This window comes from Mesorhizobium sp. BR1-1-13, from assembly GCF_020165515.1.
In the GTDB taxonomy this organism is placed as follows: domain Bacteria; phylum Pseudomonadota; class Alphaproteobacteria; order Rhizobiales; family Rhizobiaceae; genus Mesorhizobium.
This window is the reverse complement of record NZ_JAIUIH010000009.1, coordinates 53,742-109,192: the sequence shown is the minus strand read 5'-3', so window position 1 is coordinate 109,192 and position 55,451 is coordinate 53,742. Positions and strand designations below refer to the sequence as shown.

60 protein-coding genes (2 of these 60 cut by a window edge) are annotated in these 55,451 nt (G+C 61.9%); 28 read left to right on the top strand and 32 right to left on the bottom strand.

Annotated elements, in window-relative coordinates:
- From dnaN (LB533_RS20810) to LB533_RS20785, 6 genes are all read right to left on the bottom strand, one after another.
- Positions 1-1,073 carry the 5' portion of a DNA polymerase III subunit beta gene (dnaN, locus tag LB533_RS20810; RefSeq protein WP_140496751.1) on the bottom strand. It extends 46 nt beyond the left edge of the window, so only the first 1,073 of its 1,119 coding nucleotides appear in the window; it begins with the start codon at positions 1,071-1,073; its stop codon lies off the left edge, out of view.
- 200 nt (positions 1,074-1,273) lie between these two features.
- On the bottom strand, positions 1,274-2,818 hold the full coding sequence (gene dnaA, locus LB533_RS20805) for a chromosomal replication initiator protein DnaA (RefSeq protein ID WP_140639954.1): 1,545 nt from the start codon (positions 2,816-2,818) through the stop codon (positions 1,274-1,276).
- An 848-nt stretch (positions 2,819-3,666) separates the two neighbouring features.
- A complete protein-coding gene (gene rpsT, locus LB533_RS20800; protein WP_140496747.1) occupies positions 3,667-3,933 on the bottom strand; it encodes a 30S ribosomal protein S20 in 267 nt (88 codons plus the stop codon).
- 207 nt (positions 3,934-4,140) lie between these two features.
- Positions 4,141-4,914, bottom strand: coding sequence for an enoyl-CoA hydratase (locus LB533_RS20795; RefSeq protein WP_140496745.1), 774 nt, complete (start codon positions 4,912-4,914; stop codon positions 4,141-4,143).
- A 41-nt stretch (positions 4,915-4,955) separates the two neighbouring features.
- The gene (mutM, locus tag LB533_RS20790; protein WP_140639953.1) at positions 4,956-5,846 is read right to left on the bottom strand and encodes a bifunctional DNA-formamidopyrimidine glycosylase/DNA-(apurinic or apyrimidinic site) lyase; all 891 of its coding nucleotides are present in this window, start codon (positions 5,844-5,846) and stop codon (positions 4,956-4,958) included.
- Positions 5,839-7,080: a phosphopentomutase gene (locus LB533_RS20785; RefSeq protein ID WP_140639952.1), complete on the bottom strand. Its 1,242-nt coding sequence runs from the start codon at positions 7,078-7,080 to the stop codon at positions 5,839-5,841. Before LB533_RS20785 ends, mutM begins: the two co-directional genes overlap by 8 nt.
- Positions 7,081-7,215: 135 nt before the next feature.
- Between LB533_RS20785 and LB533_RS20780 the strand changes: the two genes are divergently transcribed.
- On the top strand, positions 7,216-8,133 hold the full coding sequence (locus LB533_RS20780) for a phosphate/phosphite/phosphonate ABC transporter substrate-binding protein (protein ID WP_140639951.1): 918 nt from the start codon (positions 7,216-7,218) through the stop codon (positions 8,131-8,133).
- A gap of 6 nt (positions 8,134-8,139) precedes the next feature.
- On the opposite strand, the gene LB533_RS20775 is transcribed toward LB533_RS20780, so the two are convergent.
- The 3 genes from LB533_RS20775 to LB533_RS20765 all read right to left on the bottom strand — a co-directional run bounded on the left by LB533_RS20775 (position 8,140) and on the right by LB533_RS20765 (position 9,934).
- On the bottom strand, positions 8,140-8,760 hold the full coding sequence (locus LB533_RS20775; protein WP_224678153.1) for a TadE/TadG family type IV pilus assembly protein: 621 nt from the start codon (positions 8,758-8,760) through the stop codon (positions 8,140-8,142).
- Between the two features lie 42 nt (positions 8,761-8,802).
- A complete protein-coding gene (locus tag LB533_RS20770; protein ID WP_140639949.1) occupies positions 8,803-9,384 on the bottom strand; it encodes a TadE/TadG family type IV pilus assembly protein in 582 nt (193 codons plus the stop codon).
- A 127-nt stretch (positions 9,385-9,511) separates the two neighbouring features.
- The gene (locus tag LB533_RS20765; protein ID WP_140496732.1) at positions 9,512-9,934 is read right to left on the bottom strand and encodes a pilus assembly protein N-terminal domain-containing protein; all 423 of its coding nucleotides are present in this window, start codon (positions 9,932-9,934) and stop codon (positions 9,512-9,514) included.
- Positions 9,935-10,287: 353 nt separating this feature from the next.
- On the opposite strand from LB533_RS20765, the gene LB533_RS20760 reads away from it, so the two are divergent.
- From LB533_RS20760 to LB533_RS20720, 9 genes are all read left to right on the top strand, one after another.
- Positions 10,288-10,467: a Flp family type IVb pilin gene (locus tag LB533_RS20760; protein ID WP_140496730.1), complete on the top strand. Its 180-nt coding sequence runs from the start codon at positions 10,288-10,290 to the stop codon at positions 10,465-10,467.
- A gap of 161 nt (positions 10,468-10,628) precedes the next feature.
- Positions 10,629-11,147 (top strand): prepilin peptidase, encoded by a 519-nt coding sequence (locus LB533_RS20755; RefSeq protein WP_140639948.1) that lies wholly within the window; start codon positions 10,629-10,631, stop codon positions 11,145-11,147.
- A gap of 201 nt (positions 11,148-11,348) precedes the next feature.
- Positions 11,349-12,161, top strand: a complete 813-nt coding sequence (cpaB, locus tag LB533_RS20750) for a Flp pilus assembly protein CpaB (RefSeq protein ID WP_140639947.1) — start codon at positions 11,349-11,351, stop codon at positions 12,159-12,161.
- Positions 12,158-13,678 carry a type II and III secretion system protein family protein gene (locus LB533_RS20745; protein WP_140639946.1) on the top strand — a complete coding sequence of 507 codons (1,521 nt, stop codon included), beginning with the start codon at positions 12,158-12,160 and terminating at the stop codon, positions 13,676-13,678. Before cpaB ends, LB533_RS20745 begins: the two co-directional genes overlap by 4 nt.
- Positions 13,679-13,692: 14 nt before the next feature.
- Positions 13,693-14,430: a CpaD family pilus assembly protein gene (locus LB533_RS20740; RefSeq protein ID WP_140639945.1), complete on the top strand. Its 738-nt coding sequence runs from the start codon at positions 13,693-13,695 to the stop codon at positions 14,428-14,430.
- 40 nt (positions 14,431-14,470) lie between these two features.
- Complete coding sequence (locus LB533_RS20735; RefSeq protein WP_411908880.1) at positions 14,471-15,754, top strand: AAA family ATPase; 1,284 nt, start codon at positions 14,471-14,473, stop codon at positions 15,752-15,754.
- Between the two features lie 29 nt (positions 15,755-15,783).
- Positions 15,784-17,292 (top strand): CpaF family protein, encoded by a 1,509-nt coding sequence (locus LB533_RS20730; protein WP_140639943.1) that lies wholly within the window; start codon positions 15,784-15,786, stop codon positions 17,290-17,292.
- 29 nt (positions 17,293-17,321) lie between these two features.
- A complete protein-coding gene (locus LB533_RS20725; RefSeq protein WP_140639942.1) occupies positions 17,322-18,335 on the top strand; it encodes a type II secretion system F family protein in 1,014 nt (337 codons plus the stop codon).
- Between the two features lie 9 nt (positions 18,336-18,344).
- The gene (locus LB533_RS20720) at positions 18,345-19,361 is read left to right on the top strand and encodes a type II secretion system F family protein (protein ID WP_140496706.1); all 1,017 of its coding nucleotides are present in this window, start codon (positions 18,345-18,347) and stop codon (positions 19,359-19,361) included.
- Positions 19,362-19,443: 82 nt separating this feature from the next.
- Here LB533_RS20720 and LB533_RS20715 read toward each other — a convergent pair whose 3' ends face one another.
- The gene (locus tag LB533_RS20715) at positions 19,444-20,265 is read right to left on the bottom strand and encodes a tetratricopeptide repeat protein (protein ID WP_224678152.1); all 822 of its coding nucleotides are present in this window, start codon (positions 20,263-20,265) and stop codon (positions 19,444-19,446) included.
- A 130-nt stretch (positions 20,266-20,395) separates the two neighbouring features.
- Between LB533_RS20715 and LB533_RS20710 the strand changes: the two genes are divergently transcribed.
- From LB533_RS20710 to pdeM, 5 genes are all read left to right on the top strand, one after another.
- On the top strand, positions 20,396-21,760 hold the full coding sequence (locus tag LB533_RS20710; RefSeq protein ID WP_224678151.1) for a leucyl aminopeptidase family protein: 1,365 nt from the start codon (positions 20,396-20,398) through the stop codon (positions 21,758-21,760).
- 77 nt (positions 21,761-21,837) lie between these two features.
- On the top strand, positions 21,838-22,188 hold the full coding sequence (locus LB533_RS20705) for a MarR family winged helix-turn-helix transcriptional regulator (protein WP_140513216.1): 351 nt from the start codon (positions 21,838-21,840) through the stop codon (positions 22,186-22,188).
- Positions 22,189-22,217: 29 nt separating this feature from the next.
- Positions 22,218-23,078, top strand: a complete 861-nt coding sequence (locus LB533_RS20700; protein WP_224678150.1) for an NlpC/P60 family protein — start codon at positions 22,218-22,220, stop codon at positions 23,076-23,078.
- A gap of 98 nt (positions 23,079-23,176) precedes the next feature.
- Positions 23,177-25,726, top strand: coding sequence for a ligase-associated DNA damage response DEXH box helicase (locus tag LB533_RS20695; RefSeq protein ID WP_224678149.1), 2,550 nt, complete (start codon positions 23,177-23,179; stop codon positions 25,724-25,726).
- Positions 25,723-26,439, top strand: a complete 717-nt coding sequence (gene pdeM, locus LB533_RS20690) for a ligase-associated DNA damage response endonuclease PdeM (RefSeq protein ID WP_224678148.1) — start codon at positions 25,723-25,725, stop codon at positions 26,437-26,439. The genes LB533_RS20695 and pdeM overlap by 4 nt, the downstream gene beginning before the upstream one ends.
- 5 nt (positions 26,440-26,444) lie before the next feature.
- On the opposite strand, the gene LB533_RS20685 is transcribed toward pdeM, so the two are convergent.
- Genes LB533_RS20685 through LB533_RS20675 form a run of 3 tightly spaced genes read right to left on the bottom strand, consistent with a single transcriptional unit; the run spans position 26,445 to position 31,044 of the window.
- Complete coding sequence (locus tag LB533_RS20685; protein WP_224678147.1) at positions 26,445-27,380, bottom strand: dimethyl sulfoxide reductase anchor subunit family protein; 936 nt, start codon at positions 27,378-27,380, stop codon at positions 26,445-26,447.
- A gap of 5 nt (positions 27,381-27,385) precedes the next feature.
- Positions 27,386-28,120: a 4Fe-4S dicluster domain-containing protein gene (locus LB533_RS20680; protein ID WP_224678146.1), complete on the bottom strand. Its 735-nt coding sequence runs from the start codon at positions 28,118-28,120 to the stop codon at positions 27,386-27,388.
- Positions 28,117-31,044 (bottom strand): molybdopterin oxidoreductase family protein, encoded by a 2,928-nt coding sequence (locus tag LB533_RS20675; RefSeq protein WP_224678145.1) that lies wholly within the window; start codon positions 31,042-31,044, stop codon positions 28,117-28,119. Before LB533_RS20675 ends, LB533_RS20680 begins: the two co-directional genes overlap by 4 nt.
- Positions 31,045-31,321: 277 nt before the next feature.
- On the opposite strand from LB533_RS20675, the gene LB533_RS20670 reads away from it, so the two are divergent.
- Positions 31,322-32,224 carry a LysR family transcriptional regulator gene (locus LB533_RS20670; RefSeq protein ID WP_224678144.1) on the top strand — a complete coding sequence of 301 codons (903 nt, stop codon included), beginning with the start codon at positions 31,322-31,324 and terminating at the stop codon, positions 32,222-32,224.
- A gap of 12 nt (positions 32,225-32,236) precedes the next feature.
- Here LB533_RS20670 and LB533_RS20665 read toward each other — a convergent pair whose 3' ends face one another.
- The 19 genes from LB533_RS20665 to LB533_RS20575 form a co-directional block, all read right to left on the bottom strand.
- Entirely contained in the window at positions 32,237-33,493 is a 1,257-nt protein-coding gene (locus tag LB533_RS20665) for an Hsp70 family protein (protein WP_224678143.1), read from the bottom strand.
- A 179-nt stretch (positions 33,494-33,672) separates the two neighbouring features.
- The gene (locus tag LB533_RS20660; RefSeq protein WP_224678142.1) at positions 33,673-34,458 is read right to left on the bottom strand and encodes a TIGR02186 family protein; all 786 of its coding nucleotides are present in this window, start codon (positions 34,456-34,458) and stop codon (positions 33,673-33,675) included.
- Complete coding sequence (locus tag LB533_RS20655; RefSeq protein ID WP_140496679.1) at positions 34,458-35,381, bottom strand: sulfite exporter TauE/SafE family protein; 924 nt, start codon at positions 35,379-35,381, stop codon at positions 34,458-34,460. The genes LB533_RS20660 and LB533_RS20655 overlap by 1 nt, the downstream gene beginning before the upstream one ends.
- A gap of 200 nt (positions 35,382-35,581) precedes the next feature.
- The gene (locus LB533_RS20650) at positions 35,582-39,580 is read right to left on the bottom strand and encodes a peptidoglycan-binding protein (protein ID WP_224678141.1); all 3,999 of its coding nucleotides are present in this window, start codon (positions 39,578-39,580) and stop codon (positions 35,582-35,584) included.
- Between the two features lie 257 nt (positions 39,581-39,837).
- Entirely contained in the window at positions 39,838-40,170 is a 333-nt protein-coding gene (locus LB533_RS20645; protein WP_224678140.1) for a DUF2314 domain-containing protein, read from the bottom strand.
- Positions 40,167-41,417, bottom strand: a complete 1,251-nt coding sequence (locus tag LB533_RS20640) for an integrase (protein WP_224678139.1) — start codon at positions 41,415-41,417, stop codon at positions 40,167-40,169. The genes LB533_RS20645 and LB533_RS20640 overlap by 4 nt, the downstream gene beginning before the upstream one ends.
- On the bottom strand, positions 41,387-41,707 hold the full coding sequence (locus tag LB533_RS20635) for a hypothetical protein (protein ID WP_224678138.1): 321 nt from the start codon (positions 41,705-41,707) through the stop codon (positions 41,387-41,389). Before LB533_RS20635 ends, LB533_RS20640 begins: the two co-directional genes overlap by 31 nt.
- Positions 41,704-41,883 (bottom strand): hypothetical protein, encoded by a 180-nt coding sequence (locus tag LB533_RS20630; protein ID WP_224678137.1) that lies wholly within the window; start codon positions 41,881-41,883, stop codon positions 41,704-41,706. The genes LB533_RS20635 and LB533_RS20630 overlap by 4 nt, the downstream gene beginning before the upstream one ends.
- Before the next feature lie 272 nt (positions 41,884-42,155).
- Complete coding sequence (locus LB533_RS20625) at positions 42,156-43,364, bottom strand: hypothetical protein (RefSeq protein WP_224678136.1); 1,209 nt, start codon at positions 43,362-43,364, stop codon at positions 42,156-42,158.
- 236 nt (positions 43,365-43,600) lie between these two features.
- A complete protein-coding gene (locus tag LB533_RS20620; RefSeq protein ID WP_224678135.1) occupies positions 43,601-44,158 on the bottom strand; it encodes a hypothetical protein in 558 nt (185 codons plus the stop codon).
- A gap of 147 nt (positions 44,159-44,305) precedes the next feature.
- Positions 44,306-44,578 carry a hypothetical protein gene (locus LB533_RS20615; protein ID WP_224678134.1) on the bottom strand — a complete coding sequence of 91 codons (273 nt, stop codon included), beginning with the start codon at positions 44,576-44,578 and terminating at the stop codon, positions 44,306-44,308.
- A 201-nt stretch (positions 44,579-44,779) separates the two neighbouring features.
- The gene (locus tag LB533_RS20610; protein WP_224678133.1) at positions 44,780-45,427 is read right to left on the bottom strand and encodes a hypothetical protein; all 648 of its coding nucleotides are present in this window, start codon (positions 45,425-45,427) and stop codon (positions 44,780-44,782) included.
- The gene (locus LB533_RS20605; protein WP_224678132.1) at positions 45,420-46,493 is read right to left on the bottom strand and encodes a hypothetical protein; all 1,074 of its coding nucleotides are present in this window, start codon (positions 46,491-46,493) and stop codon (positions 45,420-45,422) included. Before LB533_RS20605 ends, LB533_RS20610 begins: the two co-directional genes overlap by 8 nt.
- On the bottom strand, positions 46,490-46,705 hold the full coding sequence (locus tag LB533_RS20600; RefSeq protein ID WP_224678131.1) for a hypothetical protein: 216 nt from the start codon (positions 46,703-46,705) through the stop codon (positions 46,490-46,492). The genes LB533_RS20605 and LB533_RS20600 overlap by 4 nt, the downstream gene beginning before the upstream one ends.
- A gap of 58 nt (positions 46,706-46,763) precedes the next feature.
- Entirely contained in the window at positions 46,764-46,988 is a 225-nt protein-coding gene (locus LB533_RS20595; protein WP_224678130.1) for a hypothetical protein, read from the bottom strand.
- 48 nt (positions 46,989-47,036) lie between these two features.
- Complete coding sequence (locus LB533_RS20590) at positions 47,037-47,225, bottom strand: hypothetical protein (RefSeq protein WP_224678129.1); 189 nt, start codon at positions 47,223-47,225, stop codon at positions 47,037-47,039.
- The gene (locus tag LB533_RS20585) at positions 47,222-47,398 is read right to left on the bottom strand and encodes a hypothetical protein (RefSeq protein ID WP_224678128.1); all 177 of its coding nucleotides are present in this window, start codon (positions 47,396-47,398) and stop codon (positions 47,222-47,224) included. The genes LB533_RS20590 and LB533_RS20585 overlap by 4 nt, the downstream gene beginning before the upstream one ends.
- Positions 47,395-47,574, bottom strand: a complete 180-nt coding sequence (locus tag LB533_RS20580; RefSeq protein ID WP_224678127.1) for a hypothetical protein — start codon at positions 47,572-47,574, stop codon at positions 47,395-47,397. The genes LB533_RS20585 and LB533_RS20580 overlap by 4 nt, the downstream gene beginning before the upstream one ends.
- A gap of 136 nt (positions 47,575-47,710) precedes the next feature.
- Positions 47,711-48,385 carry a helix-turn-helix domain-containing protein gene (locus LB533_RS20575; protein WP_224678126.1) on the bottom strand — a complete coding sequence of 225 codons (675 nt, stop codon included), beginning with the start codon at positions 48,383-48,385 and terminating at the stop codon, positions 47,711-47,713.
- Between the two features lie 413 nt (positions 48,386-48,798).
- On the opposite strand from LB533_RS20575, the gene LB533_RS20570 reads away from it, so the two are divergent.
- From LB533_RS20570 to LB533_RS20515, 12 genes are all read left to right on the top strand, one after another.
- Entirely contained in the window at positions 48,799-49,017 is a 219-nt protein-coding gene (locus LB533_RS20570) for a hypothetical protein (RefSeq protein ID WP_224678125.1), read from the top strand.
- Positions 49,014-49,241 (top strand): hypothetical protein, encoded by a 228-nt coding sequence (locus LB533_RS20565; RefSeq protein ID WP_224678124.1) that lies wholly within the window; start codon positions 49,014-49,016, stop codon positions 49,239-49,241. Before LB533_RS20570 ends, LB533_RS20565 begins: the two co-directional genes overlap by 4 nt.
- Entirely contained in the window at positions 49,238-50,638 is a 1,401-nt protein-coding gene (locus LB533_RS20560) for a ribosomal protein L7/L12 (protein WP_224678123.1), read from the top strand. The genes LB533_RS20565 and LB533_RS20560 overlap by 4 nt, the downstream gene beginning before the upstream one ends.
- A gap of 67 nt (positions 50,639-50,705) precedes the next feature.
- Positions 50,706-50,921 carry a hypothetical protein gene (locus LB533_RS20555; RefSeq protein WP_224678122.1) on the top strand — a complete coding sequence of 72 codons (216 nt, stop codon included), beginning with the start codon at positions 50,706-50,708 and terminating at the stop codon, positions 50,919-50,921.
- On the top strand, positions 50,918-51,055 hold the full coding sequence (locus LB533_RS20550; protein WP_224678121.1) for a hypothetical protein: 138 nt from the start codon (positions 50,918-50,920) through the stop codon (positions 51,053-51,055). The genes LB533_RS20555 and LB533_RS20550 overlap by 4 nt, the downstream gene beginning before the upstream one ends.
- Positions 51,056-51,133: 78 nt before the next feature.
- A complete protein-coding gene (locus tag LB533_RS20545; RefSeq protein WP_224678120.1) occupies positions 51,134-51,946 on the top strand; it encodes an ATP-binding protein in 813 nt (270 codons plus the stop codon).
- Between the two features lie 313 nt (positions 51,947-52,259).
- Positions 52,260-52,709: a hypothetical protein gene (locus LB533_RS20540; protein ID WP_224678119.1), complete on the top strand. Its 450-nt coding sequence runs from the start codon at positions 52,260-52,262 to the stop codon at positions 52,707-52,709.
- A gap of 10 nt (positions 52,710-52,719) precedes the next feature.
- Entirely contained in the window at positions 52,720-53,334 is a 615-nt protein-coding gene (locus LB533_RS20535; RefSeq protein WP_224678118.1) for a hypothetical protein, read from the top strand.
- Positions 53,335-53,387: 53 nt separating this feature from the next.
- Positions 53,388-54,440 carry a DNA polymerase III subunit beta gene (gene dnaN / locus LB533_RS20530; RefSeq protein WP_224678117.1) on the top strand — a complete coding sequence of 351 codons (1,053 nt, stop codon included), beginning with the start codon at positions 53,388-53,390 and terminating at the stop codon, positions 54,438-54,440.
- A 271-nt stretch (positions 54,441-54,711) separates the two neighbouring features.
- Positions 54,712-54,855, top strand: coding sequence for a hypothetical protein (locus LB533_RS20525; RefSeq protein WP_224678116.1), 144 nt, complete (start codon positions 54,712-54,714; stop codon positions 54,853-54,855).
- A complete protein-coding gene (locus LB533_RS20520; RefSeq protein WP_224678115.1) occupies positions 54,852-55,361 on the top strand; it encodes a hypothetical protein in 510 nt (169 codons plus the stop codon). The genes LB533_RS20525 and LB533_RS20520 overlap by 4 nt, the downstream gene beginning before the upstream one ends.
- A 1-nt stretch (position 55,362) precedes the next feature.
- On the top strand, positions 55,363-55,451 hold the 5' end (the start) of the coding sequence (locus LB533_RS20515; RefSeq protein ID WP_224678114.1) for a hypothetical protein. The gene runs 130 nt beyond the window's last position; the window shows 89 of its 219 coding nt (coding positions 1-89); it begins with the start codon at positions 55,363-55,365; its stop codon lies off the right edge, out of view.

The following is a 55,451-nucleotide window of genomic DNA, read 5'->3' as shown; positions in this document are numbered from 1 at the left end:
ATGTCGTGGATCAGCGTTGGCGAACCGGCGTCGGCCAACATGAATCGGGCCTCTGAACCGGTCAATTGTGCGGCAACGTCGAGCAGGTACTTGGCGTTGAAGCCGATCTCGATCGGGTCGGCCGAATAGTCGGCGGCCAGCTCCTCGGTGGCGCTGCCCGAATCCGGATTGTTGACCGCAAGCGTCACCTGGCCCTCACTGATCGAAAGCTTCACCGCGCGGCCGCGTTCGGAGGAGATGGTCGAGACGCGGTCGACGGCGGCCGCGAAGCTCTGGCGGTCGATGATCAGCTTCTTGTCGTTGCCGGTGGGAATGACCCGCTGATAATCGGGGAAGGTGCCGTCGATCAGCTTGGAAGTCAGGATGACGCTGCCGATGGTGAAGCGGATCTTGGTGTCCGACAGTTCGGTGGTGACCGCCACGTCGGGATCATCGACCAGCTTCTGCAATTCGCTTACGGTCTTGCGCGGGATGATGATGCCCGGCATGCCTTCGGAACCCGCCGGCGCGTCGATCTCGGCGCGCGCCAGGCGATGGCCGTCAGTCGCCACCGAGCGCAGCTTCAGCTTGCCGCCGACCTCATGTGTGTGAAGATAGATGCCGTTGAGATAATAGCGCGTCTCCTCGGTGGAGATGGCGAACTGGGTCTTCTCGATCAGCCCCTTGAGCGCGACCGAGTCGAGCCGGAAGATATGCGAGAAGGATCCGGCCGAAAGCTCGGGGAAGTCCGATTGCGGCAGGCATTGCAGGCGGAAGCTCGAGCGGCCGGAGGTCACCGTCATGGCGTTGCCGTCCTCGTCCGTCTTCAGCATCACCTCGGCACCGTCGGAAAGCTTGCGCACGATGTCGTAGAGCAGATGCGCCGGAACCGTCGTCGCGCCACCCCGCTCGACCTTGGCGGGCGTCGCTTCCGTCACCTCCAGGTCGAGGTCGGTGGCCTTCATTTCCAGGCTGGCGCCTTCGGCGCTGAGCAGCACGTTGGACAGGATCGGTATGGTGTTGCGCCGTTCGACCACGCGGTGGACGTGGTTGAGCGACTTCAGGAGATTTGACCGTTCCAGGATAACACGCATGACGAACCAGGCTCGCTTGAATGAATGAGCGGGTCTCCGGCTGGCGGCGTCCCGCGAAAGGTCTGAACAGGCTTCAGAATCTGCGTAAACTGACAGGAAAAAACCAGCAAACGCAAGCCCGCGCGACCGGTTCGGGCCGGCTACGCGGGCTTTCTGGGGATAAAGGCGGCGAAGCACGCCGCCAGGCGTTTTCGAACGGCTCAGGCCTGGTCGTTGATCAACCGTCTCAACAATTCCAGTTCCTGCGCCAGCGTGTTGTCGCCGCCGGAAAGATCCTCGATCTTGCGCACGGCGTGCAGCACCGTTGTGTGATCGCGGCCGCCGAAGCGCCGCCCGATCTCGGGCAGCGAGCGCGGTGTCATCACCTTGGACAGATACATGGCGACCTGCCTCGGCTTGACGATAGTGCGCGTGCGTCTGTTGGACAGCAACTCGGTCTTCGACACATTGTAGTGCCGCGCGACGATGCGCTGAATATCCTCGATACGGACCCGCTTCGGCTCGCCGGTGCGGTAGATATGGCCGAGGATCTCGTCGATGCGATCGATGGTGATCTGCGGCTCGAAAGACTGGCGGAACAGGAGTTGATTGAAGGCGCCTTCCAGCTCGCGGCCGCTGCCGGTCACCGTGCGGGCGACGTGATTGAGGATCTCGTCGGAGATGTCGAGGGAAGCGTCGTCGTGCCTGGCGGTGGCGAGGCGCAGCTTGAGCATGCCCAGGCGCATGGCGAAATCGGGGGCCGACATTTCGAGCGCGACGCCGCCATTGAGGCGCGAGCGGACCCGCGGTTCGAGGGATTCCAGTTCTGACGGGGGCCGGTCGGCGGCGACGACGACCTGCTTGGCGCTGTCGAGCAGCATGTTGATCAGGTGGCAGAATTCGTGCTGGATCGACTTGCCCTGCAGGAATTGCATGTCGTCGATGATGAGCAGGTCGATGTCGCGAAGCTGTTCCTTGAGCGTCAAGGCATTGTTGTCGCGGATCGCGGTGGCGAAGCGCCACATGAAATATTCCGCCGTCAGGTAGACGACGCGCGATTTCGGGTTCTGCTTCAGCGATTCCGCGGCGATAGCCTGCAACAAATGGGTCTTGCCGAGGCCGACCGTCGCGTGAAGGAAGAGCGGGTTGAAGCGCACCGCGCTCGACTGCGATTCCGCCACGGCCTTGGCCGCGGCGAAGGCCACCCGGTTCGACGGCCCTTCGATGAAAGAGGCGAACGTGTAACGCGGATCGAGCGGCGATCCCAGCACATTGTGGCGGAACTCGCTCTCGGCCGGCATGCCCGGGCGCGGCGCCGGAGCCCGCTCCAGCCTGCTGGGGCTTACGGTGCCGGCGGCCAGCGCCGTCTGCGTTTGTCGCGTCATCTTGCGCGCCGGCGCCAATTCCGGTTCGGCATGGCTGCGTCCCTGGCGGGTGGCTGTGCGCACGATGATCTCGATCTTGAGGATCTCGGGATCCTCGTGCTTCCAAAGCTCGCAGATAAGATCGAGATAATGGCCGTTGATCCACGAGCGCAGGAAGGCAGTGGGCACCGAAATGCGAACGATGCCCTTTGAAGCCTCCGCGACCTTCATGCGCCCGAACCAGCTCGAATAGACCTCGGTTCCCAAGCGCGCCTTCAACTGGGCCTTGACCCGGTCGAACTTCTGTTCCGCGTCGCTGGAAGCCGCCATCTCATCAGCTCCGATCAGATTTCCTGAAAATGGGATGTCATTGGTAAGCTCCCTTTCGACGCCGCTCTGCATGATCGAGTTCCTTGTCTCTGTACCTGTTTTTCCGCCGGGGATGCGCCTCCTGCATCCGTGTTCCAGCGACTGCGCTTTGCTACGACGCCCGCTGCCGCCGCCGGCAGATGAACGTCGCCCATTATCCAGGGAACCGGTGCCGGCCCATGGAAGCCAGTCCGTGTTGGGTATGTCAGGGCAATGCAACACCGTCCGGCGAAAATCGCCGGCGCTGTCGACCTGCCATGTATAGTTACGCCAGTCCCCTACCGTATCGAAAAAGAGCAAACCAAACCTGTCCGCGGACTTGATCCGCGTCACAAACCCCGCCAATTTAAGCTGGCCCATTCAGGCTGGGTCAGGGCCACCCGGCCCATCCCTTTCGATGGACCGACATTACCGAAATCGCTGTGGATAGGGCAAGGCCACGTCTAACGGATTTTTAAGGAATCTGGTTAGGTCCGGCGCGCCGAAGCGCCATGCGGCAGCACTATAGTTTGACAAAGCCATTGTGATTCAAACCCTTTTCCGGCGAATATGAAAAAGCCGGGCTGGCGCGAAATTTTGTGAAATAAATCGCTTGACAGCCAGTTGTTCTCCTGGCGCCTCGCCACGTTGTGGACAACGTGTGGATGACTATCTGTAACTAGCTGGGAAATATTGATTATTTCTGCGGAGGGGGAATTTTTTAGCCGACACTTTTCAAGTATCTGGACCATCAGCCGGCACGCATATGCCGGCAAAGCATTTCGGACCGCGGCCCCCGCTTTCGATGCCGTTTCCGAGTATTCTTTTTAAGTGCTTGCCGGCAAACGAAAAAACCCGGCACTATCGGCCGGGTTCTCAGAAGATCAGTCCGGAAAGGGACGTCAGGCCGACAGCACCTTGAGGCGCTGGGCCAGCCGCGAAACCTTGCGGGCCGCGGTGTTCTTGTGGATCACGCCCTTTGTCGCAGCGCGCATCAATTCCGGCTCGGCGGCCTTGAACGCTGCCTGCGCGGCGGCCTTGTCGCCGGAGGCGAGCGCCTCCTCGACCTGGCGCACATAAGTGCGGACGCGCGAGCGGCGGTTTTTGTTGATCGCCGCGCGGCGGACGATCTTGCGCGTTGCCTTTTTGGCCGAGGATGTATTGGCCATGATGCCTCTCTTCTGATCTGGTCGGCGCATGCGGCATGCCGCAGGGCACAAAAAACAAACGGGCAGCCACAGGGCCGCCTCGGTTGGTGCGGCTTATAGTTCAGCTTTCCCGGCGCGTCAACGCTGGCTGGCGTTCTTTTTGGCTGTCGTCGCGCCGGAGCATTTTTTCAGCCACACCGAAGCACTTGGCGCCCCGGAGGTGCGCTGTCAGCGATTGGTGAAATTCGGCTTGCGCTTCTCGGCGAAGGCCGCCATGCCTTCCTTCTGGTCGTCGAGCGCAAACAGCGAATGGAACAGCCGGCGCTCGAACCGCAGCCCCTCGGCGAGCGTCGTTTCATAGGCTCGGTTGACGGCTTCCTTTGCCATCATCACCGACGGCAGCGAAAAATCGGCGATCTTGGCCGCTGCCTTGACGGCCTCCTCGACAAGCTCGCCGGCAGGCACGACGCGCGAGACCAGACCGGAACGCTCGGCCTCCGCGGCATCCATCATCCGCCCGGTCAGGCACATGTCCATCGCCTTCGACTTGCCGACGAACCGGGTCAGGCGTTGCGAGCCGCCCATGCCGGGAATGACGCCGAGCGTGATTTCGGGCTGGCCGAATTTTGCCGTGTCGGCGGCGATGATGAAGTCGCACATCATCGCCAGTTCGCAGCCGCCGCCCAGCGCATAGCCGGCCACCGCCGCGATGATCGGCTTGCGCGCCCGGGTCAACTCTTCCCAGCCGACGAAAAAGTCCTTGATGTAGGCATCGACGTAGGAAATCGACTGCATTTCCTTGATGTCGGCGCCTGCGGCGAAGGCCTTCTCGGAACCGGTGACGACCATCGCGCCGATGCCGTCATCTGCCCCGAACACGTTTACCGCGGCCACCAATTCCGCCATGACTTGGGAATTCAGCGCATTGAGCGCCTTCGGCCGGTTCAAGGTGATCAGCCCGACCTTGCCCCTGGTTTCAACGACGATCGTTTCATAGGCCATGGCTTCGGCTCCTCTTCCAGGCAATTGAAGATCGATCTAGCTCACCGCTGACAGGTCCGGCAATAGAAGGTCGAGCGGCCGCTCTGCGTGATGCGCTCGATATGGCCGCCGCAGCCAGGCTTGGAACAGGGTTCGCCCTCCCGGTCATATACCGCGAAGGAATGCTGGAAATAGCCCAGCGAACCGTCGGTGTGCATGTAGTCGCGCAGCGACGATCCGCCGGCCGCAATGGCATCTGCGATGACCGAGCGGACCGCCACGGCAAGTTCCCGGCTTTGCTCACCCGCTTTCTTGCCGGCTTTGGCGATCGTGCCGGCCTCGCGCAGCGGCGACAGCCCGGCGCGCCATAGCGCCTCCGAGACATAGATGTTGCCGAGCCCGGCTATCAGTCTCTGGTCGAGAAGAGCGGCCTTCAGCGGCGATTTCCGGCCCTTCAGCAGCGAGGCCAGCAGCACTCCGTCAAGCGCATTGCCGGTGGGTTCGACGCCGAGCCCCGCCAGCATCGGATGGGTGTCCGGCGGCCCTTCGCAAAACAGCATGAAGCCGAAGCGGCGTGGATCATTGAAAACCACGCGCGAGCGGGTGCCGTCCCGAGAGGCGACGTCGAAGATGACATGGTCGTGCGTCGAACTCTTCGACCGCTCGTGATGGAACACGCCGGGCATTTCGGCGGCGTCGGCCGTCTCGATGCGAAACGAGCCCGACATACCGAGATGGCAGATCAGGGCGGGACCGCCTTCGAGATCCATCGTCAGATATTTGGCCCGGCGTCCGAGCGCCGTGATCGCCTTGCCGGTCAGCCGCTCGGCGAATTTTTCGGGGAATGGAAAACGCAGGTCCGGCCGGCGTGCCTCGGCGCGGATGATGCGGGCACCTTCCAGAACCGGCTCCAGCCCGCGCCGGACCGTCTCGACCTCGGGCAATTCAGGCATGGCCGCCCATATCCGGGTAAAAGGAAGTGCCGTAGCGGCCGTGCGCCAACCCGAGATGTTCGGCCACGGTTTCACCAATGTCGCAGAATGTCGTTCTCAGCCCGATGTCGCCGCCCGTCAGACCCGGTCCGATGCCGATCACCGGAATGCGTTCGCGTGTGTGGTCGGTGCCGCGCCAGGTCGGGTCGTTGCCGTGGTCGGCCGTCAGGATCAGCAGATCGCCCTGTCGCAATCTCGCGAATGCTTCCGGCAATCGCCGGTCGAAGGCCTCGAGCGCGGCGGCATAACCTGCAACATCGCGGCGATGGCCGAACTCGGTGTCGAAATCGACGAAATTGGCGAAGACGAGATCGCCGTCGCGGGCCGCATCCATTGCATCAAGCGCCTGGTCGAACATGGCCATGTTGCCCGCGGCCTTGCGCACTTCCGAAATCCCCCGATGGGCAAAGATGTCGCCGATCTTGCCGACGGCGATGACACGGCTGCCACGCGCCGTCAGCCGGTCGAGCAATGTCGGCTCGGGTGGCGGCACGGCGTAGTCGTGTCGGTTGTAGGTCCGCTCGAAAGTGGCTGCCGTCTCGCCGACGAACGGTCGCGCGATCACCCTTCCGATCCTCAACGGATCAACCAGGCGACGCACCACCTTGCAGAATTCGTAGAGCCGCTCCAGGCCGAAATGGACCTCGTGCGCGGCGACTTGCAGGACTGAGTCCACGGAGGTGTAGCAGATCGGCTTGCCCGTGCGGATGTGCTCCTCGCCGAACCGTTCGATGATCTCGGTGCCAGGCGCGTGGCAGTTACCGAGAATGCCTGGTACCTTGCCTTCGCGGATGATGGCCTCGGTCAGTTCGGCGGGAAAGGCCGGGATCGTATCGGGAAAGTAGCCCCAGTCGAAACGCACCGGCAGGCCTGCTATCTCCCAATGGCCGGATGGCGTGTCCTTGCCGCTCGAAACCTCCTGGGCGGCACCGTGGAAGGTATTGGCGACGAGATCCGTCCCGAAAGCGGCAAAGCCCAGCCCCGTCGCGGTCTCGGCAGCCTTGCCAAGTCCGAGCGACGCCATGTTGGGAACAAACAACGGTCCCTGGCGAAGTCCTTCGCGATCGGCGCGGCCTTCCGCACAGGCCTCGGTGATATGGGCGAAGGTGTTGGCACCGGCATCGCCGTAGCGTTCGGCGTCGGCGGCGCCGCCTATGCCGAAGGAATCCAGGACGAAGAGGAAAGCACGCGCCATGAGGTCATTGTTGCCGGTTTGAGCATCCAGACATAGGGTTCCACGGCGGCATTGGCAATTCGGAAACCAAACGGCAACCGCTCGGCGCGATAGTCCGGAACCAATTCACTGACGGATCGCAGGACCGGGTCTCCCATGAAAGCTGCCCTGAAGACATGCGCTGCTCTCATCATCGCGCAAGGCGCGGTCTGGTCCGGCTCGGCGCGCGCCGACTGGCGCGACGATATCGGCACGTTTCGCATCGGCATCGTCGCCGAACCCGGCGCAGGCAATACCGTTCCAGGCCTGGCGCGGTTGACCGAGGCCTTTACCAACGCGCTGGGCATGAAGGTGGAGTTCGTCGTTGCCCGGGACTATGCCGCGTTGATCGATGCGCAGGCCAATGCCCGCATCGAATATGCCGTCTACTCGGCGACCGCCTATGCAACGGCGTCAAGACGCTGCGAGTGCGTCGAACCGCTTGTGGCACCGGTCGATTCAGATGGCGCGGTCGGCATCCGCGCCGTGCTGCTGACGAAGGATGGCAAGGTGCCCAGCCTGGCGGCGATGGAAACCCACCGGATCGCCATGCCGCCGGCGGACAGCATTGGTTCTCTTTTGCCATTGGCGGGACTGGCCGCCGAGCACGTCAAGATCGCAGAGGACGCATCGTTTCTGGTTCACGCCGGTTCCGCCTCGGCCGCGGAAGGAATGCTGGTCGATGGCCAGGCCGATGCCTTGTTCGGCTGGGCGACGGCGGCGGCCGACGGCGAGCCAAGACTATCGGGCACGCAGGCAAGGCTCGAAGCCGCCGGGCTTTCGGCGACCGCCCTTCAAGTCGTATGGACGTCGGGCTTGCTGAGATACGGTCCCCATGTGGTGCGCAGGGATCTCGACCCGGAAGCCAAGCGCCGGTTGACCGTCTTCCTGACCAATCTCAAATCGACGACGCCCGATCTCTACGATTTGCTGGAATCGAAGCATTCCGGCGGTTTCGCCACCGTGGTTCCCAAGGATTACGAGATGGCGCACGCCTTCGTCCGCCTGGTGTCGGACGATGGCGTGCGGCGATAGATCTCGTCAGCAGTCGCCGCAGGGGATCGTCAGGCTTCTGCGCGGACGCAGATAATAGGTCTCGCCCATCGATATATTGTTGAAGACCGTCGTCAATCCGGCCGTCTGTGAGCTGTCTGCGGACCAGGTGATGATCGGTTTGTAACCAAGTTTGCTTTCGACCCGGATGAGAAAGGTGCCTGCGACCCTGAGCGTTGCCGGAACCGTAGTGGTTGCGGGCAGGGCGGTGCCGATGCTGTAGACGCCATTGACCACCTTGCGCGACCACACCACGTTCACCCTGGGCGGCGTGTCGGTTGTGAACTGTATTGCCGTGATGGTGATATCCGGCGTCGAGCGATTGTAGGGCTGCAAGGTGGAGGTGCCGATTTTCATGATGGCATCCAGGTCCGCCTTGACGATGGTCGGCTGCTGCGTGACCAAATCCGCGACCATGCTGCCGATGCGGCTGACCTTCTTGCTGGTCTCGATGGCTTGGGAGGCCTCCATTGTGATGAAATACATGATCAGCAGGATGGGAACGATAAGGGCGAACTCGACCGCCGCGATGCCGCGGCGATCGCGTATGAGACCGACCCACTTCCCCCAGCGTCCTGCCATTCCTGGATGTGCCCCCGCACGCATCATGCCCGTTGCCCTTTTTCTTGGCTTTTTGCTTCCGCCACGAACTCAGTTGTCGAATGGCTCGTTCTGCCAGGTCACCGATGCAAAATGCAGTGTCTTGTTGCCGCCCATCGACTGAGCCAGAAGATCGGTCATGACGGGCCATTTGTAGAAGACCCGCAGCATGTTCTTCGATTCCGCCAAGCCTGGCGTGGTCGCGAAGGGCTGCGAGTTGGTGCCTTGCATCAAAATGATGTTGCCGTTGTCGATCTTGAAGCTAGCCGTGGCCGCGTCGGCGAACGTCGGATATTCGCGAAGGTCCACGTCCAGTTGATTGGGGCAATCCTGCGAGACGATGATCTCCAGCCTGTCGCAGATCATGGTCTTCAACTTGTCCCCGGCGACGTCGGCCGGCCTCAACTGCCCGGTGCGCAATTTGCGCGCGATGTCGTCGGTGATGTTGGCCATCACTTCCTGGCCGGCAAATGAGATGCAGCTTTCAAGGATGGCGAAGACAAGAACCGCGAACGGCAATGCGAGCAGCGCGAACTCCAGTGCCGTACTGCCGCGGCGATCGCCGGCGAAGCGTGCGAAAAACCGTGCCCGTCTTGCCTTGCGATCGCCTGTCGAGACGAATTCGTTGCTCATGCTCTGATCCTGCCCATCCCCAGACGGTCTCGGCAGGTGTATTAGTGCAAACCAATTGAAGTCCGGTTTGAATGATCGTTAAAGTCGCCGCGGGCGTCTTAACCACCCGCTAACCCGGACCGCGTGCCTACCGGCTGACGCTCATCTCGGCTTCTGAGGATTTTTCGGCTTCGCTCTTGTAGGAGCTTTCGCAATAGGGCGTGCAGGACATGGTCTGAACTTCAGCGCGCCGGTAGATGCGCACCGACGAGGCCGCCTGCCGCACGACGGTGATCTGTTCATCGATGATCGGGCTGCCATCCTGGTCGAGGACGACGAGGTTGGTGACGCCGAAGCCCTTGCCAGTCAGCACGATCGTCGAGGCGTCCTGCACGGACGCGTCGGCGATTGCCGGGTTACCGACCACGATCGTGTCGGCAGGGCGCGACAGTTTGACGATCTTGGCCTGGTTCATGGTGACCTCGATGCCGGTGTCGGCCCTGGCGGGCATGACAAAGCTCACGGCGGCAAGAAGCACGGCAATCAGGATCGACGATTTCGGCTCGGCCATTGAGGCGCTCCAGGCGGGCGGACTGTTCAACGGAACATGAACGAGATTGGTGAACCAACGGTTAAGCAGGCCCGGGCGCCATGTGCCGCGATCGTCATACGCGCCGGCCACACCCGGTTCCTGTCGCGGATTGTGGTCGCGGAGCTATTTCTTTTGCGGCTGCTTGACTGGGAATTGCGCCTCGGCCGGCGCTTAGCCCATAGTTAACCACGCAATATGTTCCAACCGCGAAAGGAATCGGTAAGGCTGTTTATTAAGTCGATCGAAAGAGCTTCTCCCTAGGTTGGCAGCATCCGATCAACCATCACAGAAGTTGACGGAAGTGCTGTAACACGTGGAGTAGGAGCTCTCGAATGTCTAATCTCATTGCACGTTTCGTAAAGGACGAATCCGGCGCGACCGCTATCGAATATGGTCTGATCGCCGCCCTCATCGCGCTTGCCATCATCGTCGGCGCCGGCGCGCTTGGCAACGCAATCAACGCCAAGTTCGAAGCTATCGGAACATCCCTGAACAACGTCCCGACGCCCTGAACGACGTCAAGTATATTGAGCGCTCGGATTGCGTTCTGGACAAGGGCCGCCACCTGGCGGCCCTTGTTCTATTCAATGTCTTTTTGCTCTGAGCCTCATCAATCGTTAATCGAACATGCTTAGATTGAGTGCGGCTTAATCCGATAATAGGCACAGCGCCGATGCTTGAAGCCCTGATCTTCGTCGTCTTCCCGTTCTGCATGCTGTTCGCCGCTATCTCCGACATGCTGTCGATGACGATCGCCAATCGCGTGCCGGTGCTGCTCATCGTCGTCTTCGCACTGGTTGCGCCGCTGACCGGCATGGAATGGGCGGCCTATGGCTGGCATTTCGCCGCCGGCGCTCTGGTTCTTGCCGTAACGTTCGGCCTCTTCGCGATGGGCGGCATGGGCGGCGGTGATGCCAAGCTGCTGGCCGCGACCGCCGTGTGGATGGGACTCAACATCCAGCTCGTCGAGTATCTCGTGGTCTCGACCTTTATAGGCGGCCTGCTGACGTTTGCCATTCTCGTCTACCGGAAGTCGCCGCTTGCGGTTTTTACCGGCCGCAATCCGTTCCTGCGTCACTTCGCGGATGAGACAACCGGGGTTCCCTACGGCATCGCACTCGGTTTGGGCGGATTGCTGACCTACCCGGATTCGCCCCTGATGGTCTGGGCGCTGGCCAGGCTTGCGGCCTGACCTTACCGATCATTCCTTGGCTGTGTTGCGGGCTGGCTCTGCGGAGCCGGCTGGCTGTTTGTCGCTGACCGCGCAATACAGCTAATTTATGTAAACCTTAAATTAATCACGATCGTAAGCATTACATTAACCTTGTTTTGACGATTGCCGCTGCAAAGTCCGGCCTGGCTAGGTGGTTTGCCAAGGCGAGGGTTCGGACAGATGCCAGCATCCCGATTGATTATTCTGAGCGTGGCGGTCGCCGCGGCGGGTGGTGCTGGCTATGTCGCGAAGAACATGGTCGCCGCGCCGCCACCGCAGATCGTCGAGTCCGGTCCAGCGGCTCCCGCCGTGGCATTGCAGGACGTGCTTGTCCTGTCGGGCGATGTCACCATGGGCAGCCAGCTCGAGAACAACATTGCCTGGCAATCCTGGCCGGCTGACGGCATCAACGCCAATTTCATCACCAAGGCCACTGCTCCCGATGCCCTGGAGAAACTGAAGGGGTCCATAGCCCGTGTGCCGATGTATGCGGGCGAGCCGGTGCGGCGTTCCAAGCTGATCGGCGAGGGGCAAAGCTTCATGTCGTCGATCCTGCCTTCCGGCATGCGGGCGGTCGCCACGACGATATCGGCCGACACCTCTGCCGGCGGCTTCATCCTTCCGAATGATTTCGTCGACGTCATCATGACCCGCCGTGCCGATGCCAACAGCGGCGGCTCCGGCTTCAACACCGAAACCATCCTCAAGAACATCCGCGTCCTGGCGATCGACCAGACCATCCAGGAGGACGAGGAAGGCAAGAAGACCAGGGTGGGTCAGACCGCCACGCTGGAACTGACGCCCAAGCAGGCGGAGATCATCACCGTCGCCCAGCAGATGGCGGATCGCCTGACGCTCGCGCTGCGGGCGATCACGGACACCCAGGAAAAGAATGTGGATGAGGCCGACTATCTCGTTTCCGGCAATGGCCGCAAGGGAACGGTGAGGCTGATCAAGTCGGGCGAAGTTTCCGAAGTGGGGGCAAGAAAATGAGGCTAAGCGGTAAACTGCCGGCGATCATGGCAGCGGCTTTCGGCCTGCTGCTCATTGGGACAAACGTGCAGAGCGTGGTCGAGGCCAAGAGTGCCCAGGTTTCGGCTTCGGCGGCCACCCAGCGCGTCAAGCTCGGCCTCAACAAGTCGGTGGTCATCGACCTGCCGAGTGATGCCTACGACATTCTTGTCGCCAATCCGACCGTCGCCGACGCGGTGACCCGTACCGCGAGACGCATCTACCTGTTCGGCAAGGCGGTTGGCGAGACCAACATCTTTGTGTTCGGGCCGAATGGCGAACAGATCGTCAGCCTCGATCTGGCCGTCGAACGCGACGTCGCAGGCCTGGAGGATTATATCAAGCGCTTCATCCCGACATCAGCCATCAAGGTCGAACTGCTGAACGACAACGTCGTCTTGACGGGAACCGTCGACACGCCGCTGGACGCCAAACGCGCCGTCGACCTGGCGACGATCTTCGTCTCGGGCGGTGAAGCGACGACGGGACAATATTCGCAGACCGCGGCCGGCGGCTCGGCCCAGAGTGGTGTCGACATCAACAATCCGGACCAGGAACGCCGCGTCTCCAAGATCGTCAATCTTTTGCAGATCATCGGCGACGACCAGGTCACGCTCAAGGTGACGGTCGCCGAAGTCAGCCGCTCCGTGATGAAGCAGCTTGGCGTCAACATGGTGGGCAGCGGCGGTAGCAACGGTATCAGCTACGACGCGATGAGCACCCCGGCATACGGGCTTGGGAAACCGCTGTCGCAATTCTCGGGAGCTTCGATCGGCACCTCGGCGCTTCAGGCTTATCTAAACGCAATGGAGCAAGGCGGCGTCATGAAGACGCTGGCGGAGCCGACCCTCACCGCCGTCTCGGGTGAGAAGGCAACATTCAAGGTCGGTGGCGAGTTCAATCTCATCACCAGCCGTACGAACAATGTTTCAGACGACAACAAGACAGGGCAGGTCACATACACCAACGATAAACTCGAATACGGCATCGGCCTGGAGTTCCAGCCGGTTGTGCTGTCGGCCGGTCGGATCAGCCTCAAGGTCCGGACGTCCGTGTCGGAGCCTACTGCCGAAGGCGCCACCACGCTGGAAGCGGCAGGCAGGTTGCCCGGAACCACGCTGTTGTCCATCCGCAAGAGACTTGCCGACACCACCGTCGAATTGCCGTCAGGTGGTTCGATGATGATCGCCGGCCTCGTCCGCGATGACGTCAGGCAGGCTGTCGCCGGCCTGCCCGGGCTGACAAAGATCCCGGTGCTCGGCACACTGTTCCGAAGCAGAGACTTCGTGCGCAACGAGACCGAGCTGGTGATCATCATCACCCCCTATCTGGTGAAACCGGTGGCACGGAACGACCTTGCCAAACCTGACGACAATTTCAACGCCGCCAGCGATGGCGCCGGTATGTTCCTGGGCCGAGTCAATCGTGTCTACGGCACAATGCAGACGGACAAGCCCAGCGGCCGTTATCACGGCGTCGTCGGCTTCATCTACAAGTGAACGGGGAAGCGGACATGTCTCAGTCAGCATTGCAGGCAAGGACCATCGCCATGACCACGCGCTCCGGCCGTTCGCGAATTCTCCAGCGCGCCATTCCTGCCCTGGCGGTGGCGATGGCGGCGTTGCTGGGCGGCTGCGCCCAGCGCGACAGTGTCACCGTCGGCGCCATTCCAGACGACTACCGCACCAACCATCCGATCGTGATCGCCGAGAAGAACCAAAAGATAGACCTACCTGTCGGCGCGGGTGACCGCGGCATGACCGGCTCGCAGCGCGACACGCTCCTGGGTTTCCTCGACGGCTATGACAAGAGTGCTGCCCCGACGCTGACGATCCAGGTTCCGAGCGGCTCGGCCAACGAGGTCGCCGCCGCCGCCGCAGCGCGCGATTTCGCCCGGCTCGCGGTTGCCGCCGGCGTCAAGCGCAGCCGGATCGTGGTCGTCTCGTATCAGGCTGCCTCGAGCGAGACATCCGCCCCGATCCGGGTCGCCTATATCGCGGTGAAGGCCCAGACCGACAAATGCGGACGATGGCCAGATGACCTGCTGGAGACGTCCGAGAACAAACACTATGCCGATTTCGGCTGCTCCTATCAAAACAATCTCGCCGCCCAGATGGCCAATCCGGCCGACCTGATCGGGCCGCGCAAGCAGACCACCATCGACGCGGAAAATCGTGGCGCGGTGATCGATGTCTACCGCAGCAGGGATATTTCGGACGAGTTCCTCGGCAATTCTGAAGTGACGTACTGAGCCGCGCCCTAAGGAAAAGAGAAGTCACGGAAAGATGACCATGAGCAACCTTGCCTATGACGCCCCCATGGACGGCGGTGAGACCTCGCCGCAGGACATCGCCGCGATGCAGGCGCTGCGGCCGGTTCCGCGTATCTCGATCCAGGCATTCTGCGAGACCGAGGGTGTCGCCAATCCAGTCGAGCGCGCCGGCGAGGACCGCCGCATGACCAAGGCCCATCTCAAGGTCCATATGGGCGGCGTTCCCACCGCCATAGAATTCTACCAGTCGGCGCCGACGCCGAACCTGATCCTGCTGGAGTCGCGCAGCGAACCCAAGCAGTTGCTGGAACAACTCGCGCAGCTCTCGGAATATTGCGACCCGTCCTCCAAAGTGGTGGTAATCGGCCACTACAACGATGTCGGCCTCTATCGCGAACTCATCCGCTCCGGCATTTCCGAATATGTCATCGCGCCGGTGTCGATGGCCGACGTCGTCAGCGTCATATCGTCGATCTTTGTCGATCCGGAAGCCGAGCCGCTCGGCCGCTCGATCGCCTTCGTCGGTGCCAAAGGTGGCGTCGGCTCTTCCACCATCGCCCACAACGTGGCTTGGGCGATGTCCTCCCTGTTCAAATCCGAGGTGGTCGTCGCAGACCTCGACCTCGCTTTCGGCACGGCCAACATCAATTTCGACCAGGATCCCGCGCAAGGCATCGCCGAAGCGGTATTTTCGCCCGAGCGCATCGATGAAGTCTATCTCGACCGGCTGCTGACCCAGTGCGCCGAACACCTTTCGCTGCTCGCCGCGCCCTCGACGCTCGAACGCGTCTATGATTTCGATCCCGACGCCTTTACGCAGCTTGTCGACACCGCGCAGCGCACCGTGCCGCTCCTGGTGCTCGACGTTCCCCATGTCTGGACGGGTTGGACCAAGAACACACTGATCAAGGCCGATGAAATCGTCATCACGGCGACGCCGGAACTGGCCAATTTGCGCAACACCAAGAATTTGGTCGACATGCTCAAACGGCTTCGTCCCAACGACTCGCCGCCCAAACTGATCATCAATCAGGCCGGCGTGCCCAAGCGTCCGGAGATTTCCCCGTCCGATTTCGCCGAGCCGCTCGGCTTGGCCGCGATGGCGATCATTGGCTTTGACCCGCTGCTGTTCGGCAACGCCGCCAACAATGGGCGCATGCTGGGCGAAATGGATGCCAAGAACCCGGTTGTCGCCACGATCAACGAAATTGCCCATGTGCTGACCGGCCGCAGCGAAATCCGGGTGAAAAAGAAAGCGGGTCTCGGAAACCTGCTCGGCAAACTTTCGCGCAACAAGAAATGATGCTTCTTCAGTGGAATCGGTAGTCGATCATGTTTGGTAAGAGAGGCAGCGACGACGGCAACCGGTTCAAGCCGGAATTCCGCCAGCCGGCACCGGCGCCGACCGCGCCAGCCGTCGCGGATTCGGCCGATACGGCGGTTCTTGCGAGGCCGGCGGCCGCACCTGCGTCGAGCACTCCTGTTGCACCGCCGGCCCGCCGCGCGGTCGAGGCGCCGCCGATAGCTCCGGAGCCGAAGCGGGCGACGCGCGAAAAGAGCGAAACCTACTACGACACCAAGAGCCAGGTCTTTGCCGCCCTGATCGACACGATCGACCTGTCGCAACTCGCCAAGCTTGATCCCGAAAGCGCGCGCGAGGAAATCCGCGACATTGTCAACGACATCATCGCGATCAAGAATTTCGCGATGTCGATCGCCGAGCAGGAAGAACTGCTCGAGGATATCTGCAACGACGTGCTTGGCTATGGACCGCTCGAGCCATTGCTCGCCCGCGACGACATCGCCGACATCATGGTCAACGGCTCCAAGAACGTCTACATCGAGGTCAACGGCAAGGTCGAACAGACCGGCATTCGTTTTCGTGACAACCAGCAGCTTCTCAACATCTGCCAGCGCATCGTCAGCCAGGTCGGCCGCCGCGTCGATGAATCCAGCCCGATCTGCGATGCGCGTCTTCCCGACGGTTCCCGCGTCAACGTCATCGCGCCGCCGCTCGCCATCGACGGCACCGCGCTCACCATCCGCAAATTCAAAAAGGACAAGCTGACGCTCGATCAGCTGGTGAAGTTCGGCGCCATCTCGCCGCAAGGAGCCGAGGTTCTCAAGATCATCGGCCGTGTTCGCTGCAACATCGTCATCTCCGGCGGCACCGGCTCGGGCAAGACGACGCTGCTCAACTGCCTGACCAACTACATCGACCGCGAGGAACGCGTCATCACCTGCGAGGACTCGGCCGAACTGCAACTACAGCAGCCGCATGTCGTCCGTCTGGAAACCCGCCCGCCCAACCTCGAAGGCGAAGGCGAGGTGACGATGCGGGATCTGGTCAAGAACTGCCTGCGCATGAGGCCCGAGCGCATCATCGTCGGCGAAGTGCGCGGACCCGAGGTGTTCGACCTTCTGCAGGCGATGAACACCGGCCATGACGGTTCGATGGGAACGATCCACTCGAACAGCCCGCGCGAATGCCTGAATCGTATCGAATCCATGATCGCAATGGGCGGGTTTTCGCTGCCGCAGAAGACCGTGCGCGAAATCGTCGTCGGCTCCATCGACGTGATTATCCAGGCTGCACGCCTGCGCGACGGCTCGCGCCGCATCACTCACATCACCGAGGTGATTGGAATGGAAGGCGACGTCATCATCACGCAGGACATCGTCCTCTACAACATCAAGGGCGAGGACGCGAATGGGCGGCTGCTGGGAGAGCATGTTTCGACCGGCATCGGTCGCCCCCATTTCTGGGACCGCGCCCGTTACTATGGCGAGGAGCAGCGCCTCGCAATAGCGCTTGAGGCGATGGAGAAACGCGCTGACTGACGCTGCTGCAGGCGTAAGGGTTCTGACCGATGTTTGGAATTGACGGCACCGTATTGGCGTTTGTCGTGCTCGCCGGCTTCAGCGCCGGCGCGGTCGCCTATGCATTCCTGTTCACCCGGATCACCAACGAAAAGCAGGCCGGCAAGCGGCTGGAAACGATCAAGACCGCGGAGACGGATCGCTCCGTCGTCAAGGCCTCGCGCGATCGCGTGGCGGAGGCGGCCAAAAGACGCAAGTCGGTCCAGGATTCGTTGAAGGAACTCGACGAGAAGCAGAAATCCAAGGACAGTGCGGTCAAGAAACCGCCGCTGAAAGCCCAACTGCGCCAAGCCGGCCTGAAGGTTTCCATCGAACGCTTCTATATCTATTCCGCCATTTGCGGCCTAGCCCTGACGATCATCGCCTTTGTGGTGGGGGCGCCGCTTTTTGTTTTGCCTGGCGTGCTGCTGGCCGGTGCGCTCGGCCTGCCGCGCTGGTTCGTCTCATTTCGCCGCGCGCGGCGGGTCAAGGCATTCCTCAATGAATTTCCCAACGCGCTCGACATCATCGTGCGCGCGGTCAAATCCGGCCTGCCGCTGAACGATGCGGTGCGCCTGATCGCCAATGAATCCCCGGAGCCCGTCAAGGCCGAGTTTCGCCGCATCGTCGATTCGCAGCAGATGGGCCTGTCGATCCCGGATGCCACCTTGCGCATGCCCGAAACCATGCCATGCACCGAGGCGAGCTTTTTCGGCATCGTCATTCAGATCCAGTCGCAGGCCGGCGGCAATCTCTCCGAGGCGCTGGGCAATCTTTCGCGCGTGCTTCGCGACCGCAAGAAGATGAAGGCCAAGGTCCAGGCACTGTCGATGGAAGCCAAGGCGTCCGCCGCCATCATCGGCGCGCTGCCTTTCATCGTCGCGTTTCTCGTCTATCTCTCCAGCCCCAACTACCTGATGCCGCTGTTCACCACGAGCATCGGTAACCTGATCCTGGGGGTTTCGGCCGTCTGGATGTCGATCGGCATCTTCGTGATGCGCAAGATGATGAACTTTGAAGTCTAGGGCCGCGGCATGACCGAACAAGTCGTCAAATCACTGACGGATCCCGGCCTCCTGATCGCGCTGCTGGTCGGCATCGCCGTGTTCGCGACGGTCTTCACCTTGCTGCCGGCATTTGGCGGAAACCAGCTCAAGGCGCGCATGAAGTCGGTCGCGCTGGAACGCGACGAATTGCGCGCCAAGCAGCGCGCGCGGCTTGCAAGCGAGGCGGATCGCCGCCGCAAGGGCCTGCGCGAGGAACAGTCGATCGGCATGCGCAACATCGTCGACCGGCTCGACCTGCGGCGCGCCCTCGCCGACGAGGGTACCTTGCAGAAGCTCAAGGTTGCCGGCTTTCGTGGGCAGAACCCGCTGACGCGGTTCCTCTTCTTCCGCCTCGTGCTTCCGTTTGTCGGCTTCGCACTTGGCGTGATCTACATATTCGTGCTCGGAGGACTGCCGCAGCAGCCGCTGTTCATCCGGCTGTTCGTCTGCGTCCTCGTTGCCTATGGCGGCTTCTACGCACCGGTCGTCTACGTCAACAACCGCGCCACCAAGCGCAAGCAATCGATCCAGATGGCATGGCCGGACGCGCTTGACCTGATGCTGATATGCGTCGAGTCTGGTATGTCGGTGGAAGCTGCACTTCGCAAGGTCGCCGACGAGATCGGCGCCCAATCGGTGGCCCTGGCGGAAGAATTCATCCTGACGAACGCCGAGCTTTCCTATCTGCAGGAGCGCAAGCAGGCCTATGAGAACCTCGCCAGCCGCACCGGCCTGGAATCCGTCAAGTCGGTGTCGCAGGCACTTGTCCAGGCCGAGCGTTATGGCACCCCTGTGGCGCATGCGTTGCGCGTGCTCGCGGGTGAAAGCCGGGACCAGCGCATGAACGCCGCCGAGAAGAAGGCCGCCGCCTTGCCGCCCAAGCTCACCGTGCCGATGATCCTGTTTTTCCTGCCGGTGCTGTTCGCCATCATCCTCGGCCCTGCCGGCATCCAGGTCAGCCAGCGCGGCATCTTCGGCCAGGCGCACGAAACCAGCAGCCAGTAGGTGAATCTGGCCGATCCAAAGAAAAACCGCGCGGCTGGCGCAGCGCGGTTCTCTTATGCATGGTTCGGTGGCGGGGTGTCGCTCAGTTGGTCGCGGCTTTCGCCTTGTCCTGGTCCTTGAGCTGGCTCCAGGCATTTTGCTGAGCCAGCATCTGCCTGAGATAAGCGACATTGGCCTGCGCCTGTTCGGGTGACAGCTCCTGCGAGGCGATCTTCTCGGCTTCGTCGAAGCGGCCCTGCAGGCCGACGACCAGCGCCAGGTTCTGGCGCACGCGGCTGTCGGCATTCGGCTGCTGTGCGGCCGAGCGCATATAGGTTTCGGCGGTGCGCAGATCGCCTCCCAGCACATAGGACATGCCAAGGTTGGATAGCACCGAAGGTTCGTTCGGCTTGAGTTCCAGCGCCTTGCGGTAGAGTTGGCGCGCGTCGTCCTTCTGGCCGAGCTGATCGAGAATGGCCGCTTCCGCCGACACCAGCCTCCAGTCGGGATATTCCGGCGTCTGCGCCCGGCGCACGGCGTCAAGCGCCGCCTCGAACTGGCCGTTGGCGGCCAGCGCCTTGCCGTAGGCGGCAAGCACGTCGCGATCCTTGGGATAGGCGATCGCCAGCTTGCGCATCACGGCAAGCGACTGGTCGGCATCGCCATCCATCTGCAGCGCCGCGGCGAAGTTGGTCGCTATCCGCTTGTCGTTGGGATTCCTGGCATAGGACTGGCCAAGCGCTGCCGTCGCATTGTGCAATTCTCCCGCCGACATGGTCTCCAGCGGCTTGCCGCTGGTGCGTGCGATCGAGCCTGTGCTGATCTTGTCGGTTCCGCAGCCGGCAACGCCTGCGGCCAGCGCGAGCATGAAGGCCGTGGTGATGAGCCGCCTTCCGGTGGCGTTCATCGTGCGGTTCGTCGGCATCGGCACCCTGGGCCTCCATTCATGCGCGCGGCCATTGCGTGTCCATCTTCCCTCTCGAAGAAATATTCTGTTAACCCTAACGGACAGTTAAGAAGCGCCGAATCGACGGACGTCGGCAGGAGAACATCGAATGTCAGTGGAACTGGTCGAGAACAAGCTGAACAACCCGCTTCCTGTCCACCTGGTGGCCAAGGACGGTCTGGAGACGGCCGGCCTGGCGTCATCTGCCGTGGCGTGGGCCAGGGCCAACGGCTTCTCCGGCGAAGCGGGCAGGACGCTGATAGTGCCTGCCGAAAACGGCGCGCTCGGCGGTGCCTTGTTCGGTATTGGCGACGGCGAGGGCGCGCTGGCCGTTGGCACGCTGGCGAAAAGCCTGGCGGAGGGCGACTGGCATTTCGCCTCCTCGCCGGCCCGGCCGGAACTGGCGGCAATCGCGCTGGCCCTCGGCGGCTATGTCTTTACCCGCTATGGCAAGAAACCGGGCAAGGCGCTGCGCTTCGAATTGCCGGCCGGCGTAGAGGCAAAACGCGTTCGCCGCATCGTCGAAGGCGTCTTCCTGACGCGCGACCTTGTCAACACGCCGACCAGCGACATGGGGCCGGGCGAGCTGGAGAAGGCGGTTCGAGCCTTGGCCGAAATTCACAAGGCCGAAGTGTCGGTTATCAAGGGCGACGACCTCATCGAGCAGAATTTCCCGATGGTCCATGCCGTCGGCCGGGCTTCGTCCAGTGCGCCGCGCCTTATCGACATGGGCTGGGGGCCAAGGAGCGCCCCGAAAGTGACGTTGGTCGGCAAGGGCGTCTGTTTCGACACTGGCGGTCTCGACATCAAGCCGTCGTCCGGCATGCTGTTGATGAAAAAAGACATGGGGGGTGCCGCGAATGTGCTGGGTCTGGCCTCGATGATCATGGCCTCCGGATTGAACGTGCGGCTGCGCGTGCTGATCCCGGCCGTCGAGAATTCGATCGCCGGCAACGCCTTCAGGCCTGGCGACGTGTTGGCGAGCCGCAAGGGCATGTCAGTCGAGATCGGCAACACCGATGCCGAGGGAAGACTGGTTCTGGGCGATGCGCTGGCGCTGGCCGACGAGGAGGAGCCGCAATTGCTTGTCGACATGGCGACACTGACCGGCGCTGCCCGTGTCGCGCTCGGTCCGGACCTGCCGCCCTTCTACACCGGCGACGAGGCATTGGCCTCGGAACTGGCGGCCGCCTCGCTGGCGGTCGAGGATCCGCTGTGGCGCATGCCGCTGTGGCGGCCCTATGATGCGAAGCTGTCGTCGAAGATCGCCGACATCAACAATGTCACCACGGATGGGTTCGCCGGTTCCATCACCGCGGCGCTGTTTCTCAAGCGCTTTGTCGAGAAGACGGCAAGCTGGGCGCATTTCGACATCTTCGCCTGGAACCCCGCCGATCGTCCGCACGGACCTGCCGGCGGCGAGGCGCAAGGCATCCGGGCACTGGAGCACGTCATCTCGAAGCGTTTTGGCTGATGTGGCGGCGACTCTCACGGCCGGCAGATTGCCGAAACTGAAACGGAACCGAAACAATTTGCCGTCATTCTCGTGCGATGTCGATTTCGATGCGCCCGAGCCAGGCCTTGCGATTGTGGCAGCAAGTGATGCTGTCGCAGGTGCGCGACGACGCGCCCGACCTCACCATGCGCCAGACGGCTATCCTGTTCACCATCTATCTCGATCCGCCGCCGCACACGGTGCGCGGGCTGGCGGCCCGTCTCAACGTCACCAAGCCGGTCATCACCAGGGCGCTCGACACGATGGGCGCGCTCAAACTGGTGTCGCGCCATCGCGACGAGCTCGACAAGCGCAACGTGCTGATCAAGCGCACGGTCGAAGGCGCGCTCTTTGTCGAGCGCTTCGGTGATGGTATCATCGCCAAAGCACAAGAGCTGCCTATCTGACGACCAGCCACTTCAATGGATAAACTGATTTGACCGCCAGGGATGCCCGCCTCCACGCCTTTCGGCCCGATCTTGCCGATGCGAGATTGAAAGGAGAGGTCGCTGCCGACCGCTTTGTCGCCGGCCGGCCTGCGCGGATTTCGATCCCGGTTGCCGATATCCGCAAGGCTCCGCGTCCGGACGCTGGTGTCAACACGCAAGCCCTATTCGGCGATGACGTGCTCGTTTTCGAGGACAGAGAGGGCTGGGCCTGGATCCAGGCCGAACGGGACGGTTATGTCGGCTATGTCGCCGACACCATGTTGGGCGGGCGGGATCATGCGCTCACCCATATCGTCTCCGTGCCCCGAACTTTCCTCTATCCCGGCCCGGATCTGCGCCTTCCGATTACGGGACAGCTGTCGATGGGGTCCACCGTCACGGTGACGGGGTCCGCCGAAACGCGCGGCACCCACTATGCCGTCCTGCCCTCCGGTGAGGCAATCATAGCGGGTCACCTGCGGCCGCTCAGTAATCTGGCGGCCGACTATGTTTCGGTGGCCGAGACGTTTCTCGGCACGCCCTATCTCTGGGGTGGTGTCTCCGGCTTCGGCATCGATTGCTCCGGCCTCGTGCAACTGGCGATGCGCATGGCCGGCGCCGATGTCCTGCGCGATTCCGACATGCAGGCGCAGAGCATCGGCGGGCCGCTCGATCCGGGCCCCGATTATTCCGGCCTGCGCCGCGGCGATCTCGTTTTCTGGAAAGGCCATGTCGCCATCATGACCGATGCCGAGACCATGATCCACGCCAACGGCCACACCATGCTGGTGTCGCGCGAAGGCCTGAAGGAAGCCGTCGCCCGCATCGGCTATCTCTACGGCGGGCCGACGGGGTTCCGGCGGCCGTAGCGCCGATCCTCCCTTCCCCCCGGGGAAAGGAGACTGCTCGATCACCTTTTGTTCCGATTGTTCTTGGCGTTCGCGCGCCGTCGCGCTACCTCTGACGCGTGACAGAGAAGCCGCGCCTCGCCGACCAGAATGCCGCCGTCGTCCTGCCCGAACCATTCCTCAGATGGTTCGGCGAGAAAGGCTGGTCGCCGCGCGCGCACCAGCTCGAATTGCTGGCGAGGGCCCAAGCAGGGCAGTCGGTGCTGCTGATCGCGCCGACCGGCGCCGGCAAGACACTGGCCGGGTTCCTGCCTTCGCTAACTGAACTGGCCGTCAGGGCCAGGCGAAAGCCGGGGCAGGCGCATCGCGGCATCCACACGCTCTACATCTCGCCGCTGAAGGCGCTGGCTGTCGACATCGAGCGCAACCTCGGCAAGCCGGTGGAAGAGATCGGGCTCTCCCTCACCATCGAGACCCGCACCGGCGACACGCCGGCGCACAAGCGCCAGCGGCAGAAGCTGGTGCCGCCCGACATCCTGCTCACCACGCCCGAGCAGCTTGCGCTGCTGATCGCGGCACCCGATGCCAGGCGTTTCTTCGAGGACCTGCGCTATGTCGTGCTTGACGAGTTGCATTCGCTGGTGATTTCGAAGCGGGGTCATCTCCTGGCGCTTGGCCTGGCGCGGCTGCGTCAGTTCAGGCCCGAGCTTCAGACCATCGGCCTTTCCGCCACTGTGGCCGAACCGGATGAATTGCGCCGCTGGCTGGTCGGCCAGAATCCGCCCGAAAATACAGCAAGCCCCGATATGGCCGAACTGATCGTCGTTACCGGCGGCGCGAAGCCCGAAATATCCATCCTGGACTCGGAAGAGCGCGTGCCTTGGGCCGGGCATTCGGCGCGCTACGCGACGCCGGAGATCTACCGCGAGATCAAGCGCCACAAGACGACCCTGCTGTTCGTCAATACGCGCAGCCAGGCGGAGTTGCTGTTCCAGGAATTGTGGCGCGTCAACGAAGATACCTTGCCGATCGCGCTGCATCACGGATCGCTCGATGTCGCGCAGCGGCGGCGGGTCGAGAAGGCGATGGGCGACAATGCGCTGCGCGCCATCGTCGCCACCTCGACGCTCGACCTCGGCATCGACTGGGGCGACGTCGACCTTGTCGTGCATGTAGGCGCACCGAAAGGAGCGAGCCGGCTGGCACAGCGCATCGGCCGCGCGAACCACCGCATGGACGAACCGTCCAAAGCCATCCTCATCCCGGCCAACCGCTTCGAGGTGCTCGAATGCCGGGCAGCGCTGGACGCCAACTATCTCGGCGCGCAGGATACGCCTCCACTGGTCGATGGCGGGCTCGACGTGCTGGCGCAACATGTCCTTGGCTGCGCTTGCGGCGCGCCGTTCCGCGCGGACGATCTTTACGAGGAGGTGCGGTCGGCCGCTCCCTATGCCGGCCTCGATCGGCCGACATTCGACCGCGTCGTCGATTTCGTCGCCACGGGTGGCTATGCCTTGAAGAGCTACGAACGATACGCCCGCATCCGCCTCAACAAGGATGGGTTGTGGCGGGTATCCAATCCGCGCGTGGCCCAGCAATACAGGCTGAATGTCGGCACCATCATCGAGGTGCCGGCGCTCAACGTGCGTTATGTCCAGGCCGGCAGCAAGGGTTCCGCGTCGCGCGGCGGCCGGGTTTTAGGCAAGATCGAAGAGGCTTTTCTCGAGACGCTGACGCATGGCGATACCTTCATGTTTGCCGGCAAAGTTCTTCGCTTCGAAGGCATTCGCGAGAATGAGTGCTTCGTCTCTAACGCGCCCGGCAGCGACGCGAAGGTGCCTTATTATGGCGGCGGCAAGTTCCCGCTTTCGACCTATCTCGCCGAACAGGTCCGCGCCATGCTGGACGATCCGCAGCGATGGAAGAAACTGCCCGAGCAGGTGGCCGATTGGTTGCGCTTCCAGGCCGACAAATCGGTGCTGCCCAAACGCGACGATCTGCTGATCGAGACCTTTCCGCGCGGCAACCGCCATTATCTGGTGGCCTATCCCTTCGAGGGCAGGCTGGCCCACCAGACGCTCGGCATGCTGCTTACCCGCCGTCTGGACAGGGCCGGCGCCAGGCCGCTTGGCTTTGTCGCCACAGACTATGCCCTCGCGATATGGTCACTGAACGATATGGGCCTGATGTTCAGGGCCCAAAAACCTTCGCTGGGTGCCCTTTTCGACCAGGACATGCTGGGCGACGACCTGGAGGCCTGGCTGGCCGACAGCTGGCTTCTCAAGCGTACCTTCCGCAATTGCGCGCTGATTTCAGGGCTGATCGAAAAGCGTCATCCCGGCAAGGAGAAGAGTGGGCGTCAGGTGACCGTCTCGACGGACCTCATTTATGACGTCCTGCGCAGCCATGAGCCGGATCACATCTTGCTTCAGGCGACGCGCGCGGATGCGGCGGCGGGCCTGCTCGATGTCAGCAGACTTGCGGACATGCTCTCGCGCATTCAAGGTCGAATCATGCATAAGAACCTCGAACAGATATCACCGCTCGCCGTGCCGATCATGCTCGAGATCGGCAAGATGCCGGTCCACGGCGAAGCCGACGAGACGCTGCTGATGGACGCGGCGACGCTGGTTGAGGAAGCCATGGGGCCGGAGATGGCTGAGGAATGAATTTTTCGCTGGCGCGCGCATCGTTGATCGGCGAGGCCGATCTGGTCGGCATCGCCGGCGAACGTGCGGTCTGCGATCCGCGCGGCGTGCTCTATTTTCCCGAGCTCAAGCTTCTGGCCGTTTCCGATCTGCATCTGGAAAAAGGCTCGTCGCTGGCAAGGCGCGGCACGCTGCTCCCGCCCTATGACACCGGCGCGACCTTGCTGCGATTGCAGGCCGTCATCTCAGACTACCAGCCGGCAATCGTCATCAGCCTGGGCGATTCCTTCCACGATGGCGGCGGCGCCGAGCGCATGCATCGAAGTTTCCGCGAACGGCTGGAGGCGCTGATGGCGGGCCGCGACTGGTTCTGGGTGGCCGGCAACCATGACCCGGAGGCGCCGGCCGGCCTGCCGGGCGAGACGGTGCGCGAACTCGCCATCGGCTCGTTGCTGTTCCGGCACGAGCCGTCGAAGCTGCGCGTCGAGGGCGAGATATCGGGCCATCTCCATCCCTGCGCCCGCATCGTCCAGCAGGGCCGTTCCGTGCGGCGGCGCTGTTTCGCCGGCGACGGCGGCCGCATGATCATGCCCGCCTTCGGCGCCTATACCGGCTCGCTCAACGTGCTCGACCGCGCCTATGCCGGCCTGTTCCGCCTGGAATCGCTGATGGCCTATATGCTCGGCACGGACCGCATCTTTGCGATTTCGGGCTCGATGCTGCGACCCGGCTGAAGCCGCTATTTCCCGTAGTAGAGAGTGACCGTGTGCTTCGCTTCGGCGAAGAACAGCCAACGCTCGACCAGCATGCCGGCAAACTGTGTGACCGCGGCGAACGCCGATGCGAGCGCCGTGAAAGGCCATGGCAACACGAACGCGGCAATCAGCAGCAAGGCGGGCAGCGCGAAGCCCAGGAGTTGGGTGATCCGCCGCAGCTTTGCGCTGTGCTTGCGCGCGATGTGAAAACCCATTTCCTTGAGCAAATAATTTTCCTCGGTATGCGGCCATTCCAGCGACCTAACCGTCCCCCCGGCAAGCCCGGTTGCGGTGTTGGCGTTGGTGGGGATTTCCAATTGGTCGTTGTACCGCCAGGTCGCAAGCTTCCAGGCCCAACCGAGCAGGGTCAGCAGTACGCAGGCCGCCAGAAGCATTTTAGAACCGACGGCAAAGCCTTGGCATAGCGCGGCCAGAAGCACGCTGCCGCTCATCGCCGAGAAGATGACATAGCCGGGCAAGGTGTAAGGGCTGTGCCACTGAGCGATGGGTTTCAGCGAGGCATAGATCATGCCGGTCATGCAGACGGTGATGATGGCGCCAATGGTTGCCAGAAGTCCGGCGGCGGCGACCCAGCCATCGGTGCGGCCAAGAATGACCCAGCCAATGCCGAACAATCCCGCCGGGACGAAGGTGGCGACCGAGGCGACGCCTTCGCGCGACAACCAGGAACTACGCCATTGCGAGAAGGCACGCCAGGCGCGTTCGGGGCGGCCGAGATGGCCGGTCGAGGACAACAGGCCGGCGGTGATCAGGCCGAGCGCCAGTCCCATGCTGATGAAGCCCAGCCAGAAATCGGGTGCGATGACGCCAAGTGGCGCCAGCAGACCGAGCAGCGCCAGCAGGCCGTAGCCGGCGCCGGTGGCGGTGGTGAAGAAGACGACGGAGAAGGCTGGATGCATGGGGGTCAGTTCGAGAGCATGCGGTCGACCCAGCCGAGGAACCCACCCTCGGCCCGCACCGGCTCCAGGGTTGGCGCAGAAACCTTTGCCGCGCGTTGGGTATGGGCGCGCGGCGGCAGGTATTTGTTGGTCGGGCGGTAGCCGAGTTCCGGCATCAGGTCGATACCGCCACGCTCCTCAACCAGTTGCGACACTGCCGAGGCGGGGTCGCCGAGATCGCCGAAATGCCGCGCGCTGGTCGGACAGGCGGCGACGCAGGCCGGCACGCGGTCCTCCTCGGCTAGATTGTCATTGTAGATGCGGTCGACGCAGAGCGTGCATTTCTTCATCACGCCGACATCGGTGTCGAACTCGCGCGCACCGTAGGGGCAGGCCCAACTGCACAGTTTGCAGCCGATGCATTTGTCCTCGTCGACCAGCACGATGCCGTCGGAGGCCCGTTTGTAGGAAGCCCCGGTGGGACACACGGTGACGCAGGCCGGCGTCTCGCAATGCAGGCACGAGCGCGGGAAGTTCACCGTGCGGCCGCCCATCGCGGTGGTGTGCTCGTAGCTGTGCACGCGATTGAACCAGACCCCGTCGACATGGCCGCCATAGGGGTCGATGTCGGTCAGCGGCGCCATGTGGCCGCCGGTGTTCCATTCCTTGCAGGCGGTGACGCAGGCCTGGCAGCCGACGCAGGTGTCGAGATCGATGACAAGGCCGAGTTTCTTCTCGGTGTTAGCGGGAAGGCAAGTCATTCCGCGGCCTCTCTCTTACGGCGGAATTCGGCACCGAAGGTCAACTTGTCAGGCACGGGCTCGAAATGCGGCGGCTGCTGAAAACGCTCGAATTGCGGCTCGGTGAAGCCGGCTTCCTCCGCCGCGCATTTGACGATGCGCACGCGCAGGTCGAACCACGCCGCCTGACCCGTTACGGGATCGGAATTCGAATAGCGCCTGCCATTCGCATCCCCGGTCTGGTCGCCGATAATGTGGTTGAGCAGGAAGCCGCGATTGCTCTCGGCGGCATCGTCCTTCAGCCCCCAGCTGCCGCGCCTTTTGCCGATGGCGTTCCAGGTCCAGACCGTGCTTTCGTTCACGCCCTGGACCAGCTTGATCTGTCCCTTGACCTTGCCATTGGTGCTTTCGATCCACACCCAGTCGTCGTCGGCGAGGCCGAGACCTGCGGCGGTCTTCTCATGCACGAACAGCCGGTTTTGGCTGGTGATTTGCCTCAACCACGCATTCTGCGAACCCCAGGAATGGTACATATGCATCGGCCGCTGCGTCAGCGCATGCAGCGGATATTTTTCGGTGTCGACGGCCGCTTCTTCAAACGGCACGTACCAGAAGGGTAGCGGGTCCATGTAGGTCTCGATGCGCTGGCGTTCGCTCTCGGGCGGCACGGCCCGACCATAGCCGCGCGCGGCGAGACGAAAGCGCTGCAAGGGTTCGGAATAGAGCTGGAAGACGACTGGTTCGGCCTTCGGGATGAAGCCCATCTGCACCGCGAAATCGAGATAGGACCGGTTGGCCATCTTGTAGTAGCGCTGGTCCTCGGCGAAATCGTGGTGCCAGAAGCCGCCATTGCCGATGTAGCGCTGCAACTGGTCCGGATTTGGCTCGCCCTTGCCGGTCGAATTGCCGTCCTTGCCGCGCCAGCCGGCAAGCGGGCCGATACCGGGCGCGCGCTCGTGATTGACGATGTAGTCGGCGTAGTCGGCATATTTGGCCGCCCCGTCTTCCCTGACGAAACCCGGCAGGCCGAGGCGCGCGCCGAGTTCGATCAGCACCGATTGGAACGGGCGCACGTCGCGGTCCGGCTCGACCACGGGATGGCGTATGGCATCGCCCGGTCCGTCGGCATGGCTGATCGGCCGGTCGAGCAGGCTGATGCAGTCGTGCCGTTCGAGATAGGTTGTGTCGGGCAGCACGAGGTCAGCGAACGGCACGGTCTCGGAATGATAGGCGTCGGAATAGATGATGAAAGGGATCTTGTAATTGCCCGCCTCGTCGCGGTCGGTCAGCATACGAATCGTCTCGACGGTGTTCATCGAGGAATTCCAGGCCATGTTCGACATGTACATCATCAGCGTGTCGATCTTGTATGGATCGCCGGCCCAGGCGTTGCGGATGACGGTGTGCATCAAGCCGTGCGCAGCGAGCGGCGCCTCCCAGGAATAGGCCTTGTCGATGCGGATCGGCACCCCTGCCTCATCGACCAGAAGGTCGTCAGGCCCGCAGACGAAGCCGAGCGGCATGCCGTCCAGTGGCGTCATCGGCCGGACGTTCTTGCCGGCAGGCTTCGGTCCTGGCGGCGCGCAACGCGGATAGGGCGGTTTGAAGCGGAAGCCGCCCGGAACGTCCACCGTTCCGAGCAGCACCTGCAGAAGATGAATGGCGCGGCAAGAATGAAAACCGTTGGAATGGGCTGAGATGCCGCGCATCGCGTGCATCGACACGGGCCGCCCTTTGATCGTCTCGTGGCGGCGGCCGACCCAGTCGGTCCACGCCACCGGCAGTTCGATCGTCTGCTCAAAGGCGACATGGGCGAGTTCGGCGGCGATCCTGCGGATCGTCCCGGCGGCAATGCCGCAGCGCTCCGCGACCGCATCGGGCGAATAGCTCTCATCGAGGTATCGATCGGCGATCAGCTGGAACACCGGAACGCAGCGACGACCGTCGACGGTGAAGCTGCCGGTCAATGCCGGTTTGGCGCTGGCGTCGGCGGCGCGGACAGGCACCTTCGCCACCCTGTCCCAGGCGAGCAGGTTGCCGGCGCTGTCGCGGACAAACAGCCCGTCATCGGCCGCACCCGGATCCTGGATGACGAGCACATGGGCGTTGGTGTAGCGCAGGAGATAGTCGAGATCGACGCGGCCGGCCTTCAAGAGCTCGTGGATGAGGGCAAACACGAACAGGCCGTCGGTGCCCGGCCGGATGCCGATCCAGTCGTCGGCGATGGCGTTGTAGCCGGTGCGGCATGGATTGACCGACACAACCTTGGCGCCGCGCGCCTTGAGCTTGCCGAGGCCGATCTTGATCGGGTTTGAATCATGGTCCTCGGCGACGCCGAAAAGCATGAAATATTTCGTGTTGTCCCAGTCGGGCTCGCCGAACTCCCAGAACGAGCCGCCGATCGTATAAAGCCCGCCTGCGGCCATGTTCACCGAACAGAAGCCGCCATGGGCGGCGAAGTTCGGGGTGCCGAACTGGCTTGCCCACCAGCCGGTCAGGGACTGCGACTGATCGCGGCCGGTAAAGAAGGCGAGTTTCTTCGGGTCGCTGCGGCGGATATTCGACAGCCGCTCGGTCGCGATCGAAAAGGCCTCCTCCCACTCGATCTGGCGGAATTCTCCCGAGCCGCGCGGGCCGGTGCGCAGCAGGGGCTTTTTCAGCCGGGCAGGGCTGTAATGCTGCATGATGCCGGAGCTGCCCTTACCGCAGATCACGCCGCGATTGACGGGATGATCCCTGTTGCCGTTGATGTAGCGGACCTTGCCGTCCTTGATGTGCACGTCGATGCCGCATCGGCAGGCGCACATATAGCAGGTCGTCTTGGCGACGCGGTCGGAGACGGCGGGCGAGGTGTCGACGCCATCGTCCTCGTCGGGCGCGTTCGTGTCGGCGAGCGGGCGTTGGGACGGGGCGGAATTCGCGCCGCGCAGAGATCCTTGGGTCATGATTCCCGAGCGCTTTTGCGGTTCGCGGCTTTGGCCCTTGTTTTCGGCCCGGGACCGCGCATGTAATGCTCTTCCGGATGATAGCGATCGCCGGCCAGCCGTCGCCGCAGACCGCGGGTCCAATGCGCGAACAGGGACTTGAACCGCCCGATCATTTCATTCTCTGTCAATCGGTAGCGAATTTTTTCTAATGGCGATTGAAAACTTAGAATAAAGCTATCAACCCGTCTAATCAGTTGTTCTTGTAAATTCGATCGATATTGGTTCTTAATGCCTTATGACACTTGACCAGTTGCGGATATTCGTCGCCGTCGCCGAGCGCGGCCACATGACCAAGGCGGCGGAGCTGCTGGGCATCTCCCAATCGGCCGCGTCGGCCGCCATCCGCGCGCTTGAGGAACAGCATGGCGTCCATCTGTTCAACCGCGTCGGCCGCAACATCGAACTTGCCCAGACCGGTCACCGGTTCCTGCCAGAAGCCAAGGCTGTACTGGAACGAGCCGCCGCAGCACGCAATGTGCTGGAACATGTCTCGCAGACGGTTGCCGGCAGCCTTTCCATCGCCGCCAGCCTGACGATCGCCAGCTACTGGCTGCCGCGCCGGCTGGCGTCCTTCCACGAAGCCTATCCTGCAGTCAGGCTGAGCGTCAGCATCGGCAACACCCGGCAGGTCGAAGCCAGCGTGCTGGATGGAACCGCCGATCTCGGCCTGGTCGAGGGGCGTACCGAGTCCGACTTATTGCGCCGCGCCAAGGTCGATATCGACCGGTTGATGCTGGTTGTCGCCAACTCCCATCCGGAGATCGCCGAAACCGCGCCGGGACATCCAGACATCAGGGGCCTGCGCTGGATCATCCGCGAGGGCGGTTCGGGCACGCGCGAGGTGCTGGAGGATCTGGCGCGCCGCGAAGGGATTTCGCTTGACGATCTGCAGATATTTCTGGTGCTGCCGAGCAACGAGGCGGTTCGCCAGGCGGTCGAGGCCGGTGCCGGAGCCACCATCATTTCGGAGCTCGTCGTCGGACGCGCCATCGCCGAAGGCAGCCTGCGGTCCGTGCCGCTCGAATTGCCGAAACGCGACTTCGCCATGATCACACATCGCGACCGCCAGGCAAGCTTGGCCCAGATGGCGCTCAAGGCGCATTTGGGGGCCGACGAGAAGGCGTCCGCGCGTTCGTGAACTGTCCGGATATCAGCCGAACTTTCGCTGCGCGTCCAGCGCAAGGCCAAGTCCGACCGAGCCGAACATGTCGCCCTCGATGACCGAAGCCTGAGGCACCAGCGACAGGATTTTTTGTCTCGCCAGCGGGATCGCGGTGGATCCTCCGGTCAGGAACACGGCGGTGACGTCGGACGGCCTGACCCCGGCGTCGCCGATGGTCTGGCCGACCGTGGCGGCAACGCGCTCGATGTCCCTGGCGATCGTGGCGTCCAGCGCCTCCCGGGTGATCTCGGCGGCGAACTGGACTTCCGGCAGCTTCACCTCGACATCGGCCGAGACCTTGTCGGTCAGTTCGATCTTGGCCCTCTCGACAAGAGCGGCCAGCGCGTGCCCATACCGGTGCTCGACGATATGGATGAAGCGGTCGACGAGATCGGCGCGCTCGGCTTCGTAGCGAATCTGGCGCAGATGCGTCATCGCCTTGGCCGTGTAGACCAGATTGATGCGCTGCCATGTCGCAAGATCGATGAAGTAGCTGGCCGGCAGGTTGCGCTTGCCGTCCTTGGTAGGGCTGAGGTGGCCGAGTTCCGGCATCACATGCGCGATGCTGAGCAATCGGTCAAAGTCGGTGCCGCCGATATGGATGCCGCGGCTGGCCAGGATATCGTCCTTGCGGTCAGGCGAGCGGGCACGCTGCGGCGAGACCCTTACAATCGAGAAGTCCGACGTGCCGCCACCCATGTCGATGATCAGCGCCAGTTCCTCGCGCGTCACCTTCTGCTCGTAGTCGAGGGCCGCCGCGATCGGTTCGAACTGGAAGGCGATATGCTTGAAGCCTTGGGCGCGAGCGGCTCCTTCGAGCTCGCTTTGTGCCCTGGCATCGGCCTCGGCGTCGTCGTCGACGAACTGCACCGGCCGGCCGAGCACCACGCTCTCGACGGCGCCGCCGGCATCCTCCTCCAGCCTTTTTCGCAGATGGCCGAGGAACAGGCCGACGATCTCCATGAAGCCGATCGATCGCGCCTTGATGCGGGTCTTTTCCTGCGCGAGCGCGCTGCCGAGCACGCTCTTCAGCGAGCGCATCAGCCGGCCTTCGACGCTGTCGGTGTAGTTGGCGATGGCGTGCCGGCCGAAACAGGTACGGTTGTCCTCGAAGTTGAAGAACACGGCGCTTGGCAGCGTGACCTCGCCGCCTTCCAGCGCGACGAGGTGCGGCTGACCGCCCCTGACCACGCCCACGGTGGAGTTGGAAGTGCCAAAATCGATGCCGGCGAATGCTGGTCGCATCGCAGCCTCCTGTCATCTCTGCCTAGGCAGTGGTTCGGCGCCGCCTGTGAAGCGTGCGCTCTCTGTGGTCCGAGGTGATCGGACCGCTCTGCCGAATTGAATTGTGCGTGTTGCCCGGGGGGCCGGGAGGTGGCGGTCTATAGCATGATCCGGGAAAGGGAAACCCCTTTGCAGGAGCCTTAGTCCTTGCGGAAGATCAACCTTCCGAGCCAGCCCGTCACCATGGCCAGCGATATGGCGAAAACGCCGTAGAGGAAGGAATAGTCGTGGGCGACACGGAAGATCGACTGTTCGAAACCGGATTTGCGGATTTCGAGCTGGGCCGAGCTCTCCTTGATGAACAGGCCGCTCTTGAACAGGAACGCGCGCGCCTTGTGGGTGCCGACCGGAACGTTCGGCGCTAGCCGCACCGTGGCGCGGAACAGGTTCTGTGACAGGAACTGGACGCCGCCGACATTCTCGCTGTAGAGACCGGTCGCGGCCTTACGTTCGCGCAACGCCGCGGTGAATTCCTCGATCGTGGCCGGGCTGTCGCCGGCATCGGCCGGCTGCATGTAGAGATTGGAGGCGCCGAGCGACAATTGCCTGTAGCTGTTCGGCTCGGTGATGTCCTGCAACGGCCGCGTCGTCGCCACCGAATAGGACACCGGCACGTTTTCGAAGGTCTCGGATTCCAGGTTGACCCAGACGCCGAGCACCCGGTCCTTGCGGCGCACCACCACCGGCTTGGGTGGACCTTCGAGCACGACGATGATGTCGTAGCGGCCTTGGCGCGCCACCAGCGGATCAGGATTTTCCAGCGAGCCGAAAATGGTCAGGTCGGCCCCGGAAAAGCCGGCGGTGATCGAGACTTTGTCGGTGGAAAGGCCGATCTGGATGCTTTCGGTCGGCGGCGTCTGCGCGTTCGCGGGTGCGGCGATCACTGACAGAAGAGCGGCGGTTGCGAGCGCTTTCAGGCCATTCATCAGTTGAAGCCCGCGCCGGACAGCGAATAAAGATTGGGCGGCGTGACGAAGAGGTCGATGGCAAGCCTTATCGCCACCGCCAGCACCAGCATCGCCAGCAGCGCTCTCAACTGCTCGCCGCGCAGCCGCTGGCCGGCCTTGGCGCCATATTGCGCGCCGGCGACACCACCGGCCATCAAAAGAAAGGCCAGCATCACGTCGACCGTCTGGTTGGTGGTGGCGTGGACCAGAGTGGTGTAGGCCGAGGTAAAGATGATCTGGAACAGCGAGGTGCCGATGACGACGTTGGTCGGCACTTTCAGGAGATAGATCAGAGCCGGCACCATGATGAAGCCGCCGCCGACACCCATGATAGACGACAGGAAGCCGATGGCCGCGCCCAGCCCAAGCACGGGGATGACGCTGACGAACAGCTTCGAGGCCCTGAACCGCATCTTCAGCGGCAGGCGGTGGATCCAGTTGTGCTGGCCGGATTTCTTCAGCACCGGTGCCGCGCCGCTGCGCGTGGCGCGTAGCGCGTTGATGCTTTCGACCAGCATCAGCCCGCCGACGGTGCCCAGAAGCACGACATAGAGCAGCGAGATGAACAGGTCGAGCTGTCCCAGCCTGCGCAGGAAAGCGAAGACGTAGATGCCGCCGGTGGAGCCGACGATGCCGCCGGCAAGTAGCACCCCGCCGAGCTTGAAGTCGAGCGTGCCGCGCTTCATATGCGACAGCGCGCCGGAGAAGGATGAGGCGATGACCTGGTTGGCGCCGGTCGCCACCGCGATTGCCGGTGGGATGTTGTAGAAGATCAGGAGCGGCGTGATGAGAAAACCGCCGCCGACGCCGAACATGCCCGACAGAAAGCCCACCGCAGCGCCCATGGCCAGCAGCACGAAGACGTTGACGGAAATTTCCGCAATCGGGAGATAGATGCCCACCCGTCGGTCTCGATCAGTTTGCCAGTCGGCGAATACAGCCGTTGCGGAGAGTATCGCACCGAAAAGCCAATTTTTCCTTGCGCCGAAGCGGGGGGGGGGGGGGGGCCCACCCCCCCCCCCCCGCGCCGAAACAAAAAACATCTCAAGCAGTTAACAGGCAAATGTGTGGCGGGGGCGTCGCGGATACGACGCTTCTGCCGCTATTTGCGCGCCAGCAACGCCTTGACCAGCTTTTCGTCGACCGCACCGGTCGCGGGGAGCTTGTTGTCGGTCTGGAACGCGACGATCGCGTTCTTGGTCTTCACGCCCATCACGCCGTCGGCGCCGCCGGCGTCGTAGCCGTTCTTGTTGAGGATGAGCTGGATGTTCTTGACCGCCTTCTTCATATCGATGCTGGCCGTCGTCTGCGGTGTGCCGTCTTGCCAGGATTCGGGAATGTCGGCCGAATTGGCAGCCTGATCGAGCGGCTTGGCCTTCCACAATTCGGTGGCGGCGCGGGCACGCTCGAGTTGCTCGGGCCGCAGCGCGTTGGCGATCTCGTCGCGCTTGGCGGCAGCGTCCTTGTCGCCGGTCTTGGCGACGAGCGCGAACCATTTGTAGGATTCCTCCAGGTTCTGCTTCATGCCGACGCCCTTGGCGGCGAGGATGCCGAGATTGAACTGGCTGTCCTTCACGCCGAGATCGGCGGCCTCCTGGAACCAGTGCGCGGCCGATTCATTGTCGGTCACGCCGTCAGCGGCCATGGCGAACAGCACGGCCAGATTGTGCATGGCGCTGGCGTTGCCCTGCTCGGCGGCGAGCTGGTACCAGGTCTTCGACTTCTTGATGTCGCGCGGAACGCCGATGCCCTTCTCGTAGAAATTGCCGATGCGATACTCGGCCGGAGCGAAGCCGAGTTCCGCGGACTTTTCATACCATTTGGCCGCGGCCGCCATGTCTTCCTTGACGCCGCGCGCCTCGGAATAGCGCGAGCCGATCTCGAACAGCGCCTTGGCGTCGCCGGTGGCTGCGGCGTCGCGCAGGGCGACCGGGCCTGCGTCGGCGGGAATATCGAATTTGGCCGTGGCCGCGGGAGCGCCGGCGGGCACGACGGCGCCGGTGGTGTCCTTGGCCATGGCCGGTGCAGCCACTGTCGGTTGGATACCGTTCTCCGCATCCCTCGTTTGCGCCCCGCCGGCGGCAGCGGAAGGTGCCGGAGAAGAAGGAGCCGCAGCAACGGGATCGGCGGAAGCCATCGCGTCGGGGCCTGCCGCACCGGCGCCGGCAGGCATGACGGGAGCCGTCGCCGGAGCCGGTTCCGCCGTCGGGCCGGCGTTCGTCGGCCCATCGCCATCCGACGGCATGGCGAGCGCGGTCTGCGCCACCATGTCGTCCTTGACCGTCGGAGCGGAGGGCTCGGCCTGCCTGACCTCACGGGCCGGTTCGCTGTTCGCTGCCGCCAACTGGGTTTCCGGCCTGGGCGGGCTCGCGGCGTCGACGGATGCGGTTTGCAGCGGCTGCGAGGCAACGGCCGACGCGTCATTGTTTGCTACCTGGGCGGGATCGGCGAGGAACGCCTTGCCAAGCTGCAGGCCGGCAAGCGCCAGCATGATCGCGGCGGCCGCCATCAGAATCGGCTTGCGCCGCGCCTTGAGCAGGTCGCCGATCCTGAGCGCCTTCACCGGTCCCTTCATCGTCGACTGGCGTTTCAAGGCGTCGGCCTCGGCGGCGGCGGCCTGCGCCGCGCGGCGGGCAGCCGCGATGAAGTCCGATTTCGCGGCATCGCTGTCGCTGAGCTTTGCCGGCTGCCCGCGCTCATCGCGTACGCGCTTCATGATGGCGTTGAGGTCGGGCGCGCCGGAGCCGGGCTCCAGTGGCCGGTTGGCCATTTTCGGGTCGAGCGGCTCGTCGAGATCGACGTTCGGGATTTCCGGGCCCGGCACCGAGCCCGCCAGCGGCGGAACGTCTGCTTCCTTCTTGCCCTTGAAGGCGCGCGCCAGGCCGCCCAACATCGATTTGCGGCGGCCTGCCGGCTCGCCCTTCCCGGCGATCGGATCGGAACCAAGCGCGGCCATGGCGGCGGCGGCCGCCGCCTCCGCGGGCGAGCGCGCACCCGGCCCGCGTGGCGAAGCAGGCTGGCCACGCATGATCGCGGCTGCGCGGCCATCGAGATCGGCCATGTCCCCGGTCAGCGGCATGGGTTCGTCGATATCCATCGACGGAGCATCCACGGCCATCTTGCCGGCTCGCGCACGGCGCCTGCCGATTGCTTCATCCGGGCGCGCGTCCAGGAGCTCGCTCACAGCCTCGGACGGTTCGCTGGTTTCCAGCGAACCCAGCCTGTCGACAATCTTGAGCAGCGTGTCGTGGATGGCCTCGAACGTTCTCGAGTTACGCTCGTCGGAACGGCGCGTCAGCGTTTCGAGCGTCTTCAGATCCTGGGCAAGGCCGGAAACCGCCGACGTGTCGGCGCCTGAGCCGGCCAGCGAGCGGACCGCATTCTCGGCCGCCTCGCGCGCCGCGCCAAGGATGGAATCGCGCGTTCCCGCCAGCGCCTTCTCGATTTCATTGAGGCGTGGGCTGATGTCCTCGAACTCCGGCAGCGGTGCGCTGGGCCTGGACAGGTGGGCGGACAGGCTGGCGACTTGCGCCTCCAGGCTGCGGATCAGCGCCGGATCGATGCCGGCGACTTGCGCGGCGGACGAGTCCAGCCGGCTCGAAATGTCTTCGAGCCGGCTTTCCAGGCCACGGATCGCGGCCTCACCGGCAGGATCGGGAATGCGTGTTTCCATGCGCTTGGCTAGCGCCGTGAAGCGGGCATCGATGGCTTCCATGATGCCGGCGCCGTCGACTTGCGGCATGCGCTGGTCGAGCCGGTCGGCGACCTCGTCCAGCCGGCGCTCAAGGTCGCGGAACAGCATGTTGCCCTGTTCGATGGCGTCGCCCTGGCGCCGTTCCATCATCGACGACAGCACGTCGAAGCGTTGCTCCAGCCCGTGGAAGATATAGTCGGCGTCGGGCATGGCCGGCGCCTGGTCGATCTTGTCGGCGATGAGCGCGATCTGCTTGGCCAGCCGTTCCATTGCCTGCTCGGGCAGGGCGGCGCGGCCGGCGAGTTCGTCGACTCGGCTCGACAGCGTGTTCAGCCGGTCGACGACGGCGTTGCCGGGGTGGTCCTGCGCCACTTCCTCGATCTGCCGGGCAAGCGAATCGATCCGCTTCTCGATGCGCTCGAAGGCTTCATGGTCGAGCGAATTGGCCTGTGCCGCGACGGTCGAGGCGACGATGGCACGGGAGATCTCGTCCAGCCGCTCATCGATCATGGCCAGCGTACTGCCGCCGCGATTGTCCTGCTGGCTGGCGAAATGATCCACGGCGCTGGCCAGCGTGCGGACCTTTTCCTCCAGCGAGCGCAGGGATAACGATTCCGGCAGGTTGTTGACGGCATTGCTGATCTGCTCCAGCCGATCGGTCAGGCCCGAAATGGCGGGGTCCGGTGAGCGGTTGCGCTGGTCGGCGTCGACGCGGTCCTCGAAGGCCGTCCAGCGCCGATCGAAATCGTCCCAGCGGCGGTCGACCTTCTGCACGCTCTCCTCGCGCGCCAGCGTGTCGAGCGCGGCTTTGACCTGTTCGAGTTCGAGCCGCAGCATGTTGACGCTTCTGTCGTCGCTTTTTTCCGACAACGTCTTGATGGCGCCGGAAAGCCGCTCGAATTCGAGGCCAAGTTCGGCGCTGCCTTTGCCCGAAGCGCCTGACTTGGCGTTTGCCAGCAGCGCGCGGTCGATGTCCTTGCGCAGCGCCTCGAATTCGCTCTGCAGCCCGGCAGTCATCTGGTGGCGCAATTCCTCACGCATGCCGCGCAGCTCGCCGGCGATCTTGCCGACCATGGCAACGCTGTCTTCCTGGCCGCGGATGCGGTCGATATCGCGGGCAAGGTTCTGGTAGTTCTGGCCGACGGCCGGCGCCGGCATTGGAGCCTGCGGGTGCAGCGCGGGCTGCGGATCCTGGTACCAGCGCGGCTGAGCCGAAGGCTGTGCGGCGGGATAGCGCGGTTCGGCGCCATAGTGGCGGGGATCGGGACGTCCCATCGTGTCCTCGCGCGTCCTCTCCAGGCGCTGTTCCAGCGTCTCCAGCGAGCGGTTCAACTGCTCGAGCGTGGTCTGAGGCCTGCGCTGCCTGCCGGCGTTGAGTGTATCGAGGTAGGACCGCTTGCTGTTCATCGGTGCGTCCGTCTTTCAGATTGGCCGGTTTGCGACCAGCTCCCCAAATCCTCGCCGGAACGAAGGCGACCGCACCACGGTGGAAGACAAGCTTCCCGGGTTTCACCCGCGCTCCGAAAAACCGTGAAAAAATCGATACAGGATAAACACGGGTAGCCGACATGCGCACAATTCGCCCAACGTGGTAAACAACGCGTTAACTCGGTGCGGCTCTTTTCTGCGGGGGTCGTTAAGGGTATTTTTAATGAAGCGTTAAGTCAGAAGTTCTCGCTGTGTTCCAGTCCATCATCCTCGGCGATTGCCAAAATGTGCCTAGCCTCAAACACCACAAGATCTCCCGCATCTAGCCCATCGATGCCTATTGGACTATTACTGAGGATGCCTGTGTAGGACCCATTATCGTCAGCCTCCGTCACCCTTACCCACATCCGCTCGACCCCCTGCTCGCCCGCATCGAATCCGAGTTTGACGAATCTGCCGACATCGACATTGCTTCGTTCATATCCCGCTGGAATGTGAAACGTGTCCGGATATTCCCTTGACATGTGCTCACCATCGACAAGCCTGTAAGGTAACTTGATCTCAGTCACGCCTTTCCTCCTTCGCGCTTCTTCACTCTGGCGTCCGCGAAGCGCTCTGCCGCCTGCAAAGTCGCGCGATCGTAAACGGCGGCCGTGGTCTTGGTTGAGGCATGACCTGCCACCTTCGAGGCATCGTCTGTCGTTGCGCCAGCTGCCCGTCCTTCGGTGATGCCGGAGGCTCTTAGGTCGCGCGCCCAGACGTTTGCCGGGATGCCTGCTGCCTCTCGGTCCTTGCGCCAAAACTCGCCAAAATAATTCGAACTGTACGGCATGCCCGTGTGCTCACATACAACGACAGGGCCTGCGCGTGCCGACTCCGGCCAATGCGCCAACTCTTCCATCACCATTGGCGCCCTTGTCAGCGGGAACGTCACGGACAATCCTGTCTTTGAACTCGTCTTCGACGGAACATATCGCATCACCAAGTCCTGGCCGATGTCCTCCCAGCGAAGTCCGAACCATTTCTTGGTCATCTTCATGCTAGTGTGTGGCGTCATAACGACATCACTAATCAGCGGCGAGTCGATTGGCCACCATTGCCCGATGACGTCCCACAGCCGAAGCGTCGTCTCAAACACAAGCGCATAGGTAAGCGCCGAAGATGGGCGACCGTCAGCGTGGGCCGCAGCGCGCAAAGCGACCACGTCGTCCGCAGTGACCGTGGATTCCCTTCGCTTTGGGCCGGGTATCTTTCTGCTGGTGGTTTTTAGAACCTCGCGCAACTCCATTGCCGCACGTAGCTCCGGAGAGCCTGGTTTTGAACTCATCACGAAGAACGAAATAGCGGCGTCTAGTACGGCGCGCATCATTTTAGAGGCGGCAAGCTTCGTGCCCTGGCCCGACCAGGCATCGTGCCATTTTTTGAGGTCGACACCTGTGATGCTGTCGATGCGGCGGTCTCCGATGGCGAACTCGAGGCGCTTGGCATAATAGTCATAAGGATGGCGGGATCCGGGACGCAGCGTAAAGTACGTGCTGTCTGGATCTTTGCTGTACCTATTGAGAATGTCGCCAATCGTGTAATTGAAGGAATCGATGTTCTGGCGAAGACCGGTCTTCCATGCGCTCTGCTCGGCTTGAAGCGAGACGCACTGCGCAACCAATTCCTCCGGCCTGTCCTTGAGGTGCGATAGATTGAAATTGGCTGGCTTAAATCCTTTTTCGGACGCACGCCAGTACGGCGTCACGCTAGCGCGACGCTTCTGCCAAATAAGACCGGGCGCCTTTACCCTTTCTTCTTGTTCCGCGTTTTCCATTGGTCCAGTCCCAATTTCTCTTCTCCGTCAGGCTTCGCGACGGCAAAGCCAGCCGTCTGCCCAAAGTACCCCTCGTAAAACCTCTTGACCAGCGGCACGGCAAGCCTGGCGTGCAGCGCGTCGGACGCAGGAAAGCCGCGGCGCCGCAGGACCGGAAGAACCTCACGTATCCATTTTTCCGCGCCGGACTTGCCTACGATTGCCGTGGCAACTTCTTTTTCGGTTGCGAAGAGCGACAGGCCGTCGAGCGGCCTGAACACAATGGCTGCGTTATCATTCGCCGGTGTCATGCCACATCCTCAAAGGTGAACTTTTCTCCATTGGGACCAACGCAAACGGCTCCGAGCGCACTCCTGAGCGGCAGCAACTGCGTAACAGCCTCGCGGCACTGTGCCTGCGTCATTCCGATAGTCTTCACGTCGGATACGCCAGCAAAACCGCCGATCGCTATAATGAGAAACCACATTGTAAGCTCCTTGTGAAAATGGGCGGTGGCGTGTCGCTCCGCCACCGCCCTCAACCGCACCTCTTCGCCCGTTGCCATGCTGCTGCACACATGATCTGCATTGGGCTACTTGCCTCCGCAAAAGGCGAGGTGTGGTTGATTGGTTTGCCTGCCGCTGCTCGTACATGGGTTTCGCTTCGCGAGAGGCAGCAGGTACGGCTTGCGCCGTATTGGTTGGGTGGCGGCTACCAATTCTCGGTCTTCATCATCCACATGGCCGCAACCCGACGTCGCTACTCCGCTTGCGCGGGGTGGCGGCGCCATTCAATCCAGAGGTTTCGCAACAGCCGTTTCTCAACGTAGCGGTGCGCCCTCATGGAAACGTGCTTTTTGTATGACTCCTTGCCCTTGTTGCTGACTGTAACTGGCAAGCCAAGTTTTTCAGCCTCGAATCTGGCGCGGTCGGCGTAGACCTTCTGATAGTAGGTCAGTTCCGGGTTGGCCCAAACGTCTTCGCCGAAGGCGGGGCGCCACTTCCCCATGCCGCCAATGACATGCTCGCGCGCCACATAGCTGACCGAGCGACGCTGTTTGTTGTAGCCGTGGGCAATCCAGTCATCCTTGGTTGCGCCCTCGCCTGGTGCGCCCTGTCGGTTGCCTGACATGACGGCAAGCCCGAGACGCTTCCATACCGCGCTGACAGATTTGTACGAACCAATGTCACCGCACTCGCCGACGATGGTGGCGAAACTGATATCGCCAAAGCCCTTCACGTCCTTGACCCATTCGTAAACCGGCAGGCGCTTGACCGCCTTGACCATGGCTTTTTCGTAGACGGCACGCTGTGCGTCGAGCGGTTCCATCGCCATCAGATACGGCGCGATGTTGACGTGCATCGGGTGCGCTGGATCCGATACGATGACGCGATACAAGTCTTCGTTTCGCTTGCGCGCCTTTGCCTTAGCTTCGTCGCTGGCGAAGTCGTCGTCCGTCATCGTTGCAAAACGTATGGACGCCATGCCTTGAAGCTTGAGTTTCGTCTGCGCCTTGATCATGCCCTGCCGCAAGCGATGCAGTGTGACGATCTCGGCTACGTTTTCTTGCGTGGCAGGGGTTGGCGAATAGGGTGCCAGCGAAACATGTCCGCTGGACCACTCTGGCGGGTGAAAGATGGGTTGCTGTTCCACTGTGGCCAAAGTGGATTGGAGTTCCTGATGCGGCACCCATTCGATGGGCTCCTTAGATATCCTGGCCGCGTCAGGAATTAGGTTGCCGACCGCACCATGTGTGTGGGTTGAGGTGACGTCCAGACAGTCGGCAATGGGGTTGCTAGCAAGCGGCTGCGCGGGCGAGGGTTGCGAGGGTTTGTTGGCCTGCTCGTTAGCAATTGGTGCGCGCCGCGAATTCCGGATGGTTCTCGTAGCACCAGTGGCAGCGCGCTTGCGGGTTGTCGTTTCGACAACGGCGCAAAGTTCAGATGGGTTATTCGATTCAGTGAACATGGTCATGTTCCAAATGGCGCAGCTAGTTTCGGCCTAGCGGCATGCCGTAAAGGGTAAGCAGGCGCGGCGGGTTCCTGTTGGGTTTCGCGGCAACCTATGGCCGCGCCTGCTTGTGGTGTTTGCTTGCCGTCGCTCGTCGGCCTAGGGTTCGGAGCATTCGTTGGCAACGACAAGCAATTAGCTATGGCGGCGCGTATTGGGATGGACTCTAATCCCTCGAATGCCGCCCCATCCGACTATACGTCGGAACTCATAGCCTCCTTATGCAGACGCTCAACCGCGGCATCGCCAAGGTCGCCAATCTTCTTGTCGCCAGCGGCGCGTCCTACCGCCACAAGGAATCGTGCGTTGCGCACGGCGCTCGTGCCTTTCGACAACTCGACTTCGCCATGCGCCAGAACCTCGCCGCCCGTCCATTCGCGAAGCGCCTTAACCGCGCCTCCGATAGTAAACGGCAAGTCCATAAGCGCCGACTTGATTGTGCGGCCAGCCATTCTCATGCGTGCCTGCGTAGCCTTGGCAGCGTCGTTCATGCGGTGCGGCGCCTTAGCGAAGGCTGTCCCGCCATGCTCGCGTAATATGCCAGCACGCTGCGTCTGCGGCACTTCGTTGATTAGCTTGCGCGCGCCGATAAGCAGAAGCTCGTCCTTGTATCGCGCAATGTTGCTTGCGTAGTTGGCAAGCTTCGTAGCTGCTGCGCTCAAATCGCCGCCAGCCTCATCAAGCATCTGCCGCGCCAGGCTTTGCAGCGTTAGCGCCTTGGCTCCGGTAACGTGTCTTGCATACGCGTTCATGGTTGCTCCTCTGAAAATTGTACGGGCGGCGACAATAGGGTGGGTCCCATCAAGTTCATGGCCGCCCGTCTTCGGTCTTGCGACCTTGCACAATCAATATGCGTAAACGCCTAGTACGTCAACTGGAAAATTGCGCAAACGCCTATTTTATTGCGTGGCCGCCCTAGCGGAAAGGGCTGCGATAGCAGCGCTGGCAACGGTCCGCTGGTCCTCTAGGGTGTACCACTCATGAGGAATTCTCGACCGCGCTTCCGTTATCGCCCGCGCCACACGCTCGACGTCCACCTCCACCGCCCTCTTCTCCACCCCTCTCAGCCGGGCTAGTTCGTCCAGGATGGCGTTTAGTTTGACGTTGGCGACAAGCGTCAGGCCAATGCCCTGACTGCGCAGCTCGCGCTCGATTTGCTCTATGTTAGCCATTGGAGCCACCCCCATCAGAGAGAGCGGTATGGCCGGCGTCGGTTATGGCGAGGTGGTCTGTGTATTTGCCGGGAACCCATTCGGCCAATCCAATCTCTACCAGTTTTTTGGCTGGCGCATAGGACGACGATGTAGCCTGCGGAGCGTCAGAAATCTCGACAAGCAAGAAGTATTGCGCTTTGGTCAGTGCCCTCAGCCCGCTCACCGGCTTTCCTCCGCAGTCTGTGGGGCGGCGGCAAGCATGGCGCCCCACACTTCTGGCGACAGCTTTGTGAAGTTCAAGATGGTGTTGCCAGCCGCCAGCATCGCCTCTGTCGGCTTGACCGGAACCAACTTCCAGCCATCCGGCGCCTTCCCCTGTTCATTGCCAAGGGAGGAGAGAGCGCCTTCTTGCTGCGATGCGGGGAACCAGTTTTGCGCCAGAAACCATTGAGGGCCAAGCCGACGCATAAACTCGGCTATGTCCTGCCGCAGCGCCTCCACCGCTGTGTCGGGTGCTGGTGGGGTGGCGGCAAGTCGGCGGATACAAGTTTCAACCTCGTTGATAAGTGCTGATGCATCGCAGAGAGATTGATACATGCCCTGGTTGGCGGCCAAATTTATATCTTGCTGAGCATCAAGCAGGCGGTGCAGCAAACTATCGATATATGGGATGCCAGTCGGATCGAAGATGTCGGGGTTTAGTATTGTCGGCTCGGGCCACGCCACCGGCTCGGCCTTCCGCTCCTCTAGGGCGGCGGTGAGCTTGGCGATTTCAAGGATTTCGTCGGCAGAACCGATCTGAGATGCCGTTCCGTCTGCATCGATACGGCTTGCCAGAGCGTACAGGCGCTCGCTGATCTCAACCATTGCTGCTCTCCTCTGTGAGAGAACGAGCGGCGCGGCGGAAATCGCCAGCGGTGAGTTTGGCCGGCTTCGACTGAGCCGCAGGGCCGCCGAACCGCATCCTGCCGTCCGTGAGGAGGGTTGCGTCATCGGGCGTCACCAGCCGCGCAATCTCATCATCAGTCAGGTTCGCGGCTGCGTCCGGCTGCACCAAGCGCTGCCCTTCAACCGCAAGCTTGTCCATAGTTGCGGCGAACTCAGCGAAAGGCTTCAGCGCCTTCCTCGCCTCTTCCAGCTTTGCTTCGGCGGCTTCGGCTCGGGCTTCAGACGAAATGATGGTGTCCGCAAAGCTTGCCAAGGCCAGATCGACGCACTGCTTGGCTTCCTCAATGTCCGATGTATGGCCCAGATCGAGGAATTGCCTCGCATCCGTAAGCGCTACCCATCCCTGCTTCGAGAGGTCTTTGCATTTGCTGTAAGCATCCGCGCCGGTCTTCAATCGTTCATTCTCGGCGCGAAGAGCTCCGAGCTGGCGGTCGTGTTCAGCCTCTCGTGCTGTGGCTTGCTTGACATAGCCGTCTCTGCTGGCGCGGAGAGCGCGCAGATTGGCTAGCGCGTCGGCTATCGGGCGGCCGAGTTCATTCGCGAAGGCTAAGTCACACTCAGCGTAAAGTCTGTCGAATGCTTGGCGCAACCCCTCCAGATCGTCTCCCACCGGCAGGGAGGGAGGCGCTGACGAGGCTTTGGCCTTCTTCTCCTCGATGAGGCGCTTGGCAGCACCCCGAACCATGGGATTGTCGCCATAGGCTCCATCTGCCATTTCCTCCAATTCTTGGCTTCCCTTTACGGTCGGCTCTGCTCGGGAGGAGGCGAGATAGGCGCTGATGGCTTCAGCGAGAGGGCGGGTTTCCTCGCCCTCAGCCAAATCGACACCACCGCCACCGCATCTTGGGCACCAGTCGCCATGAACCGATCCACGCCCAGCGCACGTTGGGCAGTCGATCATGTTCGGGGCTTCCATTGCTGTGTCGAACGCTTTCTTCGCCGCTGCCAGCCCTTCCGCCTCCAGCGCGGGGGTGTTGGAGGTCATGCGTCACCTTTTTTAGCTTCGGCGTAGTAGCGGAGGGCGTTCTGGATCATCCAGGCCACGAACTCGTCGTCACCTTTCAGATCGCCTTCACGGTCGATGATTGAGCCGATTGTCCGCGCGGGACGTTCCTTGCGCCCGCCGACAGTTTCGATGCGCAGGCGCCGTAATTTCTTCGCGGCTGCGAGCAGTGCTGTCTTCTCTGCGTTGCTCATGTCGTGGGCTCCTTGCGCTGTTGCGCGGTGCGGATGATGATTTCGGCGGCTGTGATGGTCACGCCGCCCTCCTATCGCTACGCGGCCGGTTGTTATTGGCCGCCCTACGCCGCCCGCCAAGATCCATTCCCAACAATTGCGCAAGCTCTCGAGCCACACGGCGCGCAGCCTGGCCGACCTCGTTGTTTCCCATGCGCTCGTTAAAGCGCGCGATGCTGAAGAAGGTCGACGGCGTAGAGCCTTGGGCGAGTGCTTCGGCGGCGGTTAGCATGTTGATTGTCATGTGTGTTCCTCTTGCGAATTATTGCGCCGCAATAAGCGGCAAGGCATCCTAATGGACGGCAGGCATCTCGAACCGACACCCATTAAGCCAAGCCACGATGGTCCGTTCACCGACGACCACTGCATAGAACCCCATGCCGGTAAGCGCCTCTTGCGCGCTAAGCGCCGCAACGAAACCGCCGAGCCATAGGTCAGCGATGCTGTCCGCGCTGTTGAGCTTTTGGATTAGCGTGGTCATTGCGCAACCCGCTTACGCCAAGCGGTCTCGCCGTGCTGCTCAATGAAGTTGTCCAGCCTGTCGGCAAGCGCGCTAAACAGGAGCGCGGTTTGCTTCTTGCCGTGGCTCTTCTCGCATCCTCTTGCGAGTTCGCGGATGGCGCGTAGTTCGGCTTCGGCTTGTGCGGTGATCATGACACTGCCACCGCAACAAACAGAACGGCGACCGCAAAGAGTGCGATGCACAAGCCCGCAATAGCGGATTGCACAAGCGTGATGTCAGGCTCTTTGCGGTTAAGTTGCCGTTGATAGGCGGCACCATTGACCATGAATGAGCGGCGCGGGTCGCCGCTGTAGGTTGTAGAAGTCATATCCCGTACTCCTTCTTCGGAGCCAGCCGCCATCTAGACGGTACGGAATCAAACTAGGCGTTTGCGCAACAAACGTCAATAACTATCTTGCGCAAACACCAAATAAATTGCGTGGCCGCAACCCCTACGCGCAACCCTACAGCACCTCATTCCACTGCGCGGCAACCACTATCCCGGTGATTGTCACCTCGTCGGAGCCTTCCTTGTATTGCACGGGCGCCTGGAACTCAGGGCTTGTCGACCGCGGCCACAGCCACATTTCGCCATCTGCGCGAATCTCTAGCTCTTTAATAGTCGCCTCATGCAGCCCATCAGACCGACGCCGGTTGACCAAGACCTTGTGGCCGCTGCGTGGGTGGAGGCCATTTGCGATGGTCGACGCCACCAAGACGTGCGAGCCGGACGGCATCCACTTGTTCATGGAGTCGCCGCGGAGCACGTAAGCTTGCGTGACCAAATACCGCCATGCCGGCTTGAGGTTGAATGACGCAACCGTTTCTTCGTCTGGCGCCCACTGCTCGCCCTCGAGCCATGCGCCAGCTTGCAGCACACCAACGACAGGGAAGACTTCCGCGTCTGAGCCGGCACCCATAGGTACAAGCGGCTGGCCGTACTTCAGGAAATCAATGGAAACATCAAAGGCGACGGAGAGCGCAGCCGCATTTTCCAGCGTCAGTTGCTGCTTGCCATTTTCCCAGCGGGATATCGTGCCTGGATCCACGCCCATGCGCTTTGCTAGTTCGGCGCCGTTCCAGTCGCGTTCGTCGCGCAACGCGCGAATACGCTGGCCGATCGTTTCTACCTTTTGCATGTTCTACCCCTGTTTCTGCACTGCGCTCGGTGCTTGCGACCGATTCGGCCTTGCGCATACGCCATTTTCAGTTTTGCGTCAATGCATATCTACTTGGCGTGGACGCAACTTAGCAATTGACATTTATTGCGTAAACGCCTAGTTTGATTCCACGGTTAACGTTCTGGTCGCGGGTTGGTTCCGCCCAAAATCAAAAACCGCCCAATCGGGAGATGCACAAAATGAAGAGCATTGGGACCACCCACGTCAGTGGGTGGAGGGGTTTTAATTACGGCAAAAACGACGGCTCGCTTGTTGAGCATATCTTGGAAGGGGAGGACGAACAACCAGGCTTCATAGCCAGCGCCCGAGACTTCATCACAGGCTACAGCGCTTCATTCGCGCGGCCCACAATCAGCGCGGAGGACGAATAAATGACTGACGGTACCGGTGAATTGAAGATCGGAGACGCAGTGCGTGTCGACATTGCGGGCCGCGTGATCGGACGGTCGGAATATGAACAAGGGCCGGACGCGTACTTGGTTGAGTACGAACGTGCCGGCAAGAAGAAGCGCGAGTGGATCGTTGCGGACGCGTTGGTTGCAGCAACAAGCAGCGACGCGGTGCCGGTGTTCAACGAGGTGCCGGCATGATCGGCGCGCGGTGCAGGATTCTGCTTGGCGACTACGACGGCAATGTCGTCGGGCGCCGGACATATGTCGGCGAGGCAGACCGCTTTGCGGTGCGCTTCCTTGATGGCAGCGGGCCGCGCGAACACTGGTTCCAGGCACACGAAATTTCATTCGATGGCCGCGAGGCCGAAGGCAATGTGGTGGCACTGCACGGTAGTGCGGCAAGCGAGAGGAAACGGGCATGAATATGCACGTGGGTGCGACCGTGATGAAGGTGGCGAGCAAGTTTAAGGTGGGTGATCGGGTGCGTCGCATTAATTGCGATAACAACCCGACCATGGTTGTAGGGTGGACAGGTGTAGTCAAGGGATTCAAACTTCTTTACGGTGATGAGTATCTTGACTTTGGCGGCGGTGTCGATGGCAACGCTGTGAATTTCGAACCAGCTCCATTGTTCGCCGTAGGCGACAAGGTGCGGGTGGTGAAGTCGGGCAGGGGCCATGACGCTTCCTTCCATGGTGCGGAGGTCGGCGATGTCCTTACGGTTACTACCGTAGGCGACGGCGCCGTTAATGCTGGCCGATGGGCGTTCTATTTCCACGAAATAGAACTCATCCCGCCCGCCTACACCTCCTGCGCCGCAGCGGAAGTCGACAACTTGGCCGACGAGTATGGTGCGCCGAAGACGGCAAGCAAGGTCCGTTGCCTTGTTGACCAGTTCGATGTGACAAAGGGCAAAATCTACGAAGTCGATGAAGTCGACGGAAAATCCGTTTGGATCATCGATGATGTCGGCGACACGTTCTATCTGACCAGTAGCGAATTCGAACACGTTGCCGTTGCGCCAGCAACCGCGCTGCGCATCGAGGCCGGCAAGTTCTACAAGACGCGCGATGGGCGGAGGGTCGGGCCATACAGCCATGCCTTCAGTGACATTTGGCGCGTCGGTGGAGATCACTCAACCGCAGTTTTTGAGGATGGCACCACTAGCCGTACCGGCAGGAAATCCGACAACGACCTCATCGCCGAATGGACCGACGAGCCGGTTGCCGACCGCGTGCCTGGTTATCGTTTCACCAGCAAGAACCCGCCCAAGATGGGCGACAGGGTTCGCATCGGAGACCAAGGTACGTTTGCGGTCAAGGAAGTGAAGTCCAACGGGAATATCTGTTTCTCCGACAGGCCGCGCGACATGACTTGGCTGCTTCACAAGTCGGAAGGCGCGTCGGACTGCACGCTCGTTGCGCCCGCTGGCGCACCCACCTCCATCGCCGACATCGTAGCTCGCCATTCGGCAAGCGGAACGGCGATCGTCTGCCTGCTTGAGAACGGCAAGCCCGCACCGGCCACGCAGCCTTTCGTTCACGGCACCGCCGAACTGGCCACCAAGGAGGCTACCCGCCTAGCCAACGTCCATCGGGGCAAGGAGTTCGGCGTCTACACACTTGGCGCCGTCGCCAAGGTCGAGCGCGTATATGAGCATGAATGGCAGCGGTTGGCTGCTGGTGGGCAGGTGATTGCGGCGATTAAGGAACTGCGGCGCATTACCGGAATGGGTTTGGCTACCGCAAAAGACGCCGTTGAAGATTGGCTTGGGCGGGAGGCTGAAAGCGAGCGGCGAGCCACTTCGCCTTTGTTCTAGCCTCCTAACCAACCACGTACCGCAACCACCACACTGCTGCGCAGGAGCGCAGCAGTCAGGAGGGACTATGACTGAAACCACCATTAACGGCACACTCCGCAACGCACGCCTTATCTTCGACGGCGACCCACGCTGTCCGTGCCTTCGTGGCGAAGTCTTTGGTGACACCAAGGGCCGATTCGCTGACGGTACGCCGATTACGACGAGCCGCCTTAAGGCGCAGGAGGACGGCTTGGTCTTTCGCACCACCTACAGCGTTTACAAGGTGGAGTCGTGGGCATGACCTACACAGACTCCTACGACCCGGATTTGCACGGCTCTCCGGAACGTATCCCACCCGCCGCACAGCGCTACATGGCGGTTTGGCTGACCGTCGCCATTGTGCTTCTGCCGCTGCTCATCTGGGCAGCGCTATGACCGCCGCCCTTACCTGGCCGCCGGCATGGCTGCTCGGCCTTATTGTCCTCGCCCTTTACGCATCTTGGAGGCTTACCTTTGGCTATTGACTGGAATGACGGCGCACCAGCCGACACGATTGAAAACGAACCGGCCTTCTGCGTCTTCTACGCAGGCGCTAAAACAGGCAAGACCACGCTTGCCAGCGAGTTCCCGGCGCCGCTCTATGTGCGTACCGGCAAGGGCGAGCGCGCACCTGCTGGCGTCAAGATGAAGTCGTTCGGCGTGTCGGAAACCTATGAAGACGTCATCGACCAAGCTGACTGGATGCTGCAGACCGAACATGACCGCAAGACGCTGGTGGTCGACTCGGCAGACGGCCTTGAGCAGCTTATCCGCGCCAAGGTGTGCGCCGACAATAAGTGGGCAAACATTGAGGAGCCTGGCTTCGGGAAGGGGTACGCGCTCGAGCTTTCCATTTGGCACGAGTTCGTCAACAAGATCCTCGACCTGAAAGAGGCCGGCTACTACGTCGTTGTCATCGCGCACGTCAAAGCCAAGACCGTTCCTGGCGTCACCACCGACAGCTACCCGCGCTACATGCCCAACCTTCGCGACGATGCTATCGGCGCACTTATCGATGCGGCGGACCTGATCGGCTTTTTACATCAGCGCGTGTCGATCAAGAAGGAAGACGCAGGCTTCAAGAAGACCAACAACCGCGGCGAAGGTGGCGGCGAAATGCTTATCGCCGTGCAGGAGCGGCCAGGCTTCATTGCCGGTAATCGCTACGGCATCGAAAAGGCAACGCTGCCCTTCAAGCGCGGCGAGGGCTTCAAGGTTCTGGACTTCTATTTCCAGCGCAACGCGCTGCCGGTTGAAGAGCCGGAAGAGAAGGGTGCTGACGGATAGTGGACGCGGACAATGATAACAAGCTCCCGCGCAGTCGTGCGGAGGCTAAGGCTGCGGGCGTAAAGTGGTACTTCACCGGTAAGCCTTGCAAGCATGGGCATGTGGCGAAACGGTTTACTTGTGACGGTGCCTGTATCGAGTGCTCAAGGGAATTCCAGCGCAAGAAGTACGCCGCAAACCCTGAGAGCGTAAGCGCAGGAAGGAACATCCTGAGAAGATCCGGGAGGCTACGCAAAAATGGCGCGAGGCTAATCCGGACAAAAGGAAAGAGATTGCACGGGCAGCGTCGCGTCGAAGGTATGCGACCAAACCGATGGATGTCAGAGCGCAGAATGACAAGTGGCGCGCTAATAACCCGGAAAGGGTCAAGGAAAATCGTCGCCGCTATGAGAAAATAAAGATGGAGGATCCGGCCTACCGGTTGGAAAAATCAATAAGCACTGGCGTTAGGAAGGGCATCATAAGCGGTTCCAAAGCAGCAAGAAGCACGTTCGCACTGCTTGAGTACACAGTCGATGAATTGCGCGCCCATCTTGAGGAACAATTTCAGCCAGGAATGTCGTGGGATAACTATGGAAGGAACGGCTGGCACGTAGACCACAAAATACCCCTATCGGCCCACAACTATCAGACACCTGACGACATTGACTTTAAGAAGGCGTGGGCACTTTCCAATCTGCAGCCTCTTTGGGAGGCAGATAACATAAGCAAGGGCGCGAAGTTAAGCGCGCCGTTTCAACCATCACTCGCGTTAGCAGCATAGGAGCCAAACTTTGAGCAAGATCGACTTCGACTACGAGATCGACACAGATACCGACAAGCAGGGCGGGGGTGGAGGCATCATTCCGCACGGCTATTACCGCGCATGGGCAGAGGCAATTGATTTCCCTGAAACAAAGGACAAGAAGGGCCGCCAGGCAGCAATAACTTTCGAGATTCAGGAGCCCGAAGAGTGGAAGGGGCGCAAGTGGTGGGAATACTGGACTGTAGTCCATGCGGACGGCTTCCAGAACGGCTCATACAAATACGGAAAGCCCAAGCTAGACTGCTTTGGTCGCGCCGTTGGCGTTGTCATCGAAAAGGGTACTGACAGCGACGATTTGCTGTTCAAGTCGTTCGTTGCCGAGGTCGTAATCAGCGAGGGCCAGGCGAAAAACGACGGCAGCGGTGACAAATATAAAGACAAGAACCAGATCCGAAAGTTCTTCTATGAGGACGACCAGGCCAAGGAGCCTGTGCCGGAACTCGGCGTGATTGGCGACGGCACGATGCCGGCGCGCGCGGAGAAGAAGACGGCGCCTGCGGCGAATGATAACAAGCCAGCCGCGACCGCTACTGCTGGGGCGGCGCCGGCAAAGAAATTGCCGTGGGGCAAAAAAGCCGCCTAACACCTAACGGCGGGCTTCGGCCCGCCACCCCTTTCCATTAGAGGAGAACAAGCGTGAAGATAGAACGCAACGCATTGTCGCGCCTGCTCGCCAGTGCCACGAAAGTGGTCGAAGGTCGCAACAACATCCCGATCCTATCAACCGTGCGCCTTGTTGCGGACGGCGATGTGCTTACCGTTACGGCCAGCGACTTGGATATCGAAGTCCAGGCCAGCGCTCCATGCGAAGGCGATCTCGCCATCTGCGTCGACGCCAAACTTCTTGCTGGCATTGTGGCCAAGTTGCCGGCTAGTGCGGTGGTCGAGTTCGACCTGAAGGACGCCAACCTTACCGTCAAGTCTGGTCGCTCGACGTTCAAACTGCAGACGCTCCCGATTGAGGACTTCCCATCGTTCTCAGTCGACGGCTTTACCGCCGAATTCACCACGGACCTGGCCGCGCTCTTTGCGCCGGTTGCGTTCGCCATCTCGACGGAAGAGACGCGCTATTATCTAAACGGTGTTTACATCCACGACACGGCTGGCGGGTTGATTGCGGTTGCTACGGATGGCCACCGGCTCGCCAAGCACACCGCGCCAACCGTTGGCGCCATTCCTGCGGTCATCGTCCCGCGCAAACTCGTTGGCCTGGTTCCGAAAGGGCAGGTTGCCGTGTCGCTCAGCGATACCAAGATCCGCATTGTGGGCGCGGACGGCACGTACACATCTAAGCTGATCGACGGCACCTTCCCGGACTATGAGCGCGTTATTCCCAAGGCAAACGATAAGGTGATCACGTTCGAGTCGCCGGACATGCGGCAGGCGGCGGAGCGTGTGTCGGTTGTGTCGTCTGAACGTGGCCGCGCCATTCGGCTGAACTTCGCAGACAACCAGGCAACGCTTGCCATCAACAATCCCGAGCAGGGCAGCGCTAACGAGGAGATCGCCGTTTCATACGAAGGCGAGGCAATCGAAATCGGCTTCAACTCGGCTTATTTGGCGGAACTGATCGGGCAGTTTCCGGCTGGGACAATTTCGTTGGCGCTGAATGACGGTGGCTCGCCAGCCGTGTTCACGTCGGCAAGCGCGCCGGACTTGCTGGCAGTTTTGATGCCGATGCGTGTTTAGTTATGGCGTGGCCTCCGAAAGACGGCACGCCGTACATGCCAGCCAACGGCACGGAAGGCATGGATTTCATAGACGCGTGGTGCGCGGATTGCGCCCACGATGATGAGGAGAACGAGGATTACTGCGAAATCCTGTCTAACTCATTCTTTGGCCTACAGCCCAAGGAATGGACGTGGCTCGGTGGCTGCGGCCATTGCTCGAAATTCGCGCCATTTGAGCCGGGCAAAGCCAAGCCAGAACCGCGCTGTCCGCATACCTTGGAGTTGTTCGCATGACCACACCGGCAACCCAACTTGAGATCGCCGCACAATGGCTGAAGGAGGCCGCAATGCTGCTACGCGGCAACAAGGACGCATACCAGTTCAGCCGCGTTGCGGAGGATTGCTTGCGTGTGGCGGGGGTCAAAAGCAAATGACCTGCATCGTTGGAATTGTTTACGGCGGCAAGGTGTACCTCGGCGGCGATAGCGCTGGCGTTGACGGCACCGATATCAACGTACGCACGCAGAGCAAGGTGTTTCGCAACGGCGATTTCGTCATTGGCTACACGACATCATTCCGCATGGGCAATCTTCTTCAGCATGCGTTTGTGCCGCCGCGCTGGCATCCAGATGACGACCTATACAAGTTTATGGTCACCGATTTTGTCGATGCGGCCAAATCATGCCTGGAAGCGGGCGGATACACGGCTGGCGGCAACTTCCTTGTTGGCTACGCCGGACGCCTGTTCGAAATCCAAGACGACTGGCAGGTTTCCGAAACTATCGACAGATACATGGCTGTTGGGTGCGGAGATAAATACGCGCTCGGCAATCTGTACGACAGCAAGGGCGCGCCGAAGTCCCGCATCATAAAAGCACTCAATGCGGCAGCGCACTGCAATGCGGGCGTGCGTGCGCCGTTCTTTGTGGAGATGGTGTGACATGGACATCAAGATTGAACGACTGAGCGACACGCACGACTGCGAGACGTGCGGCCCGTCATGGGCGGAAGGCGCTCGCATCTATATCGA

Excerpts from the sequence above, each read along its gene's own strand:
- LB533_RS20550 (WP_224678121.1), top strand. The coding sequence starts at position 50,918 with ATGACCTACACAGACTCCTACGACCCGGATTTGCACGGCTCTCCGGAA.
- LB533_RS20615 (WP_224678134.1), bottom strand. The coding sequence starts at position 44,578 with ATGGCTAACATAGAGCAAATCGAGCGCGAGCTGCGCAGTCAGGGCATT.
- LB533_RS20570 (WP_224678125.1), top strand. The coding sequence starts at position 48,799 with ATGACTGACGGTACCGGTGAATTGAAGATCGGAGACGCAGTGCGTGTC.
- rpsT (WP_140496747.1), bottom strand. The coding sequence starts at position 3,933 with ATGGCCAATACATCCTCGGCCAAAAAGGCAACGCGCAAGATCGTCCGC.
- LB533_RS20725 (WP_140639942.1), top strand. The coding sequence starts at position 17,322 with ATGTTTGGAATTGACGGCACCGTATTGGCGTTTGTCGTGCTCGCCGGC.
- LB533_RS20680 (WP_224678146.1), bottom strand. The coding sequence starts at position 28,120 with ATGACTTGCCTTCCCGCTAACACCGAGAAGAAACTCGGCCTTGTCATC.
- LB533_RS20575 (WP_224678126.1), bottom strand. The coding sequence starts at position 48,385 with ATGCAAAAGGTAGAAACGATCGGCCAGCGTATTCGCGCGTTGCGCGAC.
- LB533_RS20775 (WP_224678153.1), bottom strand. The coding sequence starts at position 8,760 with ATGATGCGTGCGGGGGCACATCCAGGAATGGCAGGACGCTGGGGGAAG.
- LB533_RS20620 (WP_224678135.1), bottom strand. The coding sequence starts at position 44,158 with ATGAACGCGTATGCAAGACACGTTACCGGAGCCAAGGCGCTAACGCTG.
- LB533_RS20710 (WP_224678151.1), top strand. The coding sequence starts at position 20,396 with ATGTCAGTGGAACTGGTCGAGAACAAGCTGAACAACCCGCTTCCTGTC.
- LB533_RS20525 (WP_224678116.1), top strand. The coding sequence starts at position 54,712 with ATGACCACACCGGCAACCCAACTTGAGATCGCCGCACAATGGCTGAAG.
- LB533_RS20565 (WP_224678124.1), top strand. The coding sequence starts at position 49,014 with ATGATCGGCGCGCGGTGCAGGATTCTGCTTGGCGACTACGACGGCAAT.
- LB533_RS20660 (WP_224678142.1), bottom strand. The coding sequence starts at position 34,458 with ATGAATGGCCTGAAAGCGCTCGCAACCGCCGCTCTTCTGTCAGTGATC.
- LB533_RS20685 (WP_224678147.1), bottom strand. The coding sequence starts at position 27,380 with ATGCATCCAGCCTTCTCCGTCGTCTTCTTCACCACCGCCACCGGCGCC.
- mutM (WP_140639953.1), bottom strand. The coding sequence starts at position 5,846 with ATGCCTGAATTGCCCGAGGTCGAGACGGTCCGGCGCGGGCTGGAGCCG.
- LB533_RS20650 (WP_224678141.1), bottom strand. The coding sequence starts at position 39,580 with ATGAACAGCAAGCGGTCCTACCTCGATACACTCAACGCCGGCAGGCAG.
- LB533_RS20720 (WP_140496706.1), top strand. The coding sequence starts at position 18,345 with ATGACCGAACAAGTCGTCAAATCACTGACGGATCCCGGCCTCCTGATC.
- LB533_RS20555 (WP_224678122.1), top strand. The coding sequence starts at position 50,706 with ATGACTGAAACCACCATTAACGGCACACTCCGCAACGCACGCCTTATC.
- LB533_RS20665 (WP_224678143.1), bottom strand. The coding sequence starts at position 33,493 with ATGCGACCAGCATTCGCCGGCATCGATTTTGGCACTTCCAACTCCACC.
- LB533_RS20715 (WP_224678152.1), bottom strand. The coding sequence starts at position 20,265 with ATGCCGACGAACCGCACGATGAACGCCACCGGAAGGCGGCTCATCACC.
- LB533_RS20605 (WP_224678132.1), bottom strand. The coding sequence starts at position 46,493 with ATGACCTCCAACACCCCCGCGCTGGAGGCGGAAGGGCTGGCAGCGGCG.
- LB533_RS20625 (WP_224678136.1), bottom strand. The coding sequence starts at position 43,364 with ATGTTCACTGAATCGAATAACCCATCTGAACTTTGCGCCGTTGTCGAA.
- pdeM (WP_224678148.1), top strand. The coding sequence starts at position 25,723 with ATGAATTTTTCGCTGGCGCGCGCATCGTTGATCGGCGAGGCCGATCTG.
- dnaA (WP_140639954.1), bottom strand. The coding sequence starts at position 2,818 with ATGCAGAGCGGCGTCGAAAGGGAGCTTACCAATGACATCCCATTTTCA.
- LB533_RS20540 (WP_224678119.1), top strand. The coding sequence starts at position 52,260 with ATGGATGTCAGAGCGCAGAATGACAAGTGGCGCGCTAATAACCCGGAA.
- LB533_RS20675 (WP_224678145.1), bottom strand. The coding sequence starts at position 31,044 with ATGACCCAAGGATCTCTGCGCGGCGCGAATTCCGCCCCGTCCCAACGC.
- LB533_RS20785 (WP_140639952.1), bottom strand. The coding sequence starts at position 7,080 with ATGGCGCGTGCTTTCCTCTTCGTCCTGGATTCCTTCGGCATAGGCGGC.
- LB533_RS20640 (WP_224678139.1), bottom strand. The coding sequence starts at position 41,417 with ATGGAAAACGCGGAACAAGAAGAAAGGGTAAAGGCGCCCGGTCTTATT.
- LB533_RS20670 (WP_224678144.1), top strand. The coding sequence starts at position 31,322 with ATGACACTTGACCAGTTGCGGATATTCGTCGCCGTCGCCGAGCGCGGC.
- LB533_RS20600 (WP_224678131.1), bottom strand. The coding sequence starts at position 46,705 with ATGAGCAACGCAGAGAAGACAGCACTGCTCGCAGCCGCGAAGAAATTA.
- LB533_RS20770 (WP_140639949.1), bottom strand. The coding sequence starts at position 9,384 with ATGAGCAACGAATTCGTCTCGACAGGCGATCGCAAGGCAAGACGGGCA.
- LB533_RS20630 (WP_224678137.1), bottom strand. The coding sequence starts at position 41,883 with ATGTGGTTTCTCATTATAGCGATCGGCGGTTTTGCTGGCGTATCCGAC.
- LB533_RS20760 (WP_140496730.1), top strand. The coding sequence starts at position 10,288 with ATGTCTAATCTCATTGCACGTTTCGTAAAGGACGAATCCGGCGCGACC.
- LB533_RS20780 (WP_140639951.1), top strand. The coding sequence starts at position 7,216 with ATGAAAGCTGCCCTGAAGACATGCGCTGCTCTCATCATCGCGCAAGGC.
- LB533_RS20795 (WP_140496745.1), bottom strand. The coding sequence starts at position 4,914 with ATGGCCTATGAAACGATCGTCGTTGAAACCAGGGGCAAGGTCGGGCTG.
- LB533_RS20520 (WP_224678115.1), top strand. The coding sequence starts at position 54,852 with ATGACCTGCATCGTTGGAATTGTTTACGGCGGCAAGGTGTACCTCGGC.
- LB533_RS20635 (WP_224678138.1), bottom strand. The coding sequence starts at position 41,707 with ATGACACCGGCGAATGATAACGCAGCCATTGTGTTCAGGCCGCTCGAC.
- cpaB (WP_140639947.1), top strand. The coding sequence starts at position 11,349 with ATGCCAGCATCCCGATTGATTATTCTGAGCGTGGCGGTCGCCGCGGCG.
- LB533_RS20740 (WP_140639945.1), top strand. The coding sequence starts at position 13,693 with ATGTCTCAGTCAGCATTGCAGGCAAGGACCATCGCCATGACCACGCGC.
- LB533_RS20705 (WP_140513216.1), top strand. The coding sequence starts at position 21,838 with ATGTCGATTTCGATGCGCCCGAGCCAGGCCTTGCGATTGTGGCAGCAA.
- LB533_RS20745 (WP_140639946.1), top strand. The coding sequence starts at position 12,158 with ATGAGGCTAAGCGGTAAACTGCCGGCGATCATGGCAGCGGCTTTCGGC.
- LB533_RS20735 (WP_411908880.1), top strand. The coding sequence starts at position 14,471 with ATGAGCAACCTTGCCTATGACGCCCCCATGGACGGCGGTGAGACCTCG.
- LB533_RS20755 (WP_140639948.1), top strand. The coding sequence starts at position 10,629 with ATGCTTGAAGCCCTGATCTTCGTCGTCTTCCCGTTCTGCATGCTGTTC.
- LB533_RS20730 (WP_140639943.1), top strand. The coding sequence starts at position 15,784 with ATGTTTGGTAAGAGAGGCAGCGACGACGGCAACCGGTTCAAGCCGGAA.
- LB533_RS20585 (WP_224678128.1), bottom strand. The coding sequence starts at position 47,398 with ATGATCACCGCACAAGCCGAAGCCGAACTACGCGCCATCCGCGAACTC.
- LB533_RS20610 (WP_224678133.1), bottom strand. The coding sequence starts at position 45,427 with ATGGTTGAGATCAGCGAGCGCCTGTACGCTCTGGCAAGCCGTATCGAT.
- LB533_RS20595 (WP_224678130.1), bottom strand. The coding sequence starts at position 46,988 with ATGACAATCAACATGCTAACCGCCGCCGAAGCACTCGCCCAAGGCTCT.
- LB533_RS20560 (WP_224678123.1), top strand. The coding sequence starts at position 49,238 with ATGAATATGCACGTGGGTGCGACCGTGATGAAGGTGGCGAGCAAGTTT.
- LB533_RS20590 (WP_224678129.1), bottom strand. The coding sequence starts at position 47,225 with ATGACCACGCTAATCCAAAAGCTCAACAGCGCGGACAGCATCGCTGAC.
- LB533_RS20580 (WP_224678127.1), bottom strand. The coding sequence starts at position 47,574 with ATGACTTCTACAACCTACAGCGGCGACCCGCGCCGCTCATTCATGGTC.
- LB533_RS20765 (WP_140496732.1), bottom strand. The coding sequence starts at position 9,934 with ATGGCCGAGCCGAAATCGTCGATCCTGATTGCCGTGCTTCTTGCCGCC.